The sequence below is a fragment of the Mesorhizobium sp. Primo-A genome (assembly GCF_003997175.1).
Taxonomy (GTDB): domain Bacteria; phylum Pseudomonadota; class Alphaproteobacteria; order Rhizobiales; family Rhizobiaceae; genus Mesorhizobium; species Mesorhizobium ciceri.
This window is the reverse complement of the sequence record NZ_RZTG01000008.1, coordinates 224,774-272,739: the sequence shown is the minus strand read 5'-3', so window position 1 is coordinate 272,739 and position 47,966 is coordinate 224,774. Positions and strand designations below refer to the sequence as shown.

At 59.5% G+C, this 47,966-nt stretch carries 85 protein-coding genes and 2 tRNA genes (2 of these 87 running past the window's edge); 56 read left to right on the top strand and 31 right to left on the bottom strand.

From position 1 onward, the window contains the following. The 25 genes from EOC83_RS17020 to EOC83_RS16895 all read left to right on the top strand — a co-directional run. On the top strand, positions 1-558 hold the 3' portion of the coding sequence (locus EOC83_RS17020; RefSeq protein ID WP_063168436.1) for a hypothetical protein. Its footprint begins 51 nt before the window's first position; the window shows 558 of its 609 coding nt (coding positions 52-609); the start codon falls outside the window, past its left edge; its stop codon occupies positions 556-558. 493 nt (positions 559-1,051) lie between these two features. After that, positions 1,052-1,645, top strand: a complete 594-nt coding sequence (locus EOC83_RS17010) for a hypothetical protein (RefSeq protein WP_063168434.1) — start codon at positions 1,052-1,054, stop codon at positions 1,643-1,645. Then, the gene (locus EOC83_RS17005; protein ID WP_063168433.1) at positions 1,645-1,827 is read left to right on the top strand and encodes a hypothetical protein; all 183 of its coding nucleotides are present in this window, start codon (positions 1,645-1,647) and stop codon (positions 1,825-1,827) included. Before EOC83_RS17010 ends, EOC83_RS17005 begins: the two co-directional genes overlap by 1 nt. Beyond that, entirely contained in the window at positions 1,790-2,752 is a 963-nt protein-coding gene (locus tag EOC83_RS17000) for an MT-A70 family methyltransferase (RefSeq protein ID WP_127224378.1), read from the top strand. Before EOC83_RS17005 ends, EOC83_RS17000 begins: the two co-directional genes overlap by 38 nt. Beyond that, positions 2,749-3,021, top strand: a complete 273-nt coding sequence (locus tag EOC83_RS16995; protein WP_063168431.1) for an HU family DNA-binding protein — start codon at positions 2,749-2,751, stop codon at positions 3,019-3,021. Before EOC83_RS17000 ends, EOC83_RS16995 begins: the two co-directional genes overlap by 4 nt. A 1-nt stretch (position 3,022) precedes the next feature. Continuing rightward, positions 3,023-3,736 carry a hypothetical protein gene (locus tag EOC83_RS16990; RefSeq protein WP_063168430.1) on the top strand — a complete coding sequence of 238 codons (714 nt, stop codon included), beginning with the start codon at positions 3,023-3,025 and terminating at the stop codon, positions 3,734-3,736. Between the two features lie 57 nt (positions 3,737-3,793). Next, positions 3,794-4,483: a hypothetical protein gene (locus tag EOC83_RS16985; protein WP_063168429.1), complete on the top strand. Its 690-nt coding sequence runs from the start codon at positions 3,794-3,796 to the stop codon at positions 4,481-4,483. Between the two features lie 11 nt (positions 4,484-4,494). Then, positions 4,495-5,064, top strand: coding sequence for a GcrA family cell cycle regulator (locus EOC83_RS16980; protein ID WP_158515793.1), 570 nt, complete (start codon positions 4,495-4,497; stop codon positions 5,062-5,064). Next, positions 5,057-5,446 carry a hypothetical protein gene (locus EOC83_RS16975; protein WP_063168427.1) on the top strand — a complete coding sequence of 130 codons (390 nt, stop codon included), beginning with the start codon at positions 5,057-5,059 and terminating at the stop codon, positions 5,444-5,446. Before EOC83_RS16980 ends, EOC83_RS16975 begins: the two co-directional genes overlap by 8 nt. Before the next feature lie 260 nt (positions 5,447-5,706). After that, complete coding sequence (locus tag EOC83_RS33240; RefSeq protein WP_244514310.1) at positions 5,707-6,093, top strand: hypothetical protein; 387 nt, start codon at positions 5,707-5,709, stop codon at positions 6,091-6,093. Next, the gene (locus tag EOC83_RS16965; RefSeq protein ID WP_063168425.1) at positions 6,090-6,440 is read left to right on the top strand and encodes a hypothetical protein; all 351 of its coding nucleotides are present in this window, start codon (positions 6,090-6,092) and stop codon (positions 6,438-6,440) included. Before EOC83_RS33240 ends, EOC83_RS16965 begins: the two co-directional genes overlap by 4 nt. Next, a complete protein-coding gene (locus EOC83_RS16960; RefSeq protein WP_063168424.1) occupies positions 6,441-7,325 on the top strand; it encodes a hypothetical protein in 885 nt (294 codons plus the stop codon). A 1-nt stretch (position 7,326) separates the two neighbouring features. After that, entirely contained in the window at positions 7,327-7,644 is a 318-nt protein-coding gene (locus tag EOC83_RS16955; protein ID WP_063168423.1) for a hypothetical protein, read from the top strand. Beyond that, on the top strand, positions 7,641-8,159 hold the full coding sequence (locus EOC83_RS16950; RefSeq protein WP_063168422.1) for a hypothetical protein: 519 nt from the start codon (positions 7,641-7,643) through the stop codon (positions 8,157-8,159). Before EOC83_RS16955 ends, EOC83_RS16950 begins: the two co-directional genes overlap by 4 nt. A 21-nt stretch (positions 8,160-8,180) precedes the next feature. After that, positions 8,181-8,399 (top strand): hypothetical protein, encoded by a 219-nt coding sequence (locus tag EOC83_RS16945; protein WP_127224377.1) that lies wholly within the window; start codon positions 8,181-8,183, stop codon positions 8,397-8,399. 6 nt (positions 8,400-8,405) lie between these two features. Beyond that, complete coding sequence (locus tag EOC83_RS16940; RefSeq protein ID WP_063168421.1) at positions 8,406-9,098, top strand: sigma-70 family RNA polymerase sigma factor; 693 nt, start codon at positions 8,406-8,408, stop codon at positions 9,096-9,098. Further along, a complete protein-coding gene (locus EOC83_RS16935) occupies positions 9,095-10,756 on the top strand; it encodes a DEAD/DEAH box helicase (RefSeq protein WP_063168420.1) in 1,662 nt (553 codons plus the stop codon). Before EOC83_RS16940 ends, EOC83_RS16935 begins: the two co-directional genes overlap by 4 nt. Continuing rightward, positions 10,753-11,127, top strand: coding sequence for a hypothetical protein (locus tag EOC83_RS16930; RefSeq protein WP_063168419.1), 375 nt, complete (start codon positions 10,753-10,755; stop codon positions 11,125-11,127). Before EOC83_RS16935 ends, EOC83_RS16930 begins: the two co-directional genes overlap by 4 nt. Before the next feature lie 8 nt (positions 11,128-11,135). After that, entirely contained in the window at positions 11,136-11,969 is an 834-nt protein-coding gene (locus tag EOC83_RS16925) for a ParB N-terminal domain-containing protein (protein ID WP_164751997.1), read from the top strand. Beyond that, positions 11,966-12,625 carry a sigma-70 family RNA polymerase sigma factor gene (locus EOC83_RS16920; RefSeq protein ID WP_063168417.1) on the top strand — a complete coding sequence of 220 codons (660 nt, stop codon included), beginning with the start codon at positions 11,966-11,968 and terminating at the stop codon, positions 12,623-12,625. The genes EOC83_RS16925 and EOC83_RS16920 overlap by 4 nt, the downstream gene beginning before the upstream one ends. Further along, positions 12,622-13,818, top strand: a complete 1,197-nt coding sequence (locus EOC83_RS16915; RefSeq protein ID WP_063168416.1) for a toprim domain-containing protein — start codon at positions 12,622-12,624, stop codon at positions 13,816-13,818. Before EOC83_RS16920 ends, EOC83_RS16915 begins: the two co-directional genes overlap by 4 nt. Continuing rightward, positions 13,721-15,160 carry a DnaB-like helicase C-terminal domain-containing protein gene (locus tag EOC83_RS16910; protein ID WP_245441291.1) on the top strand — a complete coding sequence of 480 codons (1,440 nt, stop codon included), beginning with the start codon at positions 13,721-13,723 and terminating at the stop codon, positions 15,158-15,160. Before EOC83_RS16915 ends, EOC83_RS16910 begins: the two co-directional genes overlap by 98 nt. 1 nt (position 15,161) lies before the next feature. After that, on the top strand, positions 15,162-16,205 hold the full coding sequence (locus tag EOC83_RS16905) for a hypothetical protein (protein WP_127224376.1): 1,044 nt from the start codon (positions 15,162-15,164) through the stop codon (positions 16,203-16,205). After that, a complete protein-coding gene (locus tag EOC83_RS16900; RefSeq protein ID WP_063168413.1) occupies positions 16,202-16,546 on the top strand; it encodes a hypothetical protein in 345 nt (114 codons plus the stop codon). The genes EOC83_RS16905 and EOC83_RS16900 overlap by 4 nt, the downstream gene beginning before the upstream one ends. Continuing rightward, a complete protein-coding gene (locus EOC83_RS16895; protein ID WP_063168412.1) occupies positions 16,530-16,754 on the top strand; it encodes a hypothetical protein in 225 nt (74 codons plus the stop codon). The genes EOC83_RS16900 and EOC83_RS16895 overlap by 17 nt, the downstream gene beginning before the upstream one ends. On the opposite strand, the gene EOC83_RS16890 is transcribed toward EOC83_RS16895, so the two are convergent. The 28 genes from EOC83_RS16890 to EOC83_RS32800 all read right to left on the bottom strand — a co-directional run bounded on the left by EOC83_RS16890 (position 16,751) and on the right by EOC83_RS32800 (position 30,322). Beyond that, positions 16,751-17,299, bottom strand: coding sequence for a hypothetical protein (locus EOC83_RS16890; RefSeq protein WP_063168411.1), 549 nt, complete (start codon positions 17,297-17,299; stop codon positions 16,751-16,753). The two genes, EOC83_RS16895 and EOC83_RS16890, sit on opposite strands and share 4 nt — an antisense overlap. Positions 17,300-17,437: 138 nt before the next feature. Then, entirely contained in the window at positions 17,438-17,914 is a 477-nt protein-coding gene (locus EOC83_RS16885; protein ID WP_063168410.1) for a hypothetical protein, read from the bottom strand. Continuing rightward, the gene (locus EOC83_RS33575; protein WP_275955627.1) at positions 17,907-18,032 is read right to left on the bottom strand and encodes a hypothetical protein; all 126 of its coding nucleotides are present in this window, start codon (positions 18,030-18,032) and stop codon (positions 17,907-17,909) included. The genes EOC83_RS16885 and EOC83_RS33575 overlap by 8 nt, the downstream gene beginning before the upstream one ends. Positions 18,033-18,071: 39 nt before the next feature. Then, positions 18,072-18,278, bottom strand: coding sequence for a hypothetical protein (locus tag EOC83_RS16880; RefSeq protein ID WP_063168409.1), 207 nt, complete (start codon positions 18,276-18,278; stop codon positions 18,072-18,074). Next, on the bottom strand, positions 18,275-18,502 hold the full coding sequence (locus tag EOC83_RS16875) for a hypothetical protein (protein ID WP_063168408.1): 228 nt from the start codon (positions 18,500-18,502) through the stop codon (positions 18,275-18,277). The genes EOC83_RS16880 and EOC83_RS16875 overlap by 4 nt, the downstream gene beginning before the upstream one ends. Before the next feature lie 14 nt (positions 18,503-18,516). Next, the gene (locus EOC83_RS16870; protein ID WP_063168407.1) at positions 18,517-18,753 is read right to left on the bottom strand and encodes a hypothetical protein; all 237 of its coding nucleotides are present in this window, start codon (positions 18,751-18,753) and stop codon (positions 18,517-18,519) included. Further along, entirely contained in the window at positions 18,750-18,932 is a 183-nt protein-coding gene (locus EOC83_RS16865; RefSeq protein WP_063168406.1) for a hypothetical protein, read from the bottom strand. Before EOC83_RS16865 ends, EOC83_RS16870 begins: the two co-directional genes overlap by 4 nt. Before the next feature lies 1 nt (position 18,933). Then, a complete protein-coding gene (locus EOC83_RS32810; RefSeq protein WP_158515791.1) occupies positions 18,934-19,092 on the bottom strand; it encodes a hypothetical protein in 159 nt (52 codons plus the stop codon). Beyond that, entirely contained in the window at positions 19,089-19,364 is a 276-nt protein-coding gene (locus EOC83_RS16860; protein ID WP_063168405.1) for a hypothetical protein, read from the bottom strand. The genes EOC83_RS32810 and EOC83_RS16860 overlap by 4 nt, the downstream gene beginning before the upstream one ends. 40 nt (positions 19,365-19,404) lie before the next feature. Continuing rightward, positions 19,405-20,007 (bottom strand): hypothetical protein, encoded by a 603-nt coding sequence (locus EOC83_RS16855; protein WP_063168404.1) that lies wholly within the window; start codon positions 20,005-20,007, stop codon positions 19,405-19,407. Between the two features lie 66 nt (positions 20,008-20,073). Then, positions 20,074-21,501 (bottom strand): DNA polymerase III subunit beta, encoded by a 1,428-nt coding sequence (dnaN, locus tag EOC83_RS16850; RefSeq protein WP_063168403.1) that lies wholly within the window; start codon positions 21,499-21,501, stop codon positions 20,074-20,076. 72 nt (positions 21,502-21,573) lie between these two features. Next, positions 21,574-21,999: a hypothetical protein gene (locus tag EOC83_RS16845; protein ID WP_063168402.1), complete on the bottom strand. Its 426-nt coding sequence runs from the start codon at positions 21,997-21,999 to the stop codon at positions 21,574-21,576. Positions 22,000-22,064: 65 nt separating this feature from the next. Further along, the gene (locus tag EOC83_RS16840; protein WP_127224375.1) at positions 22,065-22,436 is read right to left on the bottom strand and encodes a hypothetical protein; all 372 of its coding nucleotides are present in this window, start codon (positions 22,434-22,436) and stop codon (positions 22,065-22,067) included. After that, complete coding sequence (locus EOC83_RS16835) at positions 22,429-22,863, bottom strand: hypothetical protein (protein WP_063168401.1); 435 nt, start codon at positions 22,861-22,863, stop codon at positions 22,429-22,431. Before EOC83_RS16835 ends, EOC83_RS16840 begins: the two co-directional genes overlap by 8 nt. Positions 22,864-23,127: 264 nt before the next feature. After that, entirely contained in the window at positions 23,128-25,440 is a 2,313-nt protein-coding gene (locus tag EOC83_RS16830) for a methyltransferase (RefSeq protein ID WP_063168400.1), read from the bottom strand. A gap of 54 nt (positions 25,441-25,494) precedes the next feature. Beyond that, complete coding sequence (locus EOC83_RS16825) at positions 25,495-25,935, bottom strand: hypothetical protein (RefSeq protein WP_063168399.1); 441 nt, start codon at positions 25,933-25,935, stop codon at positions 25,495-25,497. Positions 25,936-26,164: 229 nt separating this feature from the next. Next, positions 26,165-26,488 carry a hypothetical protein gene (locus EOC83_RS16820; RefSeq protein WP_063168398.1) on the bottom strand — a complete coding sequence of 108 codons (324 nt, stop codon included), beginning with the start codon at positions 26,486-26,488 and terminating at the stop codon, positions 26,165-26,167. A gap of 123 nt (positions 26,489-26,611) precedes the next feature. Then, on the bottom strand, positions 26,612-26,995 hold the full coding sequence (locus EOC83_RS16815; RefSeq protein ID WP_063168397.1) for a hypothetical protein: 384 nt from the start codon (positions 26,993-26,995) through the stop codon (positions 26,612-26,614). 19 nt (positions 26,996-27,014) lie between these two features. Next, the gene (locus EOC83_RS16810; RefSeq protein ID WP_063168396.1) at positions 27,015-27,212 is read right to left on the bottom strand and encodes a hypothetical protein; all 198 of its coding nucleotides are present in this window, start codon (positions 27,210-27,212) and stop codon (positions 27,015-27,017) included. Positions 27,213-27,260: 48 nt separating this feature from the next. Then, positions 27,261-27,530 (bottom strand): hypothetical protein, encoded by a 270-nt coding sequence (locus tag EOC83_RS16805; protein WP_063168395.1) that lies wholly within the window; start codon positions 27,528-27,530, stop codon positions 27,261-27,263. A gap of 90 nt (positions 27,531-27,620) precedes the next feature. After that, on the bottom strand, positions 27,621-28,079 hold the full coding sequence (locus EOC83_RS16800) for a hypothetical protein (RefSeq protein WP_063168394.1): 459 nt from the start codon (positions 28,077-28,079) through the stop codon (positions 27,621-27,623). Positions 28,080-28,113: 34 nt separating this feature from the next. Further along, positions 28,114-28,287: a hypothetical protein gene (locus EOC83_RS32805; protein ID WP_158515790.1), complete on the bottom strand. Its 174-nt coding sequence runs from the start codon at positions 28,285-28,287 to the stop codon at positions 28,114-28,116. 11 nt (positions 28,288-28,298) lie between these two features. Further along, complete coding sequence (locus EOC83_RS16795) at positions 28,299-28,790, bottom strand: hypothetical protein (RefSeq protein WP_063168393.1); 492 nt, start codon at positions 28,788-28,790, stop codon at positions 28,299-28,301. 44 nt (positions 28,791-28,834) lie between these two features. Further along, positions 28,835-29,062 (bottom strand): hypothetical protein, encoded by a 228-nt coding sequence (locus tag EOC83_RS16790; protein WP_063168392.1) that lies wholly within the window; start codon positions 29,060-29,062, stop codon positions 28,835-28,837. Between the two features lie 133 nt (positions 29,063-29,195). Further along, complete coding sequence (locus EOC83_RS16785) at positions 29,196-29,384, bottom strand: hypothetical protein (protein WP_063168391.1); 189 nt, start codon at positions 29,382-29,384, stop codon at positions 29,196-29,198. A 7-nt stretch (positions 29,385-29,391) separates the two neighbouring features. Then, positions 29,392-29,577 carry a hypothetical protein gene (locus EOC83_RS16780; RefSeq protein WP_127224374.1) on the bottom strand — a complete coding sequence of 62 codons (186 nt, stop codon included), beginning with the start codon at positions 29,575-29,577 and terminating at the stop codon, positions 29,392-29,394. 85 nt (positions 29,578-29,662) lie between these two features. Further along, entirely contained in the window at positions 29,663-29,884 is a 222-nt protein-coding gene (locus EOC83_RS16775; RefSeq protein WP_063168389.1) for a hypothetical protein, read from the bottom strand. 297 nt (positions 29,885-30,181) lie between these two features. Beyond that, the gene (locus EOC83_RS32800) at positions 30,182-30,322 is read right to left on the bottom strand and encodes a hypothetical protein (RefSeq protein ID WP_158515789.1); all 141 of its coding nucleotides are present in this window, start codon (positions 30,320-30,322) and stop codon (positions 30,182-30,184) included. Between the two features lie 342 nt (positions 30,323-30,664). On the opposite strand from EOC83_RS32800, the gene EOC83_RS16770 reads away from it, so the two are divergent. The 13 genes from EOC83_RS16770 to EOC83_RS16715 all read left to right on the top strand — a co-directional run bounded on the left by EOC83_RS16770 (position 30,665) and on the right by EOC83_RS16715 (position 36,926). Then, on the top strand, positions 30,665-31,231 hold the full coding sequence (locus EOC83_RS16770) for an HNH endonuclease signature motif containing protein (protein ID WP_127224373.1): 567 nt from the start codon (positions 30,665-30,667) through the stop codon (positions 31,229-31,231). A 137-nt stretch (positions 31,232-31,368) separates the two neighbouring features. After that, positions 31,369-31,569: a hypothetical protein gene (locus EOC83_RS16765; RefSeq protein ID WP_127224372.1), complete on the top strand. Its 201-nt coding sequence runs from the start codon at positions 31,369-31,371 to the stop codon at positions 31,567-31,569. After that, positions 31,566-31,772 (top strand): hypothetical protein, encoded by a 207-nt coding sequence (locus EOC83_RS16760; protein ID WP_127224371.1) that lies wholly within the window; start codon positions 31,566-31,568, stop codon positions 31,770-31,772. The genes EOC83_RS16765 and EOC83_RS16760 overlap by 4 nt, the downstream gene beginning before the upstream one ends. A gap of 97 nt (positions 31,773-31,869) precedes the next feature. Then, positions 31,870-32,358 carry a hypothetical protein gene (locus EOC83_RS16755; RefSeq protein ID WP_063168384.1) on the top strand — a complete coding sequence of 163 codons (489 nt, stop codon included), beginning with the start codon at positions 31,870-31,872 and terminating at the stop codon, positions 32,356-32,358. Next, a complete protein-coding gene (locus EOC83_RS32795; protein WP_063168383.1) occupies positions 32,359-32,547 on the top strand; it encodes a hypothetical protein in 189 nt (62 codons plus the stop codon). It begins immediately after the preceding gene. A gap of 88 nt (positions 32,548-32,635) precedes the next feature. Further along, on the top strand, positions 32,636-33,355 hold the full coding sequence (locus tag EOC83_RS16750) for a metallophosphoesterase (RefSeq protein WP_244514309.1): 720 nt from the start codon (positions 32,636-32,638) through the stop codon (positions 33,353-33,355). Then, a complete protein-coding gene (locus tag EOC83_RS16745) occupies positions 33,352-33,654 on the top strand; it encodes a hypothetical protein (RefSeq protein ID WP_063168382.1) in 303 nt (100 codons plus the stop codon). Before EOC83_RS16750 ends, EOC83_RS16745 begins: the two co-directional genes overlap by 4 nt. Then, complete coding sequence (locus EOC83_RS16740; protein WP_063168381.1) at positions 33,654-34,193, top strand: hypothetical protein; 540 nt, start codon at positions 33,654-33,656, stop codon at positions 34,191-34,193. Before EOC83_RS16745 ends, EOC83_RS16740 begins: the two co-directional genes overlap by 1 nt. 2 nt (positions 34,194-34,195) lie before the next feature. Then, a complete protein-coding gene (locus EOC83_RS16735) occupies positions 34,196-34,600 on the top strand; it encodes a hypothetical protein (protein ID WP_063168380.1) in 405 nt (134 codons plus the stop codon). 2 nt (positions 34,601-34,602) lie between these two features. Then, entirely contained in the window at positions 34,603-35,340 is a 738-nt protein-coding gene (locus EOC83_RS16730; protein WP_063168379.1) for a hypothetical protein, read from the top strand. Further along, positions 35,337-35,813, top strand: a complete 477-nt coding sequence (locus EOC83_RS16725; RefSeq protein ID WP_063168378.1) for a hypothetical protein — start codon at positions 35,337-35,339, stop codon at positions 35,811-35,813. Before EOC83_RS16730 ends, EOC83_RS16725 begins: the two co-directional genes overlap by 4 nt. Then, on the top strand, positions 35,810-36,328 hold the full coding sequence (locus tag EOC83_RS33235) for a dATP/dGTP pyrophosphohydrolase domain-containing protein (protein ID WP_244514308.1): 519 nt from the start codon (positions 35,810-35,812) through the stop codon (positions 36,326-36,328). The genes EOC83_RS16725 and EOC83_RS33235 overlap by 4 nt, the downstream gene beginning before the upstream one ends. A 202-nt stretch (positions 36,329-36,530) precedes the next feature. Further along, positions 36,531-36,926: a hypothetical protein gene (locus EOC83_RS16715; protein WP_063168376.1), complete on the top strand. Its 396-nt coding sequence runs from the start codon at positions 36,531-36,533 to the stop codon at positions 36,924-36,926. A gap of 5 nt (positions 36,927-36,931) precedes the next feature. On the opposite strand, the gene EOC83_RS16710 is transcribed toward EOC83_RS16715, so the two are convergent. Beyond that, positions 36,932-37,177, bottom strand: a complete 246-nt coding sequence (locus EOC83_RS16710; RefSeq protein ID WP_063168375.1) for a DUF982 domain-containing protein — start codon at positions 37,175-37,177, stop codon at positions 36,932-36,934. Between the two features lie 11 nt (positions 37,178-37,188). On the opposite strand from EOC83_RS16710, the gene EOC83_RS16705 reads away from it, so the two are divergent. The 5 genes from EOC83_RS16705 to EOC83_RS16685 all read left to right on the top strand — a co-directional run bounded on the left by EOC83_RS16705 (position 37,189) and on the right by EOC83_RS16685 (position 39,722). Then, positions 37,189-37,758 carry a hypothetical protein gene (locus EOC83_RS16705; RefSeq protein ID WP_063168374.1) on the top strand — a complete coding sequence of 190 codons (570 nt, stop codon included), beginning with the start codon at positions 37,189-37,191 and terminating at the stop codon, positions 37,756-37,758. Positions 37,759-37,873: 115 nt separating this feature from the next. Beyond that, positions 37,874-38,314 carry a hypothetical protein gene (locus EOC83_RS16700; RefSeq protein ID WP_063168373.1) on the top strand — a complete coding sequence of 147 codons (441 nt, stop codon included), beginning with the start codon at positions 37,874-37,876 and terminating at the stop codon, positions 38,312-38,314. After that, the gene (locus EOC83_RS16695; RefSeq protein WP_063168372.1) at positions 38,311-38,583 is read left to right on the top strand and encodes a hypothetical protein; all 273 of its coding nucleotides are present in this window, start codon (positions 38,311-38,313) and stop codon (positions 38,581-38,583) included. Before EOC83_RS16700 ends, EOC83_RS16695 begins: the two co-directional genes overlap by 4 nt. Then, complete coding sequence (locus EOC83_RS16690) at positions 38,547-39,194, top strand: HD domain-containing protein (RefSeq protein WP_210183757.1); 648 nt, start codon at positions 38,547-38,549, stop codon at positions 39,192-39,194. The genes EOC83_RS16695 and EOC83_RS16690 overlap by 37 nt, the downstream gene beginning before the upstream one ends. Before the next feature lie 12 nt (positions 39,195-39,206). After that, complete coding sequence (locus EOC83_RS16685) at positions 39,207-39,722, top strand: twin-arginine translocation signal domain-containing protein (RefSeq protein WP_063168371.1); 516 nt, start codon at positions 39,207-39,209, stop codon at positions 39,720-39,722. A gap of 42 nt (positions 39,723-39,764) precedes the next feature. Here the strand turns inward: EOC83_RS16685 and EOC83_RS16680 are convergent, their stop codons facing one another. Further along, positions 39,765-40,070 carry a hypothetical protein gene (locus tag EOC83_RS16680; protein ID WP_127224370.1) on the bottom strand — a complete coding sequence of 102 codons (306 nt, stop codon included), beginning with the start codon at positions 40,068-40,070 and terminating at the stop codon, positions 39,765-39,767. 394 nt (positions 40,071-40,464) lie between these two features. On the opposite strand from EOC83_RS16680, the gene EOC83_RS16675 reads away from it, so the two are divergent. The 12 genes from EOC83_RS16675 (at position 40,465) to EOC83_RS16620 (ending at position 47,563) form a co-directional block, all read left to right on the top strand. After that, entirely contained in the window at positions 40,465-41,175 is a 711-nt protein-coding gene (locus EOC83_RS16675) for an HNH endonuclease (RefSeq protein WP_063168369.1), read from the top strand. Between the two features lie 5 nt (positions 41,176-41,180). After that, positions 41,181-41,256: transfer RNA gene (locus tag EOC83_RS16670), tRNA-Thr, on the top strand. A 21-nt stretch (positions 41,257-41,277) separates the two neighbouring features. Then, on the top strand, positions 41,278-41,589 hold the full coding sequence (locus EOC83_RS16665) for a hypothetical protein (protein WP_063168368.1): 312 nt from the start codon (positions 41,278-41,280) through the stop codon (positions 41,587-41,589). Beyond that, positions 41,580-41,656 (top strand) — tRNA-Met (locus EOC83_RS16660). The genes EOC83_RS16665 and EOC83_RS16660 overlap by 10 nt, the downstream gene beginning before the upstream one ends. A gap of 239 nt (positions 41,657-41,895) precedes the next feature. Next, complete coding sequence (locus tag EOC83_RS16655) at positions 41,896-42,270, top strand: hypothetical protein (RefSeq protein ID WP_063168367.1); 375 nt, start codon at positions 41,896-41,898, stop codon at positions 42,268-42,270. Between the two features lie 3 nt (positions 42,271-42,273). Beyond that, entirely contained in the window at positions 42,274-42,891 is a 618-nt protein-coding gene (locus EOC83_RS16650; protein ID WP_063168366.1) for a hypothetical protein, read from the top strand. Further along, on the top strand, positions 42,882-43,649 hold the full coding sequence (locus EOC83_RS16645; RefSeq protein WP_127325959.1) for a hypothetical protein: 768 nt from the start codon (positions 42,882-42,884) through the stop codon (positions 43,647-43,649). Before EOC83_RS16650 ends, EOC83_RS16645 begins: the two co-directional genes overlap by 10 nt. Before the next feature lie 32 nt (positions 43,650-43,681). Then, complete coding sequence (locus tag EOC83_RS16640) at positions 43,682-44,482, top strand: hypothetical protein (RefSeq protein ID WP_063168364.1); 801 nt, start codon at positions 43,682-43,684, stop codon at positions 44,480-44,482. Continuing rightward, positions 44,479-45,339, top strand: a complete 861-nt coding sequence (locus EOC83_RS16635; protein WP_063168363.1) for a hypothetical protein — start codon at positions 44,479-44,481, stop codon at positions 45,337-45,339. Before EOC83_RS16640 ends, EOC83_RS16635 begins: the two co-directional genes overlap by 4 nt. A gap of 2 nt (positions 45,340-45,341) precedes the next feature. Further along, positions 45,342-45,926: a methyltransferase domain-containing protein gene (locus tag EOC83_RS16630; protein WP_063168362.1), complete on the top strand. Its 585-nt coding sequence runs from the start codon at positions 45,342-45,344 to the stop codon at positions 45,924-45,926. A 44-nt stretch (positions 45,927-45,970) separates the two neighbouring features. Beyond that, positions 45,971-46,915: a hypothetical protein gene (locus EOC83_RS16625; RefSeq protein WP_127224368.1), complete on the top strand. Its 945-nt coding sequence runs from the start codon at positions 45,971-45,973 to the stop codon at positions 46,913-46,915. A 51-nt stretch (positions 46,916-46,966) separates the two neighbouring features. Beyond that, positions 46,967-47,563, top strand: coding sequence for an SDR family oxidoreductase (locus EOC83_RS16620; protein ID WP_063168360.1), 597 nt, complete (start codon positions 46,967-46,969; stop codon positions 47,561-47,563). Here EOC83_RS16620 and EOC83_RS16615 read toward each other — a convergent pair. Then, positions 47,560-47,796, bottom strand: a complete 237-nt coding sequence (locus EOC83_RS16615) for a helix-turn-helix transcriptional regulator (protein WP_063168359.1) — start codon at positions 47,794-47,796, stop codon at positions 47,560-47,562. The genes EOC83_RS16620 and EOC83_RS16615 overlap by 4 nt on opposite strands. A gap of 134 nt (positions 47,797-47,930) precedes the next feature. Here EOC83_RS16615 and EOC83_RS16610 point away from each other — a divergent pair, with 134 nt between their 5' ends. Continuing rightward, a protein-coding gene (locus EOC83_RS16610; RefSeq protein ID WP_063168358.1) for a hypothetical protein crosses the window boundary here: on the top strand, positions 47,931-47,966 show its 5' portion. 576 nt of this gene lie beyond the right edge of the window; 36 of the gene's 612 nt are visible here — the first part of the coding sequence; it begins with the start codon at positions 47,931-47,933; its stop codon lies beyond the right edge, outside the window.

Sequence of the window (47,966 nt, the reverse complement as noted above, 5' to 3'; positions counted from 1 at the left end):
CGTGACGTCCTGCTGAACACCATTCTCGGCCTGGTCATGATCATTGGCATCGTGGCTCTCCTGATCCAGGTGAAGAAAGCCGTGGAGCAGGCGGCCGCCGAGCCGCCAGGAAATATGATCGTCCACGCGGTCTGGCCGCAGGGTGACACCGATGTCGATCTTTGGGTCGACGGGCCGGGGGAGTTGGTTCCCGTGGGCTACAGCAACAAAGGTGGGCTTCTCTGGAATCTCCTGCGTGATGATCTCGGCGCGCAGCCGGACGCCGGTGATCTGAACTATGAGGACTCTTTTACGCGCGGCGTTGTCGGCGGCGATTACACCATAAATGTTCACTGCTTCAGATGTCCGCAGTTGCCGCAGGAGGTGAAGGTCGTCGTCGAGATCAATAGCGGCGAACCAGGTAAGTCGTCGCTCAAGCCGCTCGTCAACACGACGGTGAAACTGGTGACTGACGGTCAAGAGCGAACTGCCATCCGGTTCAAACTGACCGACAAGGGCGAGATCGTTCCCGGCTCCATGAATTCCGTCTTTAAGCCGCTTCGGAGTGCGAAGAAGTGACCGTGGAAATTTGGAGAACTGTCAGCTTCGCCCCGCGACACGAGGTGTCCAACTTGGGCCGCGTCCGGGGTGTTCGCGGCGGCATCCTTCGTCACGCCCTTGCTAGGGAGCATCACATCGTCAGCCTCTACCCAGAGGTTGCTATGATGAAGATTTGTTATGTTCATCTTTTGGTTCTTGAGGCGTTCGTTGGCCCGCGCCCGGATGGACTTGAGGGCTGTCACAACGACGGCAACCCAGACAACAACCGCTTGGACAATCTACGGTGGGATACGCCAGAGTCGAACCAGGCAGACCGGATCGCACATGGGACCGACATTCGCGGAATAAAGAACGGCCAATCCAAACTTACCGAAGAAGACATTTCGGCGATCAGGCGAGAATACGTTCCTCGTGTCAAGGGGAGTGATTGTCGCGCGCTGGCATCGAAGTATGGGGTGTCACATTCTCTCATAGCCGGGATCGTCAGGAACAAAACTTGGAGACATGTGACATGAACTACCCCATCACCGTTTGGTTGGCGATCACCGTCATTCTCGGCATCGCCGCCTCGCTCGCCATATGGGCCCGCGGTTTCTCGCGAGCTCGTGGCCTGGCCGTCCTCGCATTCTTACTGGCAAGCCCAATTGCTGGCGTCTCCCTCGGCTTCAGTCTCGGCTGGCCGGTTCCGCTCGTCGATGGCGTGACGCTCTCCGCTGGCGATCATCAGATCCTTGCGGCGAAGATGCTGATCGAGGACGGCATCTACATCTTCGTCGACCGCGGCGAGCAGCAGCCACGCTATTACAAACTGCCGTGGAGCACAAAGACGGCTGACGAGCTTCAGAAGGCCATGGATGAGAAAGGCGAGGGCGGTCAGGCTGGCATCACAGTAAAGCCGTTCAAGTGGCCGTGGGAGTCGGAAGAGGGAAACTCCGGCGAGGGCGGCCAGCCCGACCAGGGGAAGAAGGGCAAGGGCGGGATTGCTGGGTTGTTCGAGTTCTCATGGGACACGCACGATCAGCAGTTCTGGGCGCTCCCTCAGCCGAAGGCACTCCCCGACAAGCCTGCAGCCGCGCCGGCGCCAACCTACGAGCAGCAGATCTGATGTGCCAGGTTCTGATGATCCTCGCCCTGATGGACAACGCGTTCTCGCTAGAGACACGCTGCGTCCAGTCCGTCGCGAAGTGCAACGAGGTGATCAAGATGGAAGTCACCGAGTTCTTCCCCGAGGCGAACTACATCGGCCGCTGTGTCGAAGTGGACGATCTCGCCAAGCAGGACAGGTGAGGCCCATCTTGCCCTGTGCATCATTCAAACAGAATACACCCGGTCCGCGCCTTTCGGCAGGTGCCGGCGGCCACCTGAGCACACCAAGCCCCGAAGCTTCCGGCGCAAAAATGGATGGGAGTCCAGACCGGGCCAGCGCCGTGCTGGCATTTCTAAACGGACATTCGGGACACGCCGCCAAAGTTTCGTTCGGTCGCTCGGTGACGCCGCCATGAGCAATATTGACTTCTCTCAAATGACGAAGGAGTTCGCGGCCCTGCGGCCGGCCGGCGGCTTCAAGGTCGCGCTTCTCGATATCCCGTGGGACTTCGAGCACTTCTCCGAGAAGGGGCAGGGCAAGGGCCCGCAGCGCCACTACGACACGATGTCGATCGAGGACATCTGCCAAATCCCACTGACCGCGCTACTCGCTGACGACGCCGCTGTGTTCCTTTGGATGACCTGGCCGCTGGCTATGCGCTGGCATGAGGTCGTCCCAGCGTTGGGGCTGAACTTCGCCGGCCTTGCCTGGGAATGGCTGAAATACAATCCGAAGTCCGGCAAGTATGCATTTGGTGGGGGATATGGCACACGAAAAAATGTCGAACCGTGCATTTTGTGCACGCGCGGCAACCCTCAACTGAGGCAGCCGATCGAGAGCGACATGCTCGGCGACGCGGTGATCCCTGCCGGCGTGCGCAGCGTGCGCGACTTCATCGAGGCGATGCCGCTCGACGCCATCCGTCAGCCGCGGCGCCTGCACAGCCAAAAACCCGACGAACAGTACGACCGCATCGAGACGATGTTCGATGGGCCGTATGTCGAGCTTTTTTCAAGAAGCTCTAGGAAAAAATGGACGGCCTGGGGAAACCAGGTCGGCCTGCTTGATGCCGGAATCCCGGCGACAACCGCCGCAGACGCGGCTCATTCGAAGGAAGAAGCATGACCACGAAAAACGAAATCGCCGCCATCGTTGCCGGTGAGACCGGTATGACGAAAGCAGATGCTGCCGCGGCAGTGAATGCCACGATCGACGCGATCGCTGGCAGTCTGATTGCCGGCATCAAGGTGCAGATCGCCGGGCTCGGCGTGTTCGGCGTCAAGGCGACGGCGGCGCGCCAAGGCCGCAATCCAAGGACTGGGGATACGGTCCAGATCGCAGCCGGGAAGAAAATCACATTCAAGCCGGGCGCCGATCTGAAGGCGAGGCTCTGACATGGCGCGTCCAGCCGGATCCAAGAACAAGCCAAAATTGTCCGTCGTCGGCGGCGCAGCTGGTCCCGGACACAATAGATCAGCCGAACAGCTTAGCGATGACCAGCTTCAGGGCCTGACGCGCCAGCACGCCGCGAAGCGCGCCAAGCTGCTTGAGGCCGAAAAGAAGACCAAAGCCGACCGGATGAACTTCGACAAGATCATCAAGTCGGATCTCGGCGCAACCGGTCTCGCCAACATCAAACTCCTGCTGGATCTCGAAACGCCGGAAGGCGAAGCAAGGATCAAGGCGGACATGGAACGGCAAGCGATGGTCGCTCGCTGGGCCGGCTTGGCCATCGGCACTCAGGGTGCGCTTTTCGACCAAGACCGTCGGCCGGTCGAGGACCGGGCCTTCGATGATGGCAAGCGTGATGGCATGTCGGGCAAGACGCTCGCCACGTCCCACGCGTCCGGCACCGAGGCTTACAACAAGTACGTCGAGGGCTGGCACGCAGGTCAGGCTATCAACGCTGCGGGCATCCGTCAGAAGCCTCCGGAGGCCGAACTCCTTCGTAAGGAGGGCGCCGAGGTCACTGGTCTCGCCGATGAGTTTGATCAGGCTTCCGATGGCGGATCGACGGCGTCTTCTGATGTCTCGGACGACGACGAAGGCGGCGAGCCGTGGCCGGATGACGTGGACATCTCAGACCGCGAACCAGCCGAGACGCTTTGAAGCCCCTTGGCGGGGCGGACTTGATCCGTCCCGCGTCCACACATTGAAGAGTGAAATATGGTCATCGGCGGGTTGGACATAGCGACCACCACTGGCGCTGCGTTTCTGAAGGACGGCGTCTTCACAGCGGAGACGTTCGTTTATAGCGGCGCGAAGAAGAAAAAGAGCATCTTGGACGGCGCCGATGAAAAGCTGGCGCTGGATGCAAACGAGCTCGGCAAGGTGTTCGACTGGTTTGATCGTGTCGTTCGCATCTGGCTGGTCACCAATCGAATTGAATCTCTTGCAATAGAGGAGCCACTTCGCACGGACTTCGCTGGTCGAAAGAAGGCAGTCGTCGACACTAATTCAAACTGGGCTGGGAAGTCGGTCACCTATGAAAAGAAAGGCGGCATCAGCCTCAAGACAATTTTCAAGCTTCATGGCCTTGAGGCGATCGCCTGCCGGGTGTGTGCACAGTTGAATATCCCGGTCATGTTCGTCAACCAGGCCACATGGCGTCTAGCTTTCTTGGGCAACGGTCGCCCGCCTGACGCCAAGTCTGAGGCGGTGAAGATGTGCCGGAAACTCGGCATTGAGATCACCAGCGTTGACGCAGCCGAAGGCGTGGGCGTGTGCTGGTGGCTGGATCGGCATCTCAACCCATACAGCCATCGGCGGGCGAACGATCTCTTCGCCGAGAAGCCGCTCACCAGGGCGCAGTTGCAGATCAAGGAAGCCGAGAAGCTTTTCAAGGCCAACGCTTGATGTGGGAGAGGATGAGCAGGGAGGAGCGGATACAGGCGATCCGCGATGGAGTGGCGGAGAAGATGAGCTCCACTCAGATTGCAGAGGCCATTGGCGGCAAGTGCAACCGGAATATGATCATCGGGCTCAGTTACCGTTCAGGGATCAAGCTTGTCGCCACTCCAGCATCAGTCGCCAAGATGAAGGCGGACGCGCTTTTTAAAAGCCGACCGGAGAAACACAAAGCCGCGCCGGTGGCGAAGAAAGAGGTGCCAGCGAAGCCGCCCCGGGCGCCGGCACCGCTCACTGCGGCTTTGGCAATCAGGAAGCCGGCGATCATCGATGCGGAGCCGGTCTACGAGTTCCCCGACCTGCACTACCGGGTGCATCTGGAAGACGTGAAGAGCGGTCAGTGCAGGGCGCCGACATGGAATGACGACAAGAGGCCGGACACGGCGGTATATTTCTTCTGCGGCAAGCCGGTGAAGTCGGGGTCTCCATATTGCTGGCATTGCCACAAGAAGATGTACGACGGCATGCCTCGGCGGCGTGAACCGGGGACGATGACATCCCGACAGACCAGGCGCGGTGAACTTGCCTGATATCTCACCGGAGGATTCGCGGGACTTTCTGCGCGGCATCATCACCCGGAACAAAGAGAGGGAAGACGGACGGTCATTCAAGGTGATCGTCCACATGACGCGGGAAGAGGCCACCAAGATCTGGGCGGCGAAACGCTGGCTCGACGTCTACCGGGAATGGGGCGTCGGGATCGAAGAGACAGATTTCACGATCGACTATGTGAGGAAGTTTCTCGGGGAACTGATTGAAGGACTCAAGGTGCAGAAGGGAGCGGAAGAGATGACGATCATGTTTAAACGACGAGGCTTGAACATCCTCACTGCGGCTGAACTGCATCTTGACCGCTACGTCATCATGCGGAGTGCCCCGGACAGGTCGAAGAGTTGGAAAGGCAAGAAGTGACCCCAGTCGCCATCTTCCTCTGCGACAAGTCCGGCATCGCGGCTCGGCCGTGGGCTGCGGCCGGCATTGAATGCTGGTGCGTTGACGTTGAGCATTCGATCCGCAAAGACCGCATAAAGAACAATATCCATTTCGTCTGGGGTGATGTCCGGACATGGCGCCCCCCCCCGCGGCGAAGGATAGTCTTTGTCGGCGCCTTCCCGCCGTGCACGCACGTTGCCGTCAGCGGCGCTCGGGATTTCGAGAAGAAGCGAGGCGCCATGCTCCGTGATGCGCTGGAGACCTTCGAGGCGTCCTGCCAAGCCGTAGCATGGTCTGGTGCTCCCGGATTCGTTGAGAACCCGATAGGTGTTCTGTCCAACATTCCGCATATCGGCAAGCCGCACTATTGGTTCGAGCCATTCCAGTATGCCGGCTATCTCGCCGATCCATCGACTGACGCCTACACCAAGAAGACTGGTTTGTGGACGTTCAACGGGTTCGTCATGCCGCCGAAGAAGCCGGTGGATCCGATCGACGGTTCGAAGATGCATCTGTTGCCGCCAAGCGATGATCGCGCGGACCAGAGGAGTGCGACGCCGGCCGGGTTTTCCTTGGCCAATTTCGAGGCGAACTGTCCGGCTGATCTAAGGAAGGTCGCAGCATGACGACCGTGCAGCAGATCATTGGCCTGCTCGCTGGCATCCGCTTGCCGCTCTCTGACGAAAAGCGGTTGCAGGCGGCAATCTCGGACGAGTTCACCCTCGCTGACATTCCCCATGAGCGGGAGGTCAGGTTGAGTCCGGAAGATGTGATCGACTTCATGTGTGGCGAGATCGGGATCGAGGTCAAGATAAAGGGCGGCAAGCGCGCGATCTTCCACCAGGTGGAGCGATACGCGCAGCACGACAGCATCAAGGAACTAATCCTCGTCAGCAACGTCGCGATGGGCTTCCCGCCGGAGATCAATGGAAAGCCGGTCTATTTCCACAATCTTGCAAAGGCGTGGCTGTAGATGACGAATCCATATCTCATCACCGGTCCGGCGCTGGTCTCATTCTCTGGTGGCCGCACCAGCGGCTACATGCTGGACCAGATCGTCCGCGCGCACGGGGGCAAACTTCCGGACGATGTGGTCGTCGCTTTTGCAAACACCGGCAAGGAGCGCGAGGAGACGCTTCGCTACGTCCATGAGTGCAGCGTCCGCTTCGGCGTCAAGATCCACTGGCTCGAGTGGCGGCCGGGCGACAGTGTGTATGAGGAGGTCGGCTACAACAGCGCTTCCCGCAAGGGTGAGCCGTTCAAAGCTCTCATCGCCAAAAAGCAACGGTTGCCGAATTGGCAGGAGCGGTGGTGCACGACCTATCTGAAACTGCTGCCGCTGTTCGCGTTGGCCAAGACATATGGCTGGGCGCCGGGGAACTACAGCGAGGTGATAGGCCTGCGCTATGACGAAGGCCATCGCATCATCAAGGGTATGGCCAATGCCGAGAAGGCTGGCCGAACATGCGCTTACCCGCTCTCCCGAGCCCGGGTGCGCAAGCCGGATGTCATGAGTTACTGGCTCGGCGACAACAAAGATCCGAAGAACCTCACGCACCCACTGCCGCAGGGTTTTGACCTTGGCCTGCGCGACTATGAGGGCAATTGCGATTTTTGCTTCCTGAAAGGACGCGGGCTTCGCAAGCGCATCATCCGTGAGCAGCCGGCGGCGCCGCTGTGGTGGCATGAGCAGGAGGTCGAGCAGGAGGGCTTTTTCTCCTCGCGTGACAGGGTCATCGATCTCATCAATGAGGTGCATCGGTCCCCCGATCTTTTCGATGACTCGCCGGACGAAGAATACGACGTCGAATGCGGGCTCCACTGTGGACCCGAAGAAGAACCAGTAACGGAGAACTGACATGAATTTCTGGCTTACGATGCTCGGCTTGGCCGGCGTCTCGATCGTGCAGAACGCGGCCTTCACAGCGGTCTCCCGATCAAGGAACAGCGGTGACGTCCGTCACCATTTCAAATGGGCGATCGCCTCCAACGGCGTCTGGTTTGTGGCGCAGTTGTTCATCTGGTCGACGGTCTGGCACGCCGTCGAAACCGGCAATTGGTGGCAGATAGCCGTCGGCGGCACCGTTTATGTCGCCTCGACCACATTCGGATCGGTCTGGATGATGGCGCGCATGCTGAAAACGGAGACGGGGAAGCAAAAGGTCGGCGCTCGTTGATCTGGCAGCTTTCCCATCGTGCTGATCGCTTCTCGGCGCGTATAGCCGACAGGCATTATTCGCGGCAGAAACCCGGCACGCCGCAGTTCGCGCCGACTGGGTCATGTGTCGTGTTCAAGGCGCTGACAGAGACTGGGCGGGCCTACTGGGTCACCAGCGCGCCATTTGCCGAATGGGTGAAGCACGCATGGGCGGGCGCATGGATTTGCTCGGCCTTTCGCAATGAGGGCGCCGGCCGCGCCTCCGACATGATCGTTGAGGCTGTCGCGGCGACCCGGGCTCACTACGGTACCCCCCCCGATTTGGGAATGGTCACCTTCATCGATCGAAAGAAGGTCCGACCGATAATCGTCCGCGGCCAAGAGGTCTTTGGCTGGACCTTCCGCAAGGCCGGCTTTGCCGAGTGCGGCGAGACCAAGGGCGGACTACTCGCATTGCAACTTCTGCCAGAAGGCATGCCTCCGCCGGAGAAAGCGCGCGGCATGCAGCACGACATGTTTGGGTTGGCATCCTGAACGATAACCAAGGAGATCAAAATGGCTGATTTATTGAAACTGGACGTCGCGGGAGTTGAAGACTGGCGCGAATATGACTTCGGCGGCCGCGTGTACCGCATTGAGAGTCCCAAGACTGTTCAATTCCGCCCCGGCGGTGAAACCCATCGCGTGACCGACTCTGTCGGAGTCGTTCACTGCGTTCCGGCGCCGGGCGTGAATGGTTGCGTGCTCCGCTGGAGTGGGCCGGTGGTCGCGTAATCATCAATGGCGCCTGAATTCCTCACCCGCGAGCATGAATACGCGCTGGCCGTCCGCTGGCGCGATCACCGGGACGTGGCGGCGATGCGGCAGATCATCGCCGCGCATCGTCCGATGGTGGTGAGCCGTGCGTGGAAGTTCCAGAAGTTCAATCTGCCAATGGACGACATGATACAGGAAGGGTCGCTTGGGCTGTTCAATGCCCTGAAACGCTTCGACCCGGAACTCGGCAACCGCTTTTCGACCTTCGCGCGCTGGTATGTGATCTCCGCCCTGCAGGAGTACGTGATCGCCAACTTCTCGGTGGTCCGAGGTTCGACTTCGAGCAAGAACAAGATGGCGTTCTTTGCTGGCCGGCGAGCCTCTGACACGTCCATGGATGCCCCGGTCTTCGAAGACGGCGAGTCCTGGACCGACCGACTTGTCGACGGCGGTGATCTACCGGATGCAATCGTGGAAGCGACCATCGACGGCGAGCGGCAGAGAAGGATCATCCGGCAAGCGCTGAAGAAGCTGTCGCCACGATCAGCCGCGATCATCAAGGCGAGGCTCATGCTCGATGAGCCGGAGACGCTGGAAGAACTCGGTCGCAAACATGGGATATCGAAAGAGCGCATCCGGCAGATAGAGGCCAAGGCGCTTGAGGATCTGCGGGTGATCCTCACCAGCAAGCGCCGGCGCAATTTGGTGGCGGTATGACGGCGCCCACCTACGGCAAACTAGCGCTGCAGGGCAACCGCTGGGTGTTGAGCGATATCCCGCCGCATGTGGCGATCCGGCTGAAGAACATGTTTCCCCGGATACCGAAGACCCAGACGAAGGTCTTCGATCTGCCGGCCACTTTGGAAATGGCCGCCGATCTCCTGTGGATGCAACAGCGTTTTCCGTTCGTCATGTCGGCTCAAGATCGGCAGGCGCTTGAGGCTACCAAGCTTCTCTTCGATGATGATCGCGCTGCATCGGAAGCCATCATGCTCCCTGACTGGCAGCCGCCGGCGCGCCACGGCTTTCGGCCCGGGAAAGAGGCCTACCACTATCAGAAACAAGCCAGCGAGATGTGGCATCGCAGGAAGGGCTTGCTGCTCGGCGATGACGTCGGTCTCGGAAAAACCATAGCCGCACTGGACGGCCTGGCCGGCTCGCAATATCTGCCGGCGGCAATCGTCGTGCAGGCGCACCTTCCAAGTCAATGGGTGAATGAATTCATAAAGCCCTTCACTTACATGAACGCGCACGTCATCCAGGGGACCAAGCCATACAGCCTGCCGCCGGCGAACCTATACATTTTCCGCTATTCTAACATCGCCGGTTGGACCGACATATTCGCTACCGGCATGTTCAAGGCCGTGGTCTTCGATGAGATTCAGGAACTTCGCCGCGGCACTGAGGCGGAGAAGGGCAAGGCAGCTTTGGTGCTGGCGCAGAACGCCGCTCTCCGGCTCGGGTTGAGCGCTTCACCGGTCTACAATCTTGGCTCGGAAATGTGGAATATCCTTAGCGTCATCGACCCGGAAGTTCTCGGCCCATGGGAGGACTTCGTCCGCGAGTGGTGCGTCATGGCATCTGGAGGCAAATGGCGGGTGGAGGATCCTGACGCGCTTGGATCGTATCTCCGGGAGAGCGGCGTCTTCCTGCGGCGTCTTCGCCAAGGTCGGCCGATCAACCGCATTCCAATCGAAGTCGATTTTGACGAAGAGATCGCCGACAACGCCGCCGAACTCGCCAAGAAGCTCGCCATCAAGGTTATGAACGGCTCCTTTGTGGAAGCCGGTCTCGCCGCGCGTGAACTGGATGCATTCGCCCGCCTCCAGACCGGACTGGCAAAAGCCAAGAGCGTCGCAATTCTGGCTCAGATGTATCTCGAAAAAGGCATCCCGATCATCCTGGCAGGATGGCACAGGGACGTTTATTCGCAATGGATTGAGCAGCTCAAGAAATTCAATCCGATGCTCTACACGGGCTCGGAGTCGGCAAGGCAGAAGGATCGGACGAAGAACGCGTTCATCAACGGTGACACGAACCTGATGATCATTTCCCTTCGATCAGGCGCCGGTCTGGATGGGCTGCAAAAGCGATGCTCGACCTTGATCGTTGGTGAAATGGATTGGTCGAACGCGGTTGTCGATCCTCAGTTGATCGGCCGCATAGATCGGCCGGGACAGAAGGCCGACGAAATCACGGTCGTGTTCCCCTATGTGAACTATGGCTCGGACCCGGTTCTCATGTCTGTCAACGCCATCAAGAAAGACCAGCAGCGCGGCATCAATGATCCGGGGGCAGTGCTCGGGCCGGTCTATACGGACGAGTCCCGCATCAAGCTTCTGGCTCAGCAGTTCTTGCAGAAGAGGTCGGCATGATCGCCGTGAGGGCAAGGAAGAAACTGTTCGAGTCCGATATCATGTCGGCGCGGCGGATCCCAGTCTGGGCGCGCGAGATCATCGCGGATGTCGCCGCTGCTCATGGTGTCGTCGCGAACAACATCCTCATGGATTTTCGCAACGACAATGCCTGCCTGGCGCGCCGGGAGGCGATCTACAAAATCAAGGTCCACAAGCCGTCGCTGTCGTCGCCGCAGATCGGCAAGTGGTTCGACAAGAACCCCGCAACCATCCTCTATTCACTGGCGCGGCATGCGGAACAGACCGGCGCCGAGAGGCTGTCGGAATATAGCCTGAAAAAGTGGAAGCCGACGGGAAAGCCGGTCGGCCGGCCGAGAGGGACGAAATGAATTCCGAAGTGAGGACGATCGACCCGACGCCGTTCGCGGCCGCGTTCGGCCGACCATTGACGACGTCGCTCGGCATCAAGCCCGGGCTCTGCTGGCTTCCCATCTCCGCGCTGCGGATCGACCCGGCCTATCAGCGCGAGATCTTCGAGGGCGGCGCCAAGAATGTCCTCAAGATAGCGAAGGGGTTTGACTGGGCCCTGTTCGGGGTCGTAGTGGTCGCGAACATCGATGGTGGATTGTTTGCGATCGTCGACGGCCAGCATCGGGTTATAGCTGCCGCTCTGCGCTCGATCGACGAAGTGCCGTGCATCATCATCGAGGCTGACCCCAAGAAGCAGGCGGAAGCCTTTGCCGCGATCAACGGCGCCGTGACCGCCATCCACCCGCTGTCGATATTCGCGGCGGAGCTCGCCGGAAACAAACCCGACGCGATAGCGCTTCGCGATGCGTGCGCAAAGGCACACGTCAACATCCTGCGATACCCGGTCCCATCCAAGAACATGAAGCTCGGCGACACCATCGCCATCCGGTCGCTTCAGGAATGCATGAAGACCTATGGCGCGGATCACCTCTGCCTTGCGCTGCGCGCAATCACGAGGTCAAAGCCGGATGGAAACGTCGGGCATGTGAAGGCGCCGATCATCAAGGCGCTCTGCCATGTGCTCGATGCCGAGAAGTCGTGGTGCAAACCTGAGTACCGGCTGATCTCAGTCATGGGGCAATTCGAGTACGGTCCGGAGTTAGATCAGGCGAGCGTCCTAGCTCGGAAGAACAAGAGGCAGACGCACACCGAACTGGCTGTCAGATTGTTCGATTATCTCGATGACGAGATCGGCGCATGACAGGGCGTCCGGCCGCATTTGATCGGGATGTCATGGCGTCCTACGCCGCACTGCGGCGCTTTGCGATAAGTCTTTCGCGCGATCCGGCGAGGGCGGACGACCTGGTGCAGGAGGCCGTCGTCAAGGCAATGGAGAAGTGGGAACAATTCAATGATGGTACGAACCTGAAGGCGTGGCTCTTCACGATCCTTCGCAATGAACACATCAGCCAGGCGAGAAAGTCGGCGAGATTGGTCGAAGACCCCGACGACATGCTCGCCAAGAATCTGTCGGTGCAAGCGAGTCAACCTTTCGCAGTCGATCTCAAGATCACACAGCGACGCATGCGGCTTCTCCCGACGGAACAGCGGCGGGCGATCGAGTTGGTGGCCATCCTTGGCAACGACTACGAACGGGCCGCCGATCTGATCGGCGTTGCCGTCGGAACAATCAAGAGCCGGGTATCGCGGGGCAGAGACTTTCTGGAAACGGGCGTCCTGCCGCCAGAAGAGCCGGAACCAGCGCCGGCGCCGACGTTAGGGGAAAGCGCATTGTGCGACCGGGTATCGGTACTGTTCAGGGCGGGCCGGTGGATATCGCAGATTGCCGGCGAGGTGGGTATAGAGCCGCGCAAGATCATGCGCATGGTCGTTGACCAAAGGTTGCGACGGGCATGAGCAGGGATGACGCCAGAGAGATAACCGACAGACTCAACGAAGACGTCGAATCGATTTGCTCCAAATTCTGGCCGGGTTGGAAACCGGTCAAGGAGAAAGGCCAAGACATTGGCCTAATGACGCCGCAGATTAAAGTTGCGACAAGCAAGACCGCCAAGACAAGGAAGCTGACGAGTTCCTTTAAGGTCGAACTGAGCGGCTCACACAAGGGCAGGTGGTTTCGATTCTCGCAGAGCGTTGGCGGTTATGGGCTTGCCCTCCTATACTACGGCCATACGGATCGCATCCCGAACAGCAAGGATGACTTTCGCGAGGCGTTCCAATTCGCCCGCGAGCATCTTGGGATGGCTGAAGAGCGCACGGAGTCGCCAGAAGATAAGGCGGCTAGGGAAGAGCGCCGAAGCAAAGAACAGGCAGAACGAGACGCGCGCAACAAGAAGGGGGCGGCCGAAGCGGAGCGGAAGAGACAAGCCAAGGTTTTGAACGTTCAGGAAATATGGGCGGAATCCAAGCCGCTCGCTGGCTCCATGGGAGAGCAATACCTGATCGGTCGCGGCATCCCGCCAATTTCCGAATGGCCGTGGCAACCCGATGAAGCAATCCGCTTTCATCCAGCGCTTGACTTCGAACCCGATCGGGACGTCGGCAACTACCCGGCAATCGTCTGCAAGGTGGTCGATGCCTTCAACTCCCACGTCGCTCTCTGGATTGTCTATCTGAAGCGCGACAAGCCGGAGAAGGCCGATCTGTCTCCGAGCCCTAAGATCGGCCGCGGGACCACCGCAGGCGGCGCTATCCGACTCGGCGGCGATGCCGCGCACATAGACGGCGCCGAGGGCATGGAGACGGCGCTGGGGGCGTGGTTCCTCGACGGCTGCCGGCGCCCCGTGTGGTCGTTCATGTCGACCAGCGGCATGAAGAACTTCGAACCGCCGATGTTCGTGGAGCGGCTGAACATCTTCAAGGACGGCGACAAGGCGGTTCTCGGTCCGCAGGGGCGCGTATTGCCGCCGCCAGGGCAGCATGCCGCCGAGGAACTGCAGAAGCGCATGAAGGCCGTCGGGATCAAGTGCGCCGTAAATGATGTGTGCCGTGATGGCGACGCCTTGGACTTGTGGAACGCCAGACAGCGGTTTGAAAAAAGCAATCGGAAGGACGAAAAGAATGGCGAAGCCACAAACACAGCACCTTGAGAATCTGGTTGCCGAACGCATGGTGCTTGGAAAGGTGCTGCAATCCGAGGCGTCGTTCTGGTCAATCGCCGACGCACTCCAGTCGTTCCATTTTGCAAACGCCTTCTATGGGCAAATCTACCAGGCAGTCCGCGACGTCCTCACCGAAGGCAAGCGGATGTCATTAGCGATACTCGAAAGCCGGCTCGGGCCAGAATACGATGAAGACGGCAAATCCACATCGTCACTGCTCACCGCGCTGCTGCGCGATGCAGAGAACAACGAATCGGCTCTCGATGAGGTCGAAGGAATCATCGACCATTGGCGGCACAGAAAACTCATCGAAACCCTTGAGCATGGGCTGAAAGAGGCCAAGAAACCGAACGTCATGCCAGCCGACCTCCTGTCTGACATGGAAGTGAAAATCAAGGACATCAGTGTCAACAGCCAGGCGGAGCCGCTGAAGTGGCTTGGCGATATCGCCGTCAAAGTGCTGACGAGATCGTCGAAGACGAAAGAAACCGGCATCGTTCCGGGCTTCGACACCGGGCTGCCGACGCTCGACCAACTGATCGGCCGCGTGCATGCCGGCGACCTCGGCTTCATCGGAGCGCGCGCCGGCGACGCCAAGACCGTGCTTGCCTTCCAGATGGCGATGCGCGCCCAGCACTACGCGCCAGGCATCTTCTTCGAGCTCGAGATGAAGGACGAGGATCTGACCGCTCGCGCCATGGCTGGCGAGACCAACGTGCCGGTGGCCGAAATCGAGGCGGGATCTTATGACGCCTTCGCGTTGGAGGATCTGAAATCCGCCAGGGACAAACTGAAAGGCACCAGAATCGTCATCGACGATCGGCCGAAGCTTGCGATCGAGCAGATGCGGGATAGATGTGTGGCCATGAAGCGCCGGCACGGTCTCGGGTTTGCAGTGGTCGACCACATCAGGCTGGTGAGGACGTTCAACAAGTCGGCGAACAAGTTCGACCGGATCGAATTCGTCACCGGTGATCTGAAGGCGCTTGCAAAGGATCTCGGAATTGCTGTAATCGCGCTGTCCCAGGTAACGAGATCCTCGCAGAGGCGAGATGATCCGTTCCCCAATCTGACCGACCTGGATGGCGGCGGCTCCATTGAGCAAGATGCGGACTGGTGTGTTTCCCTTTTCAGAAGAGACCGGTGGCTGAAGAATCAGCGGCCGCAGGAAATGGACAGCAAGGACGGGAGGGAGTGGGCAGAACAGATGCAGCGTTGGAAGAACAGGATCGAGGCGCGCTGCCTCAAGCGGCGGCGCGGTGAGGATGGCGAGACTGCCGAGTTCGAATTCGATGGCCGTCGCGGTCAACTTCGGGAAGTGGAGCGCTGAGATGATTTCGGAAAAGGAAGCCAAGAAGATCAAGAAGAAGGAAATGGGCATCGTGACATTCACGATCTCTGTCCTGTGGCTGTCCGGCTTGTCGATCGGCAGGATTGCCATGCTGAGTGGGCGATCAAAGGGGAGTATTCGCGGCATCGTGCACCGCAATCTACCGACGCCGCGCGAGGAACTGACGATGGAAGAGCGGCAGACCGCATTGGATCATTTGAAGAGCGTGCGGTGCGATGAAGCAAGATTGTCGGACAAGTATTTCGTCGCGTGCGAACTGTCTCAGGCCCAAGAGGCGCCGAAATCCGGGCCGTCCGTGCTCGGCTCACTCGCTTCGTACATGAAGCCAAAGCCGACGAAGCCGGCACCGCCGCCCATGCCAGACGGCAGGACGCGGGAAGGCCGCAAGGAAATCCAGCGCCGCAAGCAGGAGGCCAGGCATCAGGAGAAGGTCGCTGTTGAGCAGCAGGCAGCGCGCGAGATGGGCGGAGCCGTCAATCGTGGCCTCCATGGATCGGCCCTCGAATATCTGCATGACATCGGGACGCTGTCAGATCCGATCGAGCGGCGTGTCGACCAGAAGGTGACCGGAATCTCCAGCAAGGAACGCCGGAAGGAAGCCGGCCGAATCCTGCGCGGTTACATGGATGGGTGTCGGGTCGGCGGCATGAGTAGCGTCGACTTCGATCGCGTTGGCACCGGGTCAAACAGCCGGCTGGCAATCTCCGCCTATCGGCTGCAGGCCATTCACGCGGTCGGCGCGATCCGCGACATGATGCCGGACAGGGACTTCCAGTTGATCGAGCGGGTCGTCGACCAGGACGAATTCGTCTGGGATACGGTGCCGAGTAGTCAGGCGCGGACCTTCATCTATGAGGCAATCAGGCGAGCCCTCGATGTTGTGGCGGTGTTCGAGGAAATGATGGGGCGATCAGCCTTCGCGACGCGGTGGGGATTTGAACTGCCGATGGTCAAGGTTGTGGATCGTGATGACGCCAGGCGCATGTCGAATGCGGCGGAAGATATTTTGAGGCAGGCACGATGAGAGAACGCTTACCGGACCGCCGCGCTTCCGAAGTGATCGAATTCAACCACATCGAGACCAACGGCAATAGGTCGCCATTCACCTCGACTGTCGGCTTCTACCCGGATGGCCGGATCGGCGAGATGTTCATCTATGCGCAGAAATCGGATTCGGCGATCGGCCTGATCTGCCACGATGCGGCGGTGTTGATCTCGATCGCGCTTCAGTGCGGCGCCACCATCGACGAGTTGCGCGCTTCGGTCGCGCGGACCGCCATGGATGGTGGCAAGCCGCAAAGCATCATCGGGACCGCGCTGGACATCTTGGCGGTGCGGGAGGCGGAGGATGGTGAAAGTTCTTGATGTCCCGCACGCCACATCGATTGACGCTCAGATGGACGATGAGGGAAATGTCCGCATCCTCCTGAACGACGAGAACGGCAAGCCATTCGCCGGCGTAGTCCTCACGTTCAAGGGCTTGGTGAACACTGTTGAGGATCTCAGCGGATTGATCGATCAATACATGGACAGCCAGCCCGATACGATCGGGCCCTGCATGGGCAGCGCCTAGCCGGTGTCGCGCCGGCGAGGCTTGCGCTCGGTCGTGATGGCCTCGGTCACGCGTTCGGCGATATCGATGTTCCGTTCATCGGCTTGGAACAACGCCAGAAGCACGCGGATCGGGTGCGGGATATCCTCGGCACCATCCAGCCACGTCAAAACTCTGTGCGGACTTGTGGAGTAAATGAATGCGAGGAAGGTAGGGGTAATCCCGGCGGCGCGCAGCTGCTCGGCGAACTCCGGCCCAGTGAGGCGCTGATACCGTTCTTTCTTGCCCTGATCCCGATTTGCTCGAATCCTCGGTCCGTTCAGCACCTCGGCCATACGCCGCCATCCTGCGAGCTCGGCCTCGAGCTCTGTGCTGAAGATGGCTGGCGTCTTGCCGTCCGGTCGCACAATGTCGGCGACCAGGCCAGGCGCGATCCACAGGGCGATGAAGCCGGGCCCGCGGTTGTTGGGCTCGGCCCATGCTCGGAATATGGGGTTCGATTTGTTGGCCATTCCGTCTCCGCCAGCGCCACGATCGGCTTTCGAATCGACAAGCATCAAATCCATAGGTCAAAACTCCTTTATTGTCATCAATGGGGGAAAGGGCAGGGCAGGGCCGCCAGCGAGCGTTCCATCTGGCGGGTAGTTCGCTGCGCCGGAAGGCCTCCGCGCGTGCTGGCGGGCTAATCTGGCGGCAAATCGGCGCTAATGCTTCACGATCTTGAAAGCGTGCCGGTAGTCATCATGCAGCTTGACGTTCTTGGGCGGGTAATGACCCTGTTCACGCAAGGCCGCGACGTGATGGCGATGGCGCGCCGCTCTGGCGTCATCGTAAAGGATCTCCTCGTCCGGACAGTCATCGATCCATGTGATGAACTTATGGCCGGCATCGGTGCCACGCGAGGCGGCCAAGCCGATGGCGATATGGCCGGCGATCTCATTGATCTCGTCGCGGCCGATCTTGCCGCCTTGGGCGATGCACCGGTCGGAGGCTATCCTTCGCAGCCGGACAAATGCCATGCGCGTGGCGATCGCCGCCTCGGTCTCGCGGAAATCCATGCCCTCGCTTCGGCATTGGTTGCGGAACTTGTGCAGCGGCGCGTCATGGGCTTCCGGCAACAGCCCTATGGCTATGCCGGCGGCGACCAGGATCAGGATGATGATCGGTCCCCACTCAAGCATCGGTGTTGCGCCTTTTGCGCGCTTCCTGCTCGATCTCGTCGCCCCATTCGCCAAGGAATTCCTTGACGGGATCGGCGACGAACAGCCGGCGTAAAGCCCTCATCAGTGTGCGGATCATGACAGACTCCTTTCTTTGCCACAGTTGGCAGGCTTCAGGTTAGGTTTTGCGGTAAATCTCCGGCCGCGACTTCTTATCCTCGCGAAGCAGGATCGCGCCATAGTTGCGCTTTGCGGCGACCAATGCGGCGATGCCTTCAGGCGAAGCATCACGAGAATTGACGGCCGCCTCGTATTTGTCGGTTGCAATCTTCAGAGCAGCGGGCTCATCCTTTCGACGCTGGAGTCTGAATTCGTTCGCGCTCATACGTCCGACTCCAGCGCCAAGCGCACGATCTCGGTTTCCGGCGTCATGGTAGCGGCATATGGCAGCCGCTCGACCGAGTAGTCGAACTCCAGTCCATGGTAATCCGCAAGCCGGTCAATGCACACACCGGCGAGGTAATTGGCGCGGCCTTCGTCCGTTCCGCCGACAAAGCGGAAGATCGGTGCCGACTTGGACAGGATGGTCACCAGAAAAACGTCGTTCATGACTTGGCCTCCGTTTAGGGTTGGTAGACGTTGGTCGGATCTTTTTCCTTGGCCTCGGATGCCTCCAAGCATACTCCGATCAAATCGAAGCTGTATTCGTCGTCCATCTGCCCAAGCGGGCCGAGATACCAATAATGAACTCGAATGGTGAAATCGACACCTTGGGCCGCCTGATAGTGCGGAGCGTCAAGCGCCTTCCTGCAGGCGCTCTTGGCCGCGCGGATGGCTGAACTCCGTCTGGCGTAGGTCATGTTGGTTTCGCTTTCTTCGGCTTTGGCGGCATAGGCAAGGTCGCCTCCTCCGCGCCTTCGTCGCAAATCCATGACATATCGCGGCGGATCCACATCTGCCTGGCGCCGTCGGCGACCTCCTTGTGCGCGATTTCCCATTTGCCGCGCACGAAGATCAGGACTTCATCCCATCTGGTCATATCAGTGGCCATACGAGAACATGTCGGCCGCGCGGTCGAAGCCATTCATCGTCGCGCCATCATAGCGAACCAGCCGAAGGATGCGATCGCGAGCGCGGATGGTGCCGAATCCGTCGAGGATGCCGGCGGCGAAGCCGATGCAGAAGCGGAGCGCGCTCATGTCACTGGTCCTCCGCTGAGGCGCTCGATCACGCCGCGCAGTCGGTGGGCCTCGCTTAGATTGGCTCGCTCCATCGCCATCAGGCATTTGCGCAGCGCCGGAATCTCACCGGCTATATCGGTGCCAGACAAGGCAGCAGCGGCGCGCTCGGCGATCTCGATCTCCTCTTTCGAGTTGCTCCATGTGCGAAGCACGATGTCGCCGGACTCGTCGGCGATGACATAGGTTGCGCCTTGATCAGCCTGGCATGGCTGGACGGTGAATTTCGGCATGGTTCTGTCTCCTGTGTTTCGCCACGGTTGGCGGAGTTGTTCAGATGGCCTTTTCGGCAAGCTCGATGGCGTCTTCGCAGGCGGAGAATTCCTCGCCAAGCCAATCGGGCGCATCGCCACCACAGGCATCAACGAAACCTTTCAGCGCCTTCAACATCGCCGAAAACGCGGCGGCTTTCATGCCGTTCTCATGGAAGGGGCTTATTTGGCGTTCTGGCTGGCTCGCCAAAGTGCCAACAAAGTCCGAGAGCTCGGCGATCAGGTCGGCGTGCTCTTCCTTCACGCTGTCCTCTTCATCGTCCCAAGCCTTGAATGATTCCGCCAGCATGAATTCCATGTAGGCGGTGCGGTCTTGATCTCGGGCGCTTGGCGCGACATCGGGCGTGACTGTCGCTGGCGAAAAGGCTTCCACGCTTGCTTTGCCGCCTAGATACATGCGCGCGCTGATGGTCGCCACAAGTTGTTCGACCGTAGTGCATCGTTCGCAGGCGAAGCGAAGCGACATGCCATCTTGATCCCTAGGGATGCTGTTGAGCGCATAGGGGATGCCATTGGCCAGCGCGTGGGAGACGTGACCATCGAGAACGCTCACATATGAGACGTTTCCGTTGAAATCGGTATATTTGGCGATGATCTTCGGCATTGGGAAACCTCCTTGTCGTGATTGATGGAAGGTGGGCGCATTCGCGCGCCCGACCAAGGCCTAAATCTACACACGCATCGGCATGAGGACGCCAAGCCAGCCCTTGCGGTCCGGCGCGGTCATGAGTGTCGGCGAGCCGGAATCAGCCATGGTAAGCGTGATCTCTTCGCAGCAGGCGGTAGCGATCAAATCCTGCACATACTTGGCGTTGAATCCGATCTCCAATTCGTCGCTGCCATAGTCGGCGGCAATGTCGGCGGTTGCCGAACCTTGATCGGGATTGTTGACGACCAGCTGGCACTTGCCCTTGCTGAAGGTGAGCTTGACGGCGCGGCCGCGCTCGGAAGAAATCAGTTCGACCGCGCGCACGCCTTCCGCCAGGTCCGCCGCCTTGAACGTTGCCGGCTTGTCGTTGCCGGTCGGGATGACGCGCTGATAGTCGGGGAATGAGCCTTCCACCAGCTTGCTTGTGATCGTGACGCCATCGAACATGAGGCGGATGGTTCCCCAATGCTCGGTCTTGCCTATCTCGACACGAACCTCTGCCGGGCACGCCTTGCCCTTCAGGAGCTTCTGCAGGAGCGCGACGGTCTTGCGGGGTACGATGACGCCGGGCATCCCCTTCATGCCCTCGCTGGCCGCCAAATCCTGCCGGCAAAGCCTATGCCCATCGGTGGCGACCATGCGCAATGCGCCGTGATCGCCGTGATAGGCATCGATGGCGCGCGGCTCGACATGGTGAAGATAGACCCCGTTCAGATAGTAGCGGGTTTCCTCGGTTGAAATGGCGATCGCCACGCCGCCGAAGGCCTCGACCAGATCGGCGCCGGGAACCGTGAAGGAATGCGACGGCTTGCCGCCGGAAAGGTTCGGATAGTCGGCGACCGGCAAATCCTGCAGCCTGTAGTTCACCTTTTCGAAATCGACCGTGACGGCGTTGCTGTCGCCTTGCCGTTCCGTGAAACCGACGAACTCGGAAGCCGTCGCCTTTTTCAGGAGGTCTTTCATAGTATGCGCCGGCAGAGTGACGGCGAATCTGGCATCAGCGGCGGCCGGAATCTTGACCGCGATTTCAATGTCCAGATCAGTGCCGGTCACGGTCAGATTTTCGCCGTCGCCGATGAGGCAGACATTGCCGAGAATGGGGATACAACTGCGCTTCTCGACCACGTTGGCGACGATATCGAGCGCGCGGTTGAGCGCGGCGCGGTCGGCGAGCGCTGTTGCCGGCGGAAGCGGCGCGATCTCTACCGACTCTTCGGCGATCTCGACCGGTTCATCGAACGCTCCAGCGGCGATTGCCTTTTCGGCGAGATCCGCCGGGAAGATGGCGCGGACTTCGGCGAGTGTCGCCTCATTGGCCGCGATCACTTCTGGTTCATGTTCCGGCTCCGCCTGGACCGCCTTTGCGGCGGCATAGGCACTGAAGGAAACGACCGCGCCAAGGGCGATGGCCGAAACACTGGAATTCGCGGGATGGGCGTGTGCGTTCATGCTGTTCTATCTCCTCTATTCGCCACAATCGGCAATTCAGTTCATGGCATAAATCTATGCCAGTTGCAAGGTTTATTCGTCGTCCGCCGATCCTTCACGTTTGATCAGTTCGATGTTTTCAAGGTTGGCGTACTCAGCCACCTTTTCCATCGCCCAGTCGGCGGCAGATGAAGCCGACTCGGAATAGTCGTCCCATTTGTCGCCGACACGGTTGCAGGCTTCCGCAACAAGCCGCGCCAGATCGGGATGATCTTCGTACACGTCAAGGGCAAGATCCATAACGGACTCATTGCAGAGTGAGGCGAGCGGATGCCAACCGGCAGTGTCCCTGCAGTCGGTAGTGATCCACTGCGCGTCATCTGCCGTCATGGTGCCGCGTGCGTATCGCCAGGCGAGGCGGTAGCGCGTGATCCGGCCGCGCCAGCGCCAATAGAACGATGAGCGCTTGAAACGTGCGGCCAGGCTTTCGCGGATTGATGTCACTGTCAAACTTTCCATGTGTTCGGTTCCTTCTCGAATAGGGCCGCGCCGCCACAGGGGCGAGCGCCAGGCGTGTTTCTGTGTCAGCGAGCGGCGGCTTGTCCTTTAGCCTTCGCCAGCGCTTCCTTGGCGAGCTTCAGGCAGAATGGATCGGTGATAGCCTTGTGATCGACAGCGCGGTCTAAGGCGTCGAACAGATCGCCAGCCGCCGCGCGGACAAGCGTCCATTCCGCTTCCGCAAGGTGCCATTCGGCAAGCGCCGCCGCGTCACGGTTCTTGAATGTCGGTCGTTGCTCGAATGGGCGCGGATCACAGGCAATGCGCCATTTGCCGTCATCGTAGTTGCGCGACACGCAACCGCAAGCGCCGGACGGATAGTAAACATTCGTGTACCATCCGCCATGACGCCAATGCTCATAATGAAACGTGGTCGGGGCTTCGCTGGCGTCAACCATTGGCGCAGCCCTCCGCATCAGCAATGCCGGCGGCTTCGCCCTCCGCCTTCAGGATAGCCGCATCCATGAGATTGCAGGCGGCTTGTTCGAATGGCGATGCGCCACAGTTGCCGCGAGCTCGCTTGATCGCCTTCAGGGCGGCCAGCATGTCGGGCGCGGCCAGTTCGAGCCGCGATGGTTGCGGATCGTAGACGCTTGGCAGGGAGTGCCCGCCATAGTCTGCCAACCGTTCGCCGGTCTCTTCGTCGGTAACGTCGATAATGGCCAAATCCTGCCCGCTATCGGTTGTCGTTTCATGGATCGTGATGTTGTCGCCGATGTAATCGGCAGTCAGTAGCGGGAAAGCCGCCTCGACGCTTTCGGCCTCGACCTCGACGTTGCCGTAACAGCGAAGGGTAACGCCCATGTGGAAAATCATTTTCGGCATTTCGATCTCCTGTTGTTCGCTCACTATCGAGCGGGGTTATAAGAATTCCGCGATTGTCTTCTAATGCGGTAGCGGCAAGTCGAAGATGATGACCAGCGCTAGGACGCCAGCCATAAGTGCCACCATTGCGAGGAAGCCGGCGGCATGGCGGATCATGCGAATGCCTGATAGGCCGCCGTCCAGAATGCCGCAGTGAACAGCAGCGCGGCAATCAGCGGCCAATTCCAGCCGCCGGCAAAATACCATTCGCGCTTTTCCATGGCTTCAGCCCCTCCGTTCGATGAAGTAGCGGCCTTCCGACCAGTTCAGCGTCACGATCTCGTCGGGTTCGCATGTGGAAGGCGGGCCGATGTGAATTTCGCCCTCGGCTATCTTTTCGGCCGTCTGTTTGTCGTTGCCTTGATAGTATCGGCTGGCCGCCTCCATGCTTTCGAAATGGCTTGTGCCGATACGATAGCCGCGACCAGCTGCCGGCGCGGTTGCAACCGGCGCGGCTTCCTTCGCCAGTTCATCGCCGACCAGCACGACAAGGACGGTTCCAGTTCCGGTTCCGCTTTCCTTGAATGATCCGGCCGGCAGATCGTACTTTTCGCCGCCGCGCTCATCGAACCAGGCGCGAAATTCCGTTGCCTTGCGATCCTGCCGGAAGAATGGACCCGGCGACATGACCGCGACCAGCCGGCCGCCATCGCGCAGCATCTTGAAGGCGTGGCGCACATGCTCGATATCTTGCCCGTTTTCAAAGGGCGGGTTCATCAGCACGCGGTCAAAGCGCGGCGCGGTCTCGGCTTCCATGAAATCGGATCCGGCGAGCGTGTAGCCTTTGGCGGTCAAAATCTCCCGCAAGCTGAAATGCCGTTCGAACGTGGTGAGCTTGGCCAGCGGAGCGGCTTCCGCCATGGCGTCCAGAATAGCGCCGCCGCCGCCTTCCGGTTCCAGCATGTCGAATTCGCCGGCCGGCATGTCGGCAAGGTCAATCATCTGATCGATGACGGCGCGCGGCGTCGGGAAGTAACCGGGAATCTTCGCGAATTGCAGCGCCTGGACCTTGCGGCGCAACTCCTCGGCTTGCTTGTCGGCCTCGCTTTGCCCGGCGATCATTGCCCAAAGCGCGCGCGTTGCCGGCGTGTCATTGGCCGGTTTGCCGCTATCATGGCCGGCGTCGTAATAGCCGCCATTGCGCACGATCTCGGAGCGCGCCAGGTCATGGACGACTTTCTTTGACGTTGCGCCGCGCAATTCGAGCGGAACGGTTCCGGCGTCATGGTGCGCCGCCAGGGCGCGCAATGCCTGTTGCGTCCGCTGCAGCCAATAGCCGTCAAGCCGTGCGCTATCGGCTTCGCGCTGGCGCTTAGGCGTGTTTGTCTGCCGGTCGCGGAATTTATGGTCTATATCGCCTTGCATGGCGTCGGCCATGGCGCGCAGCTTGTCGCCGGTCGCGACGTTGGCACGCGCTGGCGCCTCGGCACGCTGTTCTTGGGTCGACGGCTTGCCCTTCGGCCAGCATGTCGAACAGTTGAAGCCTAAGCCATGCGGGCATTGTGGGCATGATCCGGGGCCGGCCGCTGATGGTTCGGGATTGGCGAAGGTATCCGCCGCTTCCTGTTTCTTGAAGGCGAAGCCGCCCGGCGTCTTGCCCCATGGTTTTGTATACCAGCCGCCAAGAGTCTCGGCCAAATCACGAAGCCGGTTGAACTCGTCGCGCTCGACACGTTCGGGCATGATGCAAATGAACATTTGAAAGCCCTTTTTCGTGTGCGTGTGTTCCTCGATCCGAATCCCGGCCGGCGTCACAACGCCAGGCGCGGCCGCTGGAGCGCTTGCCGGCGTCGGCGCGCTCAAATGCCAGTCGGCAGGGAAAGGCAGGCTCTTGACCGGTTCCCGGTTGCCGTAGAATGATTGTTTCGAGACTTTCCAGCCGCTCGAATAGCGGCCGCCAGTCTTCAGGAAGTAGCCGCCGCCCATGCTGTATTTCTGGCGATGTTCGGCAGTTTCCGGCGCGTCGGCAAGCCCGGCAGTGTCGGCGAAGTTGCGCGCCGCTTGGCGAAGCTCAGGGAATAAATCGCGGGTATGCTTGGAAAAGCCGAGAATGACGGTTTTAATGGTCTTGCCGCCATAATAGTCGGTCATCGAGTCCGATTGATCCTCGATCAACTCGCCAATGATGACGGCTTTTGCCCATGCCGGAATCTTGCTGGCGGCCCCGGCTTCGAAAGCGGCGCGCGCGGTGCGGCCTTGTTCGCTGGCTTCGTTCATCTTGCGGCGGAATTCGGCTTGCTTGTGCTTTGCTGCCGCCAGCAATGCCGCCGCCTGTACGGCTGAAATCGGTTCGACCAGATAGCGCGGCGCAAGCTCCAGCCATAGCCGGGCGGCGGATTCGGGAACCTCCGTTATCTGGAGGCTTTCGCCCCAAACGATTGTCAGTTGCGACCGGTCGCGCACCATGCCGCCGCCGCCAATGGTGAAGCCGTTACTTGCCTCGACCTGGACGACATGGCCGGAACTTGAATAGGCGGGATGATAGGCCGGCGCGCCAATGGCGATGGAATCCGGGCGGAAAGCGGTTTCAATGTTCATTGCGTTCGATCTCCAGTTGTTGCCACGATTGGCGGGCTTGACGTTCGGCGCGGGTTAGCGGCCGGCCTCGATTGCTTCCACTGTTGCCAATTCCACATCGGGCGGCGTGATCGGATCACTTAGCCCGCGAAAGTCGATATTGCCGGCCGGGATTGCGGGATTGCGGTCGCATAGTAGCGCCATGGCGCGAAGGCGGCGCGCTTGACGTCTAGACCGGACGGCCTCGCCGGCAGACCATGCCATGCCCTCGGAATCCTTGCGGACTGCGGATTCGTCGTTGCGTTCGGCGTCGTATCGGAGCGAGACCGCATAGCGCACAGCCGGCAGATTGTACCAGATCGACGGGCAAACGACGCTTTCGCCGGTCGCTGGATTGAGCCAGGTCAACACGCCGGCGTGTTGCGGTTCATCATTGGAGGCAATCCGCCAGCCTTCGCCACGCGGCGCGCTTTGATCGAAGTTCGGCAGATTGCAGGGGAGAATGTAGCCGGTCATGACGCAATGACCATAACGCCAGGATCAATGCGATAGACGGAAACTGAAACGCTGCCGTCATCGTGTTGCCGAATGCTGATAAGCCCGCCTTTCCCATTCGGCGCTGAAAATTCGGCTATCCGCTCGCAACTCTTGTCGGCGTAGTGATCCGCCACGCAAGGCGATTTGATGGAAGGTCTCGGCATGTCTCAAACTCCAGTTGCGCCACAATCGGCGGTTCAGTTATATTTCACAGTTTATGCGAAAATGCAAGTTCAGTTATTTTGCGGCGCGTCACCGGTTGCGCGAACTCATACGGCGCGAATCCCGGACACGTTACCGCGCCGTTTATGCCGTGCTGATAGTCGCAATTGAGCATACTCAAAATCATGCGCTCGCCCGTCGAATGCGGATTGCATGGCCAGGCCAAAAGCAAACCGGTTTTGCGCTCGACATACTTGGAATCTAGAACGCCGCTTTCATCCGGCATTATCAGCCGATACGCGGCCGGCCGGCCAATCCGGGCGGATTGCGTTTCCTCCAGATAGAGATTGAAAACCGGTTGTTCCGTCATGGGTCTAACTCCAGTTGCCGCCATGATTGGCGATTGGGCCGGCAATCGGCCATGAACAACGCGCGCGGGCTTTCAAAGGCGATAGCTTGCTGGCGCGGCCATGAGACCGCGCCAGCGGTCGCGCTAGGCGTGAACCTTCCCGTCATCACCAATGTACAGGTCCACATTGCCAAACGCTTTGGCGGCATCCGTGAGGCGCGATGCTTGCGGCTCCGGCCAGTCGCCATCCCAGAAGCCGGAGCCATGGCCGCAACGTGTCAGCCAAAAGTCGTGGCCAGCACGCCCGTCCTGATCGAAATCAGGGCCGAAGGTGACGCCATTGCATTGGATCGCGTCGGAGTGGGTGCGGTAGAATTCGTTGCAATCGGCTAACATGCCGTCGAGCGTTTCGCCGTCGATATCCTCCGGCCCATACTTGGCATCAAGCGGGTTGCCATCACCATCGGTTGAGGACCAAAGCGCGGTTGCCAGATAGGCGTTGAAAAAGCTTTCAGGTGCGGTTGACATGATCGTTTCCCCTTCGCTCTTACGCGTTGAACCAATCGAAGCGGCGCGCCTCTTTAGCCTTACGCTCCGCGCGCCTGTCGCGGCCTTCCATGCGCTTGGAAAACGGCTTGCCGTGCTTTGCCTTGCGTGCCTCATGTTGCGAGAAAAACGCGTCCAGATCGGCGGCGGCAATCGTTTCCAGATCGGCGCGCGCGGCGGAATCAAGCGGCTTATTCATTTCTAGACTCCCATGGTTGCCACAATTGGCGGTTTGAAGTTTCCGGCTTTAGATCAATCGGCCATTGCCGCTTGCGGCGGCATGGCGGAAGATAAAGCTAGGCGTGTAGAATTCAGCATCGAACCAAAGCGCGGCCGTTTCGCCTTCCTTAACGAAAATCCAGCCGCCGAATTTCTGGCGATACAAGACCGCTTCATTTGCGCTCGAGAATTCGGCCATTTGCGGCCGGCCGCTTTGATTGACGTAGACAGGCGCGCCGCTGGCAATGGCGCGATTGACGGCGGCACGTAAGGCGTTATGCGGCGCATTGTTCGGCATGGGTCTAACTCCAGTTATGGCCATAAGCGGCCGGTTCGGCAATTTGCCGTCGCATGGCCGCGCGCGGCGGCCATGAAAGAGCAAATCGAGCTATGCGGCGATTGACTGCAGTTCAACGCGCGTCCAGCCGCTTTCGCTTGTCCAGCGGCCGGCATAGACCGGCAACGGCGCGGGAAAGCTTGCGCACAAGCTCGCCTCGTCGCCGTAGCGGTGCGGCTGGCTTATCATGGTTGACATTTGCCGATCATATTCCCGCGCGCGCCAGGCATCGAAAGCGGCGATTGTGTCGGCGGAAATTTCGCCGGCATTTGTGCCAACGCAACGGCGCAAAATGCCGATTGACGCCACAACGTGTTTTTCAAGCCCGGCAGCATCATAGTTGAGACCGCGCCGCGCGTAGTCCGGCAGTGAGCGGCGCAAATGCGCGCGGAATCGGTCGCCGTTCGGTTCGGAAATATCGTAATCAATTTCATCCTGGTAGCTGGACGTCCAGCTAAACCAGTAGCGCGCGCCGTTGATTGTAATCGAGTTGTCAGCAAGATAGTTCATGTTTCAAACTCCAGTTTGCGCAATCGCGCGGTTTTCAGTAAGCGGCCATATTGCCGAGATCGGCAAGCTTTGCCCGATAGTCGCGGCGCGCCAGTTCATGGCACAAGTCACGCAATCGAGACTGCAGCGCGCGCTTGCGGCCTTTGTCGGTCTCGACTTTGATTGCCCGTTGCAGCTGCATAACGCGTTTTTGGGCTTGGTTCGGCATTGTCGTTTCTCCTATGCCGCGACCGAATAGGGCCATTCGCGCGGATAGAGCTCCGGCCGAAACTTGCGGCCGATCCAATAGGCGGCATTGCCGAACGCCATGGCGTCCAGAATGTCGCAACCGGCCGCGCGAACGATTGCTTTCTGCCGATCCGCAATCGCCACGATATCGGCTTGCGACTCGGCGGATTTGACGGCCGCGACAAGATCGGCCGTCCAGCGGCGAATGTTTGCCCGGTTCATGGCTTTGAACATTGCCGAGTTGCGAAAGTACGGTTGCACATAGCCGCGCGACCGAACGAATGTTTCATATTCGGAATCGCTTTCGAATGTGAGGCCGTCGCAATCGCCGCGCCGCGCTATCGGAAAACCTTTCTTGTCGCGGTGCGGCGCAAAGCCTTTGAAAACGGAAAGCTTGCCGCCGGCCGGAATTCCTTTCGCCAGGGTGCGACCGACATTCCAGCCGCCTTGCGTGACGCTTCCGTTCGGAAATGATAGGGCCATGATTTTTCAAACTCCAATGGTGCGCACAATCGCGCGGGATAGTTTCAGGCGCGGATAACACCGCAATCTTTGCCGCCGACAAATCGGCCGCCTGGGAATATGCGCCAATTCGGCGCAAGGTGATTATGGCGCGGCGCGTCTAGTTTGATGCTGCAGCGAATGGCGCGCGCCTCTTTCGCTTCAATGATATCGGACGCAAGCCAAATCGCGTCGAATTGGTCGCGCAACGTTTCGCGCGCGGTGTCGAGCTCTTTCCGGTTTCCGATAATCATTTGCCCGACTCCCATGGCGTTATGAAAACGCGCACCTTTTCCGTGCCTGGTATCGGATGAATGGTTATCAGCCATTCCAGCGGCAAAAGACGAATGGCGGATTCAGCGGCCGCGCGATTTTCAAAAGTCACAATCATTTGCCCGACTCCAGTTCACAAGCGCGCGGCGCATTGGCAAGCATGGCGGCAAGGTCTTTCGGAATGTCGGAAGGAAGAGCGGCGGCAATGGCCGCGCCGCAATCTTCATGCGTCAAACCATGGTCAAGCACATAGGCGTTGACGTGGCCATTGATGGTGAGGAAGGCGACTAGGGCGAATGTCATGGCGCGCCTACCAATCGTTCGCTGTCATGGTCTGAAGGCTTGCCAGATAGGCGCGCGCCTCCAGCATGTCGGCATTGCGCGCTGTCCAATAGGCTTCATGCGCGCGCCTTGCGTCTGCCGCCGCGCCGACTGGCTGGAAGCGCTTGGCAACGTAGATTGAGCCGCCAAGCCGTCCGACTCGCCAATGATACAAGCCGCCGATTTTCCGAATTGAGATATTGAACATTGTCGTTCTCCAGTGTTTCGCCACGATTGGCAGGATGGAAGGAAAGGCGCGCCTAGAGCGCTTCCGCATAAGCAAGGGCTTCAGCCTTGCTCTTGAACGTATCGTATTTGGCAAGGTCGCATTCATTGCTGCCGACGATGGGAAGGACGCTCCAGCGTGACCACGGTGCATTGTCTTTCCCAAGGTTCGCAACGTGCTTGCCGTCGCGCATCATGTCCCAATGACGGCGCACATTGCCCATATTGGTTGTGCGTTGTTCGGTCAGCGTGATCATTGTTCAGACTCCAGTGTCAGCGCCACGATTGGCGAAAGGGTTAGAGACAGCGGCCTTCCGTTTGGCAAATGACCGCGCCTTGCACTATGGCATACAGAATGAACGCGCACGGCGGCGCAAGCATCATGCACAACACAGCCACAAGCGCCCGCTCACGAATGACAGTCCAACGCCGTGCGCTGGCGCGCTTGGCGCGGCGGACTTGGTAGCGGCTGGGCTGGGTCATTTCGTTTCAGGCTCCGGTTGCGCCACTGTCGGCGGGGTAGAAAGGCGCGCCTTGCGGCGCGCCCATGCTTGTCAGTCGAGATAGGACAGATACTCGTCAAAGGCCGCTTCACTGCCGCATGTCGCTTCGTAGTTCATTGCAAAGCGGATAGCCGCGCGGCGGCTGAACGTTGCCAGCGTGATGTAACGAAGGGCTGCGAGGTGCGGTGTCATTAGTCGGGCTCCGTGGTCAGTCACAATCGACTATCCACACCTTGCCTATGCCCGCGCGCCTTGTCAATAGAATAAATGCATATCGCATATTAATAAGCGTATGCCGTGCCACGCCGCGCCGTCCAGCTGCAGCGCATGGCCGCGCCGCGCTTTGCCAGGTCGCACCGCGCCGCGCCGCACGGCCAAGCTCATGCCGTCGCCTTCATTCTCAATCGGATCAATCGCAACCGCGCCTCGTCGCCTTGCCGTGCCGCCGCTCGTCGTCGTGCCGCTCGTCGGTCTCGTCGTCGTCGGGTCGCACCTCGTCGACGCCAGGCCGCCGGCGCCTCGAGGGGGTAGGGGGTGCCGGTTAAACCCGCGCGCGCGCGCCTCCCGGACCGAGTTGCCAGCCAAAAACGGGAGACTCCACGGAAAGAATTTTCGTCCAGGAAAGAAAAACATTTTGCCGCCCGGCACGCGGAAGCCCATATCAGCCAAGGCGTAGAAGGATTTTCGACCGTGACAAGAAACAGCCGGCCGCCGCGGTTCAAGCCCTTCCAGGCACCGATGGCGATCGCCGTCCAGAAGCTCGTGAAGGCTGGGAATTACCGCGGCTCGCCTCGAGATAGAGGGTACGATTCCAAATGGGATAGGCTGTCGATCGCCTATCGAAAGCGGCATGTTTGCTGCGCCTGGTGCGCCCAGCAAGACCGTGACACGCTGACGGATCTGGTCGACCACATCATCCCGGTCGTGGATCGGCCAGATCTGAAATACACCTGGTCGAACCTCTGGGCCCTATGCAAGCACCACCATGCTCAGAAGGGCGTGATGGAAGTCTATGCGCGGGAAAATGGGCTGCTGAATATGCTGCCCGAGTGGTGCCGGCAGCCGGAAAAGCGGCCGCTGCAGTTCCGACCAGTCGCATAAAATAAAATGTGATATGCATATTGCATTTATAGAATGATGGGCGTATTTAATTTCCGACCTGAACATTAATGCCCTAGCGGTCGGATATTCATTCAGTGAACAAAACCCGGTCTATCGACGCTCCAGAGGCCATTTCCATGTCTGCCGCGGAGTTCAAGCGGTGGCTTTCGGCGATGAACTACACCGGGCGCGCCGCCGCGAAGGCGTTGGGCATCAGCGCTGCGTCAGTCGTGAACTATCAGGCCAACGGGGCTCCGCCCTCGATCCGGGCGATGTGCCGGGCGCTTTACCCAAACCAGATGGAGGCAATCTATCCATGGGAGGGCCGCAACAAGTGACCAACGCCAGGGTCCAAGGCGCGCTTATCGGCGCCATGCTCGCCGATGTCATGCTGGCGGCCGCGATCACTGTCGATCCGCTGACGCTCAATAGCCCGAGTGTCCCACTCGACTTTCTCATGGCTATCTCCGCGGCAGCCGCCGGCGCCCTAGTTGGCTACGCCTATGTGGTGGTGTGGTCGAAATGGAGAGGGCGGACGTGAGCGATATAATCATTGGAGTGCCGTTGGGTCTGGCTATTGGCCTCATCGTCCTCGCGTTCGCATACTTCATAGACCATCTGGGCGATGGTGATCTGAAGTGACTTGCATCGTCGGGCTCATCGACAACGGCAAGGTCTACATCGGCGCCGACAGCGCGGCAGTCAGCGGCGAGAGCATCGAGGTGCGCGCCAACCGGAAGGTGTTTCGGAACGGGCCCTATGTGATCGGCTTCACCGGATCCTACCGGGTCGGGCAGATGCTGGAATACGCCTCGCTGCCCAAGATGGAATGCAAGGACGTCATGGCGCACCTCGTGCTGAACGTCGTCGAGAAACTGAAGGAAATCTCCGGCAAGGACATTGATGAACTGCTGGTCGGCCATGGCGGGCGGTTGTTCAAGGTCAGTTCCGACTACTCGGTGGCGGAATATTCGTCCTATGTGGCCGCGGGCGAGGGCGGGCCGTATGCGCAGGGCAAGCTTCATGGCGGCGTAGGCGACCCGCGTGACCGCGTCCTGGCCGCGCTGGAGGCGGCGCAGACGCATTGCAACGGCGTTCGAGCTCCGTTCCATATCGAGGTGGTGTAAATGACCGAAGTGCATGTCGTCATGGGGAATGATTTTCCCGCCGCAGTGTTCGAAAAAGCGGAGGATGCGGAGGCATGCTGCGTCGCCAGGCGAGCCGAGAATGAGCCGGGTTACACGCGCATCCATTGGCGTGTTTACAATTTCCCGCTTCTCCGGCGCCTCAATGTCGACGCCGGAGTGCTCGGATGAGCCGCTTCGAAGCCTGGTGCATCGCCGTCGGCGCGGTCCTAGTTGTCCTCGGCTTGATCAGTTCGTTCTATCAGATGGGAGGAATCGGGTGAAAACCTACGCGATAGCAGACCTGCACGGTCGCTTCGACCTGCTGCAGATGGCCTACGACGCCATTTCGCAGCATGCGCTCGGCATACCGGGCACCATTGTCCATCTTGGTGACTACGTCGACCGTGGACCGCAGAGCCGCGAAATCATCGAATGGCTCATGGATGACCCGGCACTGCCGCCGGGCTGGCGTCGCATATGTCTGCGCGGCAATCACGAAGACATCATGGTTGAGTGCTGCGCTAATCTCGAGCTCGTCGGCCGCTGGTGGATCCCCAACGGAGGCGGCCGCACGCTGATCTCCTACGGCGCCAAGATCGGCGATGGTGCCGCGGTCGCAGCCGCATTGGTCCCAAGTTCTCATCTGGATTGGATGAAGGCGCTGCCTCGGATGCACATCGACGAACACCGCGTCTTCGTCCACGCCGGCGTCGATCCGTTCAAGCCGCTCGACCAGCAGGATGATCAGGATCTTGGCTGGAAGATATACCCTGATGATGACGAGCGCGGCCATGGTAAGCGACACGTTGTGCACGGCCATCATCAATTCGAGGACGGCCCGATCCTATTGAAAGGTCGGTCTGACCTCGACACGTTCGCATGGTTCACCGGTCGACTTGTGGTCGGCGTCTTTGATGACGCGGTGGCGGGCGGACCCATCGAACTGCTCACCGTTCAAGGCTCGCACATTCAGGATATCGTGAGGGCTGCATCGTGACCACAGAATATGATCCGGCCCCGTGGACCAACACCACGGCTGTTTTTGTAGGGCCCGGCGATAGGCGGGTGATCAGTAACGGCCATCCATTCCCCGTCGCTTGCCGCGTGCTGTCCGAGCCGAACTACCAACTGGCGATGAAGGCGGTCAATGCGCATGACGAGCTCGTGGCTGCGCTGGAGGCGCTGCAACAATTTATGGAGCCGATGAGGTGGACGCGCGACAGCGATAATGCCCGCGCAGATGAACTGGACAAAATGGCACTAGATGCGCTCACGCTTGCGCGCGGAGGGAAGTGATGGACGGCCAGGCATACGATCCGACGCAATCGCTTTGGTCCATAATGACCAAGAGCCGAGGCGGGACCGTGTCTGTCATTCGCGATCTGACCTTAGAACAGGTGAGCAAAACCTATGAGCGGCTTGACCCATGGTACGGGATGAAAACGGAAAGTCTTATGGTCCACAAGGACTATCTGCTGGCCGACACTCTTGGCATAGCGTTCTCAGGTTCGACTTCGATTGGGCGCCATGAATCAGATGGCGACATTGAAATTCGAGAGGTCTTTGGGCCAGCAGGCTGGAGTGGTTTCAATGCAGGGGATGTTGGTCGATGGCCCAGGCTCTACGCGATCTTTACCGATGCGGAAGGGGACATCCTTCCTGACGAATTTCAGGAACATCCAGAAATAGCTGAACGGTACAGGCGCCAGCGCAAGGTAACCGCGGATCTGGCTGCGGAGTATGCATCTCCACCTCTTGGGCGAGAGCAGATTATGGCGCTTCGTCGGGCCGGATGGTCGGTAGACGAAATAGATGCCGCGCGCGGAGGGCGGTGACGATGAGGCGAGGCAGTAGACCTGACGAGGTGACGGGATTCGAGCAGGCGGCATTCAATGACAGGCGGGCCGCTCGGGTGCTGACAGATATCGAAGCGGCCGAGAATGAAGTTCATGACCGGCTCGAGCGCGCCTTCGGCGGCCTGTTGAAGCTGCCCTATGTGGCGATCGACGAACCGAAGTGGCTGGACGCCGGCTACAAGGCTGACCGCAAGATGCAGCGGAAACTGGAACTGGCCGGGCTTGATCGCATCACCCAGGCCGGCCGGATCCGCTACCATGAACAGTTGAGGGAAGGGCAGGGGTATGATGACGGCTGCGGCTTCCGACTTCGTTGCTGGATGGCGGCGCTTCGGTACCCGTTTCAGCCGGCATGGTCTTCGAGAACGCTAGCGGAAAGAATTTAGCCATGACCCATGCTCACGACGAATCCGAAACCGCCCTCTCCGGCACCCATCAAGAAAGCCCTACCACCACGGATTTCATTGCTGAAGCCATCACCGAAGCATTCGGCGAGCGCTGCCCTGACTATGCCGAGGGTTGCGCCGCTTGCGACGCATGGAAGCAATATGACGACCTCCGCGCCCTCTCCGCTATCCATAGTCAGGGAGCAGCACCGAGCGAGGAGCCGGTAGGCTACCTGTTTGAGCTTTGCTACAGCCACGACCACAACCGGTGGAGCGGCACGATGTACTCCAGCCACATCCCCGATCCTAAGGATGTCCGCAACGTCCGCCCTCTCTTCTTCGCCTCCCCCGCTGTCGCACCGGTAGCGGTGAGCGTGAAGGCAGGAGAGCCGGTCGCCTGGCTAATCCTGGGCACAGACAGGGACGACAATGAGACATGGGTTGCGGTGACCAAAAATCCAGCCGGTGTTTATGGGCCTAACATGCCGATCCATCCGCTTTATCTGGCTCCACCACCGGCGCCTGATCAAGAACTCCAAGACAAGATCGAGACTGCCCTCTCTTCCATCATCCCGGCCACCAAGGGTGGGGAAGACGAGCTTAGACGTGCATGGGAGTATGGCCGCAACTCGTGGTGTCCTGCTGGAATCCTCACAGACAAGGAGCGAACCGAAAGCGAATGGCGCAAGGCTCTCGCCGCCCTTTCCGCCCAAGATACGGACGGGGTGGCGAAGCCATGAAGAGAGGCGACATCGTCTACACGCCGGCTTGGTGCGTCTCCGACATGGTTCGGTTTTTTAGCCCAGCCGGGAAGATACTCGACCCATGCCGAGGTCAAGGAGCATTTACGGACTTCATCCCATCCGCACAGTGGTGCGAGATTGATGATGGCCGCGACTTCTTCGATTTCCGCGACCATGTGGATTGGATCATAGGAAACCCTCCCTACTCCAAAACCCGGCAGTTCATGAAGCATGCGTTTTCTATCTCCGATAATGTCGTATTTCTGGTGCCGGCGCGCAACATCGTTAGCGGGTACGGGACAGTTCGAGAGTGCCGAAATTACGGGCTCTCGACCAAGAACATCCGATGGTACGGGACAGGTTCAAAGCTCGGGTTCCCGATGGGCAACGCTATCGCAGCCTTCCATTGGCAGCGCGGAGACAACTCCGGCCAGATAACTGAGACGTTTTACAGTGAGGCCGCAGCATGACCACCACCACCCAACCTACAGCCACCACTACGGGAGTTAGCGAAGCGATGGTCGAGCGGGCGTTTAGAGCGTGGTGCGCCTGTCAGGTAAAGGACATGAGCATCGAGGCTACCATCCGAGCCGCCCTCGAAGCAGCCCTCTCCACCGCACCACCAGGGGAAGGAGTACCAGGCATGGTGCTGGACGGCTTCGACATGTTGGCGCATCTGGCTCGCCAGCGGGAATGGTCAGAAGCCACATTCGGTCCCGGCCCGCGCACCAAGGGCGTGATCGATCATATCCGCAAGGAACTGTCTGAGATCGAAGCCGACCCTTCCGACATCGCCGAATGGATCGACGTTACGATCTTGGCGCTGGATGGCGCTTGGCGGGCTGGCCATTCACCCGAGCAGATCGTTGCCGCGCTCATCGCCAAGCAGACCAAGAACGAAGGCCGCGACTGGCCCGACTGGCGAACCATGTCGCCTGACCAAGCAATCGAGCACGTTCGCTCCACCGCTTCTACAAAGCCATGAAGCTGACAACCTCGCAATGGCATCTTCTGGTTGAAGTATCCTATGCTGGCGGGACGCACTGCATCGGCTCATACAAACCTGCAAGACGCCTGGTTGAACTTCGCTTGGCAGAATGGAGAGACGGTGGCCCTTCTTCTGACTGGCTGAACATCACCGAAGCAGGCCGTCTCGCCCTATCTCAGAATAACAGGGGGACGGGCGAATGATCAGCGTCGAATGGCCTAAGGACAGTGCACCCAGCTTCGAAACGTGGAAGAAGATCGCCGCCAGTTTCGAAGCCACCCTCGCCGCCAAGGATACAGCCCTAGCCGAGATGAGGGTGGAACTGGAGCGGATGCAGAAGGAAGTCGGCGCGGCTGATGCAGATCGATCCGCCGCACGCGCAGGCCAACAGGTTGCCGCCATCCGCGCCAAAGCCGCAGAGGCAGATCTAGCGCGGGCAAGGAAAGCGCTGGAGACCGCAGACGCCGCGATCGCAGAGTATGTGCGGTATCTCGACGGCGGCCAAATGCGCGGATCCTATGACGGCAAACCGGAGCGGGATGGGCTTCGCAAGGCTGGCTATATTGTCCGCGCCGCCATCGGTCCAGCGCCATGACCCGCTCACTCACCTGGCAGTTTCCCCATCCCTCTTGCATCTGCAACGAATGCTCCCCGAGCATCTTCAGCGGGTCTAGTCCCATCGAGCACCTCCGCACAGACAACATAGGCTGCTTCAATCTCCGGGGTGACGGTATCAGTCTCGCGCACCCAGTTGCGCATGGCTTCCAAGGCGGCGTGGACATCGCCTATGCCCTGCATTCCGCGCTCCCAGCGGATGGTTACGGGGCGTTTGAAGCGGTGCAGCATGGGGGTGCCCTGTGATCGAGCGCAGCGACTTCCTTCACATCGTATCATTGCTTGGCGAGCAAGGCCAAGACGACATCTCATGGTCCGAAAACATCAAGCCGCCGGCCGACGCTGACGACTTTGCATCCGAAGCGATATTCGTCATCTGCAATTCAGGCATGAAGAACACCATCGCGGTCAAGATATTCGCCAAGGTCATGGCGGCCATACAGGGCGGCATCAGTGCCTTCGCTGTCTTCGGCCACCCAGGCAAGGCAAAAGCGATCGACCTTATCTGGCGGACGCGTGACGACTTGCTGGCGGCCTATCTCTCTGCCCCCGACAAGATCGAGTTCTGCGCTTCGCTGCCATGGATCGGCGGCATCACGAAATATCACCTCGCCAAGAACTTCGGGGCCGATGTCGCCAAGCCAGATGTTCACCTTCAGCGCCTAGCTGATCGGGAGGGTGTGACGCCACAGCAACTGTGCGAACGACTCGCCCGAGATAGCGGCTACAAGATCGCCACGGTCGATGTGCTGCTATGGCGTGCGTGCGCCAATGGCATTCTGAACTCGCGCACTGGCGAGATAGCGGCATGATCCGCGCGATGCTCATCTGCCTGTTCCTCGTCGGTTGCGTCACCACGCATCAGCCTGGCGACTTTGCGCTGGACCAGACCAAAGCGCTGGGCCCACTCCTGAGAGGTGAACGTCCATGATCGAAGAACTGATTGCGCGGCTCGAGTCGTTGGAAGCGCCGGACCGAGAGGTTGACCGCGAGATCGGCGCGTTGTGGCCTGAGCCGCGGCCGTTCAACCTGTCGCTCGCCGCCATGCGGAACGGTATGCCTATTTGCCCAGCCTTCACCAAGGATCTCAACGCGCCGGTGAAGCTGCTCGAGCGCATCCTGCCAGGCTTCGCATGGAAGGTGGGGACATGCTGCGTTTCGGATGATGCATGGGTGGTTCCGGACCTGAACTGCCCGGTGCATGGCGAGCGACTGCTGAAGGAATATGGCAAGCCGAAATCGGGCAGCATATGGGATACCGGCGTCGACATCGACCTGCGGCCGTCGGGCACGCCGGCGATCGCGCTCTGCCTTGCGGTGGTGACCGCCTATGCCGAGACGTTGAAATTGGCGGAGGCGGCAGAATGAGCGACGATCGTAAATGCGGAACCTGCGCGCGCGGATGGCTTCGCGACAACGGACTGATCAGTTGTGGCGCCGGCGTGGATGATGCCGCTCTACTCGAAGGTGGCGGCGACAATCCGATATGGGCGGAACGCAAGTATGGCAAAGCCAGGATGACCGCATTGTTGTTCGGCGGATCCACGGCCGAGCCGGATGGCAGCAATTGCGAGAGGATGCGGCCGGAAGACGGTGCCGAGTGCCGGATGTGGAAGAAGCAGGACGGCGGCACATGATTGAATGGCACGAGAACTACCCAATATGCCGGTACGGCGAGGCGCTGGAGGAGAAAGCGCTGATCTTCGCGACCAAGGCGCATGAAGGCCAATTGAGAAAATATACCGGCGAAAACTATATCGTACATCCGATCGCCGTCGCCGAGATCGTCAAGACGGTCCCACACACGCCGGAGATGATCGCAGCGGCCATCTTGCATGACGTGATTGAAGACGTGCCATCGGTTTCGATCGACGACATCGACGCGGAGTTCGGCGTCCAAGTTGCGGAGCTCGTCGGCTGGCTCACGGACGTCTCGCGACCGGATGACGGCAACCGCGCCGCGCGCAAGGCGCTCGACCTGGCACACACAGCCAAGGCGCCGGCCACGGCCAAGACGATCAAACTCGCCGACCTCATCCACAACACGCTGACGATCAAGGAACGGGATCCGAACTTCTGGAAGGTCTACCGCCTGGAGAAGTTGGCGCTGCTCGAGGTGCTCCGCGAAGGCGATGCAACGCTATGGGCGAGGGCAGCCGCGCAGTGCGAGGCAGGCGATGGCAAGCAGATCAGCATCATTGATACCAACCAACCCGGATGGCCAACCGTCTGGCGCGGTGAAATCTAACTGGAGCATACGATGACCGACCTGTCCCGCCGCAACTTCCTGAAAGGCCTGATGGCGACCGCCGGCGTTGTGGCGGCCGGAATGCCCGCGCTCGCCGCAGTCGAGGCCGCCGTGGCGCCGTCGCTGCCGTTCCCAGATCATCTCCTCGGTGACGTCTTCATGAAGGTCGATGACATCTGGCGGTTCCTGGGGAAGTCGACGGAGTGGATGGTGCGGATTGAGCGGGATGTCACCTTTGTTGACCTCGCGTCCCTTGATCGGCCAACACACAGGGGGGTATCGTATGTAACTGCGGGGGCAGTTGACGTCGATATCATGCTCGACAGCGAAGGGCGTCAGATGCTGATGGAGACGTTCATGGCGGGCGAAAGAGTCGATTTTGCCATGTCTCAAGGCGAGAACGGACTCTACACGTTGAAGAATTCATTCATCAATATGACAGAGACGAGGTCTCCCCGAGAGGCGTACCGGTTCGGACTCGAGATCGGCGACCTCGAAGTGACGTTCCCGACGGCGGACGCGGCTTAACCAACCGCGCCCGAATAGAATAAACTGAAATCAGAATATATTCTAAAGCGCTGCGATCGCCTTGACCGCTTTGTCCTTGGCGTTCTTCACCTGGGTCTCGGATAGGCCATACTTCCGAGCAGTCGTTGCCTCCTTCGGCATCGCCTGCGGGGCGATCGGGCCGAGAACCTCGCCGAGAATGCTATCGTCGATCTCGCGGATGGCCTTCATGGTTTCCTTCAGTGCGGCGACCAGGCTGATCGCGCGAAGACCAGTCGGAACCATCTTGGCAGTCCTGATGCGCTCCTCGAGCGCAGAGAGATCGGAGATCGAGAGGTTCTCGAGGTTGATGTTGTCGATGTTGACCATGGAACTGCCTTCCTGTTTCGGGACGGCAGTGTCAAAGCACAGAAACAGGCGAAACGTCAACAGTGCCAAGGGTTTTCGAGGAATTGGAGGCCCAGAAGAGGGATAACTGAGGCGAACAAAGTTGCGATCTGGCGAGAATAGTTGGCATTATTGGAGTTTCGGCGTGTACCATAAATTGTGTTAACAAAAACCTGAAACACTAGGGGTTGCGTTCCTCCCTAAAGGCGAGTCAGAAACGCCTCGAAACATAAAGTTGTGCCCCAGGCAGAATCAGCCAGATCAAAGGGGAAGCCGCTCGAACCCCGACTTTGGGAAGCCTAATCCGGGATGGCGTCCGGATATGAGCGGCCAGCCGGTGGGATGCCGGCTTCAAAAGGACGATGACCCGTAACGGATGCCTGAACGCAAGCACCAATTCACGGAAGACGAACTTGGGGCTGCTGTAAGAAACTCTGCTACCTATTCAGGGGTCTTGCGCATCCTCGGCATCAAGGTGTCTGGCGGTTACCAATCCTACCTTAAGCGCAGGATCGCCAAAGCTGGTCTCGACATCTCGCATTTCACGCAGAAGGGTAAGGTCAAGATGCATGCCGGGGCCTACACTGGCTCCGAGCGACACCTGGCCAACTTGGCGAAGGCGAGGAATGCGATAGGTCAGCGGCCGTGCCAATGGTGTGGCAGGGAAGTCCATGCGAGCGGGCTGATGCGCCACGAGAGCCTGTGCCACCTTGCCCTGGAGAATATCAGATCCTGCCCCGTTTGCGACGATCCGATAAGAGGGCGTGGCGAGACTTGCTCCAAAGCATGCGCCAACACACATTTCAGAAGCGGCAGCAATCATCCGAACTGGAAGACTGAGTCCTACCGATCGACGTGTTTCAGCCACCACGAGAAAAAGTGTGTGGTTTGCGACGAGGTAAACATCGTTGAGGTTCATCACCTCGACGAAAATCACGAAAACAACGACCCCGCCAACCTGATACCGCTCTGCCCCACGCATCATAAATACTGGCATTCGCGGTTCAGGGTACTGATTGAGGAGCAGGTCATGGACTACGCCAGCCGCTTCACCGGTCAGACCATTCTCACAACAACGACGGCGTAAGTTTCGCCGCCGTAGCTCAGTGGTAGAGCGGCTGCCTCGTAAGCAGCGGGCCGGGAGTTCGATTCTACCCCGGTGGCACCAAATCCAGATCGGGAGACCGACATGCAGCAGATGGGCCGCACCACAGCGTTGGTGATGTCTCTGCCCGCTGCCGGCGCACTGATCATCGTTCCCACAAAAGACATCGGCATCGTGGTCGAGCGCACCATCCTCGAGTTGCGCGGACCGGATGTCGATAGCCGCTGTAAAACACTCGCGGTCTGCCAGCCGAGCGATCTGAATCTGATCGCCGTCGGGCTTCCAGTGTTCTTCGATCACACGTTTGACGACATGACGCCAAGGGAACTGCGCGACGCCGCGCATGCCCGGGCGCGTGAGAGCAACCGCCATTATTGGCCAGTTTCCGCGGGATAGAGCAGCCTGGTAGCTCGTCTGGCTCATAACCAGAAGGACAGCGGTTCGAATCCGTTTCCCGCAACCAATTAAGACCGCAGTAGACATCAGAACGCCATGGGCGGGACGAGGGGCTGCGGCGCCATTTTCAAACAAAGGAGAGTAGCATGACACAGCTTATCCTTCTCGCCATCGCCTGCGCTGCCGGTTGGTACTTCCGCGCGGAGATCATGGCTTTCCTCAAGAAGACATTCGGCAGCGCCGAATAATAGGTTTCAGCGGCGGTCTTCGGGCCGCCGTTTTCATTTTCAAACCCAAGAGGCAAAGATGTCTTCAGTCGAAGCAATTCTTTCGACAGAGTTTTCCGACCCCTTCGTGCAGGGCATGAAGGATCGGATGGTGGTCAGCTTCTACAAGTATGGCTTGGTCTCCGAAGCCTATCCTCACAAGGTGAACGCAATCACCTCCCTGACTGACCGCTTGAGGAAATATGCAGAAACTGGGAACACTGAGTTCCTGATCGACGCGGCCAATTTCGCGATGATCGAGTTCATGCACCCGTCCCATCCGTCAGCCTTCTTCGAGGGGACGGATTCTGATCAGTCTCCCGGGCGCCGTTCGAAACGGTCTGGCATTCCGGATGATCGCGACAATCAGTCTATCGGCACGAACCGCAACAGCGAACTTGCCAAGTTTCGATAGGTCATGGCCGTCACATGCCTCCCCATCGCACCATTCGGCGATCGGCCGGTGGTTGTTGCCGCTGGCGGCCCATCGCTCACGCTCAGCCAGATTCGCAGGATCGGTATGGCGCGCGCCGAGGACAAGATACGCGTCATTGCCATCAACGATGCGATCTACCCTTGCTGGTTTGCTGATATCCTGCATGCGTCCGACAAGCGCTGGTGGAATATGCACAAGGGAGTGCCTGCATTTCGCGGGTTGAAGACCTCGCTCGAGATCACCGGTTTCCATGACGTCCGGACGCTCAAGAACACCGGCATTGAAGGCTTTGACGACACGCCAGGCTGTATCCGTGGTGGCTGCAACAGCGGCTACCAAGCGGTCCATCTGGCCGCGCAACTCGGCGCCCGTCGGATCGTCATTGTCGCCTTCGATTTCTCCGACGACGGCGCCAAGTCGCATTGGTTCGGACCTCACGGTCCCGGGATGGATCTCCACTCCAACACTGAAAACTGGCGCAAGCATTTCCGCGGCCTGACCGACGAGCTCGCGCGCCGCAAGATTGCGGTGGTCAACGCGACCATCAAAAGCACGATCACCTGGCTGCCAAGGATCAATCTGGACACCGAATGGTCATAGGCGTCGCCTCCGACACCTTCAGCGACTCGCCGTATTATCGACGGGACGTCTTTCGGAGAGGATTGGCTCGCCTCGGATATGCAGTCGGGCATCCGCCGAAGGAAAGGCCTGGTCCGACGGACGTCTTGCTGATTTGGAATCGGTCGAGAGGTAATCACGATCTCGCCAATCGGTACGAGAAGGCTGGCGCAAGGGTTCTGGTGGCCGAAAATGGCTACATCGGGAAAGATAGGGACGGGCACCTGCTCTATGCGCTTGCGCTGGGGCACCATCTGGGCGCCGGCGCGTGGGTTGAGGGCGCCGGCGACCGATGGGATCAACTTGGCATCAACTTGCTGCCATGGCGCTCCTGTGGCGGCGAGATCGTTGTTCTGCCGCAGCGCGGGATAGGTGAACCTGGCATTGCGATGCCGTCTGACTGGACGGCAAGGGTCGTTGAGCGTCTCCGGAAGGTGACGGACCGGCCGATAAGGATTCGCCCGCACCCAGGCAAGGAAAAGACTGATCCGGACCTGCAGCATGCATGGGCCGCGGTGACCTGGGCAAGCGGCGCCGGCATCAAGTCGATCGTTGCTGGTGTCCCAGTCTTCCACGATATGCCGACATGGATCGGCGGACCAGCCGCCAAGTGTGGCGTCAGTGACATCGAAAATCCATTCCTTGGCGATCGCCTGCCGATGCTCCGCAGTCTTGCCTATGCGCAGTGGTCCTCCGAGGAAATCCAAGAAGGAACGCCGTTTAAGTGTCTGCTCGGGTAACGGTCTATCAGATTCCGGCGCACAAGCGGTCAATGCTCATCGGCGCGGCAATGGCGCAGGGCATCCATCGGGTGGGCGACAATGTTCGCGTCATGCCTTCGACGTCTTTCAAATCTCCGGACTCGGATATCGCCGTCTTTTATGGCTTTGACGAAACGCTCCGGGCTGTTTTCAAGGGCTATCGGGATGCCGGCCGGCCGGTTGTCTATGTCGATCTCGGATATTGGGGCCGTAAGGATCTCGGGCGCTGGACTGGTTATCACAAGGTCTCGGTCAACGGTCGGCACCCAACCTCCTATTTCCAGAACCGCAGCCATGACGGCTCACGCGCCGCCAAGTTCGGGATAAAATTCAGCGAATGGACGACAGGTAGCCACATCTTGGTTGCCGGAACAAGCGACAAGGGCGCCGTCGTTGACGGCTTTGCACCGGAGGAATGGGAGCGCTGGGCGGTCGCGGAACTCCGCAGGCATACCGATCGCCCGATCATCTACCGCGCGAAGCCCAGTTGGCTTGGTGCGTCGCCTATCCCGGGATCGATGTTCCAACAGACTCGCGACGACGTCAGGAAGATGCTGGTGGGCTGCCATGCGGTGGTCACGCATCACTCGAATGTTTCGATCGATGGATTGATTGCTGGCGTGCCTGCCTTCTGCATGGAAGGGCTCGCGTCTCCGTTGGCATTGTCTGACCTATCGAAGATCGAAGAGCCGCGGCGCCACGGTGACCGCGAGCAACTCGTCAACGACATCGCTTGGTGCCAGTTCGACGTGCAGGAAATGACTGAGGGTGTCGCCTGGCGGCATCTTAAATCGGAAGGGCTCTTGCCTTGAAGGTCTGCTTTTATCGCTCGTCTAAACCCCGTGAGGGTCTGCTTGCCGATGCCTTCGCGCGCGGCGTGATCGAACACGGCGACGAGGCGGTTGTCAGGCAGTTGGATGGCGATGTTCAGGTCGCTTCAGATTGCGAAGTCGCGGTCATGGTCGGCGTGAAGAGCAAGGAACTCTATCAGGCGAACTGGCGCGCAGGGATTCACACCATCCTTTTGGATAAGGGTTATTCGCGGCACAGCGCCGGCGGCCCGATCAAGACATGGGAATACTGGCGCGTGTCGGTCGACGGTCATCACCCGACGCGGTATCTGATGAAGACGCCGCGGCCGGCGGACCGGCTGCAGAGACTGCGCCTGAAGGTCAAGCCATGGCGGACCATCGGTGACCACATTGTCATCGCTGGATCATCGGCCAAATACAACGCTTTCTATGGGCTTCCGGAGCCCACTGAATACGCAGAAAGCCTTGTCCGACATCTCCGCCAGTTCAGCGACCGCCCGATCGTTTATCGGCCGAAGCCAAGCTGGAAAGAAGCGGTTGCGATCGACGGTGCTCGGTTCTCCTACGGGGAAGGCGAGACCATCGACCAAGTTCTCGACGGCGCGCACGCGGTCGTCACCCACGGCTCGAACGCCTGCTTTGAAGCTGTCCTCGCCGGCATTCCATGCGTTGTACTTGGTGATGCGGTGGCGAAGCCGATCTCGTCGGTCAAGCTGGCTGACATCGAGTCGCCACTGATGGTCAAACGTCGTGATCGGAACCAGTGGCTGGCGAATCTTGCATACGCCCAATTCACTCTGCCGGAATACGCAGACGGCGAGGCGTGGCAGATCATCCGTCCGCAGATTTACGGGTAATCATGAAACCGAGCGAGCAGTACCGGGCCGCGCTTGCTGACGCCACGCGTCACCACGCCGAGCACAAGACCTATTCCGGCAAGTTCCTGCGGCCGCACGCTCCTTTCATCAAGGAGATCATCGAGCGCCTGGGTTGCGAGACGATTCTCGACTACGGCTGCGGCAAGGGCGAGCAATACGCCTGGCGCAACGCCGATCCGACCGGGTCCATCCCGGTCGGCATGACGATTGAGGAATATTGGGGCATCCCGGTCACCAAATTTGACCCGGCCTATCCGCCATTTGCCGCCGAGCCTATTGGCAAGTTCGACTTGGTCATCTGCACGCATGTCTTGGGATCGATTCCGGTCCTTGATCTGCCGTGGGTGCTCGACCGGCTCTACTCGCTGTCGAACAAGGCGCTCTACATCGCCGAGAAGATCGCGCCGGTGAAGAAGAAGGTTTTCAAGAAGCCGGACCTGCATCCTTTCGGCTGGAACGCCACTCGCTGGATGACGGCGATCAAGCGCGAGAAGCCCATCGAAGTCGTCCTGTCCGTGCGCGAGAAGCGCGCCGACGGCGTCTTTGTCGAACGGTTCTCCATATGAGGGTTCGCGTCCTTGGCGCCGGCTGGTTCGGTTGCTCCATCGGATTGGCGCTGATCGCCGCCGGCCATGACGTCGAGGTGCATGAGAGCAGCGGCCGCATCTTCAACGGCGCATCGGGAAACATCCCGGCCAGGCTGCATCTTGGAGCTCCGCACTATCCGCGGTCCTCCGCCACGCAGAAGGCCTGCCAAGAGCACCAGGTCGAGTTCCTTGAGCGATACGGGCAATTCACACGGTCAATCCCGGTGAACATCTATGCGGTCGCGCGTGACCATTCGCTGATCGACTTCGGCACCTACACGAGGATCCTACGCGATCAAGTCGAGTTCCTGACCCTCTACGATCCGGCCGAGTTCGGCCTGACCTATGTCGAGGGCGGCGTGATGCTCGGCGAGCGCCATATCGTGGTCGACGACGCCAAGGCCTTCTTTGCGAAGGAACTGGACGGGGCAATCAAGTTCAACACGACAGTCGGCGAGGTCGATAGCCGCGACTATGATCTAAGTATCGACTGCACCTTTTGCGCCAATGACAGCGCCGGGGTCGATCGTTACGAACCCTGCCTTGTGGTCCTTCTGAATGGGCCTACCGACAAGTGCGTCACAATTACAGACGGTCCGTTCCCCAGCCTTTACGTGTGGAACGAGGATCTCGGTCTGTCGAGCCTCTCTTCGGCGAAATGGACGCCGTTTTCGAAGAACTGCAAGACCTGGGGTGAGGCGAAGGCCCTGCTTGATGGTCTGAGCGCCGCGGACATTGAGCGGCAGGCACAGTTCATGATCAGCGACATGGCCGGCTTCTACCCGGCGGTGCGCGATCTCTATCAAGTGGCGGATTACCGCCTCAGCATCCGCGCCATGCCGCTTTCAGGGTCAGACAGTCGATTGGTTGACGTCGTTCGCGTCGGCGAGCGCGCGCTGAGAGTCCGCGCAGGCAAGATCGATGCGGTGATACAGGCCGAGCGGATCATCAAGGGGATGATCGCGTGATGTCTTTGGCCGATCTTTTGGCCGATCTTTTCGGCTCTATCGGGTTGTGACATGACCATCGTCATCACCGGCTGGCGCAGTGCCATAGCCGAAGCGTTCCGCACACTTCTCCGTTCTGCCGAAGTCACCGTCCACGGCAAGCCGATGGAGCCGAACTTCCCGATCGACGCGCAGCGCTATCTGTTCTGCCAGGGCCTGCTTCGTCCGAAGAAGTACGACGATCAGACTGAAGCCGAGATCAAGGAAGGCATCGAGGTAAACTACACCTCGATCGTCCGCGCCTGCGACCTGATCTTCGCCGGCAACGAATTCGCCCGGGTCTGCATCATTGGGTCCGAAAGCGGATACCGAGGATCATTCGATGAGAACTACGCTTCATCGAAGGCGCTGATCCACAGCTACATCGAAACCAAGCGTCTGACGCAGCATCAGCAACTGGTCGGCATCTCCCCGGGGATCATCGGCGACTGCCGCATGACGACATCCAGGACTGACGTCGACAACCTCATTCGCCGGCGTGATGAGCACCCGAAGAAGAGATTCCTCGAGGCAAGCGAAGTCGCCTCGATGGCGAGGACATTGATCTACTTCCAGCCCTACGTCTGCAACGTCGTCATCAGGATGCACGGCGGATTGGTCGACGGTTAAGAGAGTCGAACTCCAGCGCCGCCGTCTATTAAATCATTCTTCGCCAGCAGGATGACACCGGAGCGCTTTATGGCCTCTTCGAGTGCTGTCAAATTGTTTGCCATTGGAGTGGATCTTCCGGCCTCAAAGTTGCGGAGCGTGCTGAGGCTGATTGATGCCATATCTGCCATATCTGCCTGCGAGATATCGAGGAGAGCGCGAGCGGCCCGGCATTGCTCTGGAGTGATTGTCATGGTTTCTCCTTGCAAGTGATTTTCGATAACCATAACGAAAATCGTTTGACAAGTCTAGACTGACGAAATATGTTCGCCTAAACGATAATCGTTATTCGCCATTTAGGCGGATGGCAAGGCGACCAGAGGACCGAATGAAAATCCAAGTGACCATTCAGGGCATTACGCCC

Bases quoted from the DNA above. Each gene is read 5' to 3' on its own strand.
- EOC83_RS16835 (WP_063168401.1), bottom strand. From the start codon at position 22,863: ATGCCGAAAATGATTTTCCACATGGGCGTTACCCTTCGCTGTTACGGC.
- EOC83_RS16900 (WP_063168413.1), top strand. From the start codon at position 16,202: ATGAGAGAACGCTTACCGGACCGCCGCGCTTCCGAAGTGATCGAATTC.
- EOC83_RS16885 (WP_063168410.1), bottom strand. From the start codon at position 17,914: ATGCTTGAGTGGGGACCGATCATCATCCTGATCCTGGTCGCCGCCGGC.
- EOC83_RS16675 (WP_063168369.1), top strand. From the start codon at position 40,465: ATGCCTGAACGCAAGCACCAATTCACGGAAGACGAACTTGGGGCTGCT.
- EOC83_RS16785 (WP_063168391.1), bottom strand. From the start codon at position 29,384: ATGACATTCGCCCTAGTCGCCTTCCTCACCATCAATGGCCACGTCAAC.
- EOC83_RS16855 (WP_063168404.1), bottom strand. From the start codon at position 20,007: ATGCCGAAGATCATCGCCAAATATACCGATTTCAACGGAAACGTCTCA.
- EOC83_RS16615 (WP_063168359.1), bottom strand. From the start codon at position 47,796: ATGACAATCACTCCAGAGCAATGCCGGGCCGCTCGCGCTCTCCTCGAT.
- EOC83_RS16960 (WP_063168424.1), top strand. From the start codon at position 6,441: ATGACGAATCCATATCTCATCACCGGTCCGGCGCTGGTCTCATTCTCT.
- EOC83_RS16990 (WP_063168430.1), top strand. From the start codon at position 3,023: ATGGCGCGTCCAGCCGGATCCAAGAACAAGCCAAAATTGTCCGTCGTC.
- EOC83_RS33235 (WP_244514308.1), top strand. From the start codon at position 35,810: ATGACCACCACCACCCAACCTACAGCCACCACTACGGGAGTTAGCGAA.
- EOC83_RS16995 (WP_063168431.1), top strand. From the start codon at position 2,749: ATGACCACGAAAAACGAAATCGCCGCCATCGTTGCCGGTGAGACCGGT.
- EOC83_RS16955 (WP_063168423.1), top strand. From the start codon at position 7,327: ATGAATTTCTGGCTTACGATGCTCGGCTTGGCCGGCGTCTCGATCGTG.
- EOC83_RS16620 (WP_063168360.1), top strand. From the start codon at position 46,967: ATGACCATCGTCATCACCGGCTGGCGCAGTGCCATAGCCGAAGCGTTC.
- EOC83_RS16800 (WP_063168394.1), bottom strand. From the start codon at position 28,079: ATGAACTATCTTGCTGACAACTCGATTACAATCAACGGCGCGCGCTAC.
- EOC83_RS16645 (WP_127325959.1), top strand. From the start codon at position 42,882: ATGGTCATAGGCGTCGCCTCCGACACCTTCAGCGACTCGCCGTATTAT.
- EOC83_RS16965 (WP_063168425.1), top strand. From the start codon at position 6,090: ATGACGACCGTGCAGCAGATCATTGGCCTGCTCGCTGGCATCCGCTTG.
- EOC83_RS16920 (WP_063168417.1), top strand. From the start codon at position 11,966: ATGACAGGGCGTCCGGCCGCATTTGATCGGGATGTCATGGCGTCCTAC.
- EOC83_RS16825 (WP_063168399.1), bottom strand. From the start codon at position 25,935: ATGACCGGCTACATTCTCCCCTGCAATCTGCCGAACTTCGATCAAAGC.
- EOC83_RS16655 (WP_063168367.1), top strand. From the start codon at position 41,896: ATGTCTTCAGTCGAAGCAATTCTTTCGACAGAGTTTTCCGACCCCTTC.
- EOC83_RS17005 (WP_063168433.1), top strand. From the start codon at position 1,645: ATGTGCCAGGTTCTGATGATCCTCGCCCTGATGGACAACGCGTTCTCG.
- EOC83_RS16710 (WP_063168375.1), bottom strand. From the start codon at position 37,177: ATGCTGCACCGCTTCAAACGCCCCGTAACCATCCGCTGGGAGCGCGGA.
- EOC83_RS16740 (WP_063168381.1), top strand. From the start codon at position 33,654: ATGGACGGCCAGGCATACGATCCGACGCAATCGCTTTGGTCCATAATG.
- EOC83_RS16895 (WP_063168412.1), top strand. From the start codon at position 16,530: ATGGTGAAAGTTCTTGATGTCCCGCACGCCACATCGATTGACGCTCAG.
- EOC83_RS32800 (WP_158515789.1), bottom strand. From the start codon at position 30,322: ATGACACCGCACCTCGCAGCCCTTCGTTACATCACGCTGGCAACGTTC.
- EOC83_RS16715 (WP_063168376.1), top strand. From the start codon at position 36,531: ATGATCAGCGTCGAATGGCCTAAGGACAGTGCACCCAGCTTCGAAACG.
- EOC83_RS16730 (WP_063168379.1), top strand. From the start codon at position 34,603: ATGACCCATGCTCACGACGAATCCGAAACCGCCCTCTCCGGCACCCAT.
- EOC83_RS16685 (WP_063168371.1), top strand. From the start codon at position 39,207: ATGACCGACCTGTCCCGCCGCAACTTCCTGAAAGGCCTGATGGCGACC.
- EOC83_RS16865 (WP_063168406.1), bottom strand. From the start codon at position 18,932: ATGACCAGATGGGATGAAGTCCTGATCTTCGTGCGCGGCAAATGGGAA.
- EOC83_RS16845 (WP_063168402.1), bottom strand. From the start codon at position 21,999: ATGGAAAGTTTGACAGTGACATCAATCCGCGAAAGCCTGGCCGCACGT.
- EOC83_RS16890 (WP_063168411.1), bottom strand. From the start codon at position 17,299: ATGGATTTGATGCTTGTCGATTCGAAAGCCGATCGTGGCGCTGGCGGA.
- EOC83_RS16880 (WP_063168409.1), bottom strand. From the start codon at position 18,278: ATGAGCGCGAACGAATTCAGACTCCAGCGTCGAAAGGATGAGCCCGCT.
- EOC83_RS16980 (WP_158515793.1), top strand. From the start codon at position 4,495: ATGAGCAGGGAGGAGCGGATACAGGCGATCCGCGATGGAGTGGCGGAG.
- EOC83_RS16860 (WP_063168405.1), bottom strand. From the start codon at position 19,364: ATGCCGAAATTCACCGTCCAGCCATGCCAGGCTGATCAAGGCGCAACC.
- EOC83_RS32810 (WP_158515791.1), bottom strand. From the start codon at position 19,092: ATGAGCGCGCTCCGCTTCTGCATCGGCTTCGCCGCCGGCATCCTCGAC.
- EOC83_RS16945 (WP_127224377.1), top strand. From the start codon at position 8,181: ATGGCTGATTTATTGAAACTGGACGTCGCGGGAGTTGAAGACTGGCGC.
- EOC83_RS16810 (WP_063168396.1), bottom strand. From the start codon at position 27,212: ATGAATAAGCCGCTTGATTCCGCCGCGCGCGCCGATCTGGAAACGATT.
- EOC83_RS16840 (WP_127224375.1), bottom strand. From the start codon at position 22,436: ATGGTTGACGCCAGCGAAGCCCCGACCACGTTTCATTATGAGCATTGG.
- EOC83_RS16640 (WP_063168364.1), top strand. From the start codon at position 43,682: ATGCTCATCGGCGCGGCAATGGCGCAGGGCATCCATCGGGTGGGCGAC.
- EOC83_RS33575 (WP_275955627.1), bottom strand. From the start codon at position 18,032: ATGATCCGCACACTGATGAGGGCTTTACGCCGGCTGTTCGTCGCCGAT.
- EOC83_RS16630 (WP_063168362.1), top strand. From the start codon at position 45,342: ATGAAACCGAGCGAGCAGTACCGGGCCGCGCTTGCTGACGCCACGCGT.
- EOC83_RS16700 (WP_063168373.1), top strand. From the start codon at position 37,874: ATGATCGAAGAACTGATTGCGCGGCTCGAGTCGTTGGAAGCGCCGGAC.
- EOC83_RS16910 (WP_245441291.1), top strand. From the start codon at position 13,721: ATGGCGACGCCTTGGACTTGTGGAACGCCAGACAGCGGTTTGAAAAAA.
- EOC83_RS16665 (WP_063168368.1), top strand. From the start codon at position 41,278: ATGCAGCAGATGGGCCGCACCACAGCGTTGGTGATGTCTCTGCCCGCT.
- EOC83_RS16680 (WP_127224370.1), bottom strand. From the start codon at position 40,070: ATGGTCAACATCGACAACATCAACCTCGAGAACCTCTCGATCTCCGAT.
- EOC83_RS16870 (WP_063168407.1), bottom strand. From the start codon at position 18,753: ATGACCTACGCCAGACGGAGTTCAGCCATCCGCGCGGCCAAGAGCGCC.
- EOC83_RS17010 (WP_063168434.1), top strand. From the start codon at position 1,052: ATGAACTACCCCATCACCGTTTGGTTGGCGATCACCGTCATTCTCGGC.
- EOC83_RS16650 (WP_063168366.1), top strand. From the start codon at position 42,274: ATGGCCGTCACATGCCTCCCCATCGCACCATTCGGCGATCGGCCGGTG.
- EOC83_RS16820 (WP_063168398.1), bottom strand. From the start codon at position 26,488: ATGACGGAACAACCGGTTTTCAATCTCTATCTGGAGGAAACGCAATCC.
- EOC83_RS16985 (WP_063168429.1), top strand. From the start codon at position 3,794: ATGGTCATCGGCGGGTTGGACATAGCGACCACCACTGGCGCTGCGTTT.
- EOC83_RS16775 (WP_063168389.1), bottom strand. From the start codon at position 29,884: ATGATCACGCTGACCGAACAACGCACAACCAATATGGGCAATGTGCGC.
- EOC83_RS16695 (WP_063168372.1), top strand. From the start codon at position 38,311: ATGAGCGACGATCGTAAATGCGGAACCTGCGCGCGCGGATGGCTTCGC.
- EOC83_RS32795 (WP_063168383.1), top strand. From the start codon at position 32,359: ATGACCGAAGTGCATGTCGTCATGGGGAATGATTTTCCCGCCGCAGTG.
- EOC83_RS16805 (WP_063168395.1), bottom strand. From the start codon at position 27,530: ATGCCGAACAATGCGCCGCATAACGCCTTACGTGCCGCCGTCAATCGC.
- EOC83_RS16905 (WP_127224376.1), top strand. From the start codon at position 15,162: ATGATTTCGGAAAAGGAAGCCAAGAAGATCAAGAAGAAGGAAATGGGC.
- EOC83_RS16735 (WP_063168380.1), top strand. From the start codon at position 34,196: ATGAGGCGAGGCAGTAGACCTGACGAGGTGACGGGATTCGAGCAGGCG.
- EOC83_RS16765 (WP_127224372.1), top strand. From the start codon at position 31,369: ATGTCTGCCGCGGAGTTCAAGCGGTGGCTTTCGGCGATGAACTACACC.
- EOC83_RS33240 (WP_244514310.1), top strand. From the start codon at position 5,707: ATGCTCCGTGATGCGCTGGAGACCTTCGAGGCGTCCTGCCAAGCCGTA.
- EOC83_RS16940 (WP_063168421.1), top strand. From the start codon at position 8,406: ATGGCGCCTGAATTCCTCACCCGCGAGCATGAATACGCGCTGGCCGTC.
- EOC83_RS16830 (WP_063168400.1), bottom strand. From the start codon at position 25,440: ATGAACATTGAAACCGCTTTCCGCCCGGATTCCATCGCCATTGGCGCG.
- EOC83_RS16930 (WP_063168419.1), top strand. From the start codon at position 10,753: ATGATCGCCGTGAGGGCAAGGAAGAAACTGTTCGAGTCCGATATCATG.
- EOC83_RS16915 (WP_063168416.1), top strand. From the start codon at position 12,622: ATGAGCAGGGATGACGCCAGAGAGATAACCGACAGACTCAACGAAGAC.
- EOC83_RS16795 (WP_063168393.1), bottom strand. From the start codon at position 28,790: ATGGCCCTATCATTTCCGAACGGAAGCGTCACGCAAGGCGGCTGGAAT.
- EOC83_RS16815 (WP_063168397.1), bottom strand. From the start codon at position 26,995: ATGTCAACCGCACCTGAAAGCTTTTTCAACGCCTATCTGGCAACCGCG.
- EOC83_RS16725 (WP_063168378.1), top strand. From the start codon at position 35,337: ATGAAGAGAGGCGACATCGTCTACACGCCGGCTTGGTGCGTCTCCGAC.
- EOC83_RS16935 (WP_063168420.1), top strand. From the start codon at position 9,095: ATGACGGCGCCCACCTACGGCAAACTAGCGCTGCAGGGCAACCGCTGG.
- EOC83_RS16790 (WP_063168392.1), bottom strand. From the start codon at position 29,062: ATGATTATCGGAAACCGGAAAGAGCTCGACACCGCGCGCGAAACGTTG.
- EOC83_RS32805 (WP_158515790.1), bottom strand. From the start codon at position 28,287: ATGCCGAACCAAGCCCAAAAACGCGTTATGCAGCTGCAACGGGCAATC.
- dnaN (WP_063168403.1), bottom strand. From the start codon at position 21,501: ATGAACGCACACGCCCATCCCGCGAATTCCAGTGTTTCGGCCATCGCC.
- EOC83_RS16875 (WP_063168408.1), bottom strand. From the start codon at position 18,502: ATGAACGACGTTTTTCTGGTGACCATCCTGTCCAAGTCGGCACCGATC.